The sequence below is a fragment of the Simkaniaceae bacterium genome, from assembly GCA_021734805.1.
Classification (GTDB): Bacteria; Chlamydiota; Chlamydiia; order Chlamydiales; family JACRBE01; genus Amphritriteisimkania.
In genome coordinates this window covers 57672-104782 of sequence record JAIPIG010000001.1, presented here as the reverse complement: position 1 = coordinate 104782, position 47111 = coordinate 57672, and the positions used below count along the sequence as shown (strand labels likewise).

General features: G+C 39.9%; 46 protein-coding genes, 1 tRNA gene and 1 pseudogene (1 of these 48 only partly in view). 23 read left to right on the top strand and 25 right to left on the bottom strand.

What is annotated here, in order from left to right; genetic code table 11:
• Positions 1–211: 211 nt before the first annotated feature.
• The 5 genes from K9M07_00545 to K9M07_00525 all read left to right on the top strand — a co-directional run bounded on the left by K9M07_00545 (position 212) and on the right by K9M07_00525 (position 5478).
• Positions 212–1384: a hypothetical protein gene (locus K9M07_00545; protein MCF7851710.1), complete on the top strand. Its 1173-nt coding sequence runs from the start codon at positions 212–214 to the stop codon at positions 1382–1384.
• A 1-nt stretch (position 1385) separates the two neighbouring features.
• Complete coding sequence (locus K9M07_00540; GenBank protein MCF7851709.1) at positions 1386–1865, top strand: CesT family type III secretion system chaperone; 480 nt, start codon at positions 1386–1388, stop codon at positions 1863–1865.
• Positions 1866–3395 carry a 4-alpha-glucanotransferase gene (locus K9M07_00535; GenBank protein MCF7851708.1) on the top strand — a complete coding sequence of 510 codons (1530 nt, stop codon included), beginning with the start codon at positions 1866–1868 and terminating at the stop codon, positions 3393–3395.
• A 112-nt stretch (positions 3396–3507) separates the two neighbouring features.
• Positions 3508–4980: a hypothetical protein gene (locus tag K9M07_00530; protein ID MCF7851707.1), complete on the top strand. Its 1473-nt coding sequence runs from the start codon at positions 3508–3510 to the stop codon at positions 4978–4980.
• 30 nt (positions 4981–5010) lie between these two features.
• Positions 5011–5478: a hypothetical protein gene (locus K9M07_00525; GenBank protein MCF7851706.1), complete on the top strand. Its 468-nt coding sequence runs from the start codon at positions 5011–5013 to the stop codon at positions 5476–5478.
• A 26-nt stretch (positions 5479–5504) separates the two neighbouring features.
• Here K9M07_00525 and K9M07_00520 read toward each other — a convergent pair whose 3' ends face one another.
• Together K9M07_00520 and sthA are read right to left on the bottom strand one after the other, a co-directional pair.
• Positions 5505–5984 carry a hypothetical protein gene (locus K9M07_00520; GenBank protein ID MCF7851705.1) on the bottom strand — a complete coding sequence of 160 codons (480 nt, stop codon included), beginning with the start codon at positions 5982–5984 and terminating at the stop codon, positions 5505–5507.
• Between the two features lie 10 nt (positions 5985–5994).
• Positions 5995–7395, bottom strand: coding sequence for a Si-specific NAD(P)(+) transhydrogenase (gene sthA / locus K9M07_00515; GenBank protein MCF7851704.1), 1401 nt, complete (start codon positions 7393–7395; stop codon positions 5995–5997).
• A gap of 197 nt (positions 7396–7592) precedes the next feature.
• Here sthA and rpmB point away from each other — a divergent pair, with 197 nt between their 5' ends.
• The 5 genes from rpmB to K9M07_00490 are packed head-to-tail and all read left to right on the top strand — an operon-like array spanning position 7593 to position 10627.
• Entirely contained in the window at positions 7593–7868 is a 276-nt protein-coding gene (gene rpmB, locus K9M07_00510) for a 50S ribosomal protein L28 (GenBank protein MCF7851703.1), read from the top strand.
• Entirely contained in the window at positions 7828–8808 is a 981-nt protein-coding gene (locus K9M07_00505) for a hypothetical protein (protein MCF7851702.1), read from the top strand. Before rpmB ends, K9M07_00505 begins: the two co-directional genes overlap by 41 nt.
• A gap of 17 nt (positions 8809–8825) precedes the next feature.
• Entirely contained in the window at positions 8826–9035 is a 210-nt protein-coding gene (locus K9M07_00500) for a hypothetical protein (GenBank protein ID MCF7851701.1), read from the top strand.
• 38 nt (positions 9036–9073) lie between these two features.
• The gene (locus K9M07_00495; GenBank protein MCF7851700.1) at positions 9074–9688 is read left to right on the top strand and encodes a YhgN family NAAT transporter; all 615 of its coding nucleotides are present in this window, start codon (positions 9074–9076) and stop codon (positions 9686–9688) included.
• 60 nt (positions 9689–9748) lie between these two features.
• Positions 9749–10627 carry a methionyl aminopeptidase gene (locus tag K9M07_00490; GenBank protein MCF7851699.1) on the top strand — a complete coding sequence of 293 codons (879 nt, stop codon included), beginning with the start codon at positions 9749–9751 and terminating at the stop codon, positions 10625–10627.
• Between the two features lie 79 nt (positions 10628–10706).
• On the opposite strand, the gene K9M07_00485 is transcribed toward K9M07_00490, so the two are convergent.
• Both K9M07_00485 and K9M07_00480 read right to left on the bottom strand, forming a co-directional pair.
• Positions 10707–11582 carry a hypothetical protein gene (locus tag K9M07_00485; GenBank protein ID MCF7851698.1) on the bottom strand — a complete coding sequence of 292 codons (876 nt, stop codon included), beginning with the start codon at positions 11580–11582 and terminating at the stop codon, positions 10707–10709.
• A 70-nt stretch (positions 11583–11652) separates the two neighbouring features.
• The gene (locus tag K9M07_00480; GenBank protein MCF7851697.1) at positions 11653–13023 is read right to left on the bottom strand and encodes a dipeptidase; all 1371 of its coding nucleotides are present in this window, start codon (positions 13021–13023) and stop codon (positions 11653–11655) included.
• 252 nt (positions 13024–13275) lie between these two features.
• Between K9M07_00480 and htpX the strand changes: the two genes are divergently transcribed.
• Entirely contained in the window at positions 13276–14184 is a 909-nt protein-coding gene (gene htpX, locus K9M07_00475) for a protease HtpX (protein ID MCF7851696.1), read from the top strand.
• 3 nt (positions 14185–14187) lie between these two features.
• Here htpX and K9M07_00470 read toward each other — a convergent pair whose 3' ends face one another.
• The 10 genes from K9M07_00470 to K9M07_00425 form a co-directional block, all read right to left on the bottom strand.
• Complete coding sequence (locus tag K9M07_00470; protein ID MCF7851695.1) at positions 14188–14709, bottom strand: tyrosine-protein phosphatase; 522 nt, start codon at positions 14707–14709, stop codon at positions 14188–14190.
• A gap of 467 nt (positions 14710–15176) precedes the next feature.
• Positions 15177–16508, bottom strand: a complete 1332-nt coding sequence (locus K9M07_00465) for an HldE protein (protein ID MCF7851694.1) — start codon at positions 16506–16508, stop codon at positions 15177–15179.
• Complete coding sequence (rfaD, locus tag K9M07_00460) at positions 16508–17521, bottom strand: ADP-glyceromanno-heptose 6-epimerase (protein ID MCF7851693.1); 1014 nt, start codon at positions 17519–17521, stop codon at positions 16508–16510. The genes K9M07_00465 and rfaD overlap by 1 nt, the downstream gene beginning before the upstream one ends.
• 2 nt (positions 17522–17523) lie before the next feature.
• Positions 17524–18360, bottom strand: a complete 837-nt coding sequence (gene ispE / locus K9M07_00455; GenBank protein MCF7851692.1) for a 4-(cytidine 5'-diphospho)-2-C-methyl-D-erythritol kinase — start codon at positions 18358–18360, stop codon at positions 17524–17526.
• 175 nt (positions 18361–18535) lie between these two features.
• Positions 18536–19081: a 50S ribosomal protein L9 gene (gene rplI, locus K9M07_00450; protein ID MCF7851691.1), complete on the bottom strand. Its 546-nt coding sequence runs from the start codon at positions 19079–19081 to the stop codon at positions 18536–18538.
• Positions 19082–19102: 21 nt separating this feature from the next.
• The gene (rpsR, locus tag K9M07_00445; protein MCF7851690.1) at positions 19103–19351 is read right to left on the bottom strand and encodes a 30S ribosomal protein S18; all 249 of its coding nucleotides are present in this window, start codon (positions 19349–19351) and stop codon (positions 19103–19105) included.
• A 12-nt stretch (positions 19352–19363) separates the two neighbouring features.
• Positions 19364–19708, bottom strand: a complete 345-nt coding sequence (gene rpsF / locus K9M07_00440; protein MCF7851689.1) for a 30S ribosomal protein S6 — start codon at positions 19706–19708, stop codon at positions 19364–19366.
• Between the two features lie 57 nt (positions 19709–19765).
• Positions 19766–20374, bottom strand: a complete 609-nt coding sequence (gene pth / locus K9M07_00435) for an aminoacyl-tRNA hydrolase (GenBank protein MCF7851688.1) — start codon at positions 20372–20374, stop codon at positions 19766–19768.
• Positions 20374–20928, bottom strand: coding sequence for a 50S ribosomal protein L25/general stress protein Ctc (locus K9M07_00430; protein MCF7851687.1), 555 nt, complete (start codon positions 20926–20928; stop codon positions 20374–20376). Before K9M07_00430 ends, pth begins: the two co-directional genes overlap by 1 nt.
• Before the next feature lie 377 nt (positions 20929–21305).
• Positions 21306–21377, bottom strand: a tRNA-Gln gene (locus K9M07_00425).
• 234 nt (positions 21378–21611) lie between these two features.
• On the opposite strand from K9M07_00425, the gene K9M07_00420 reads away from it, so the two are divergent.
• The gene (locus K9M07_00420) at positions 21612–21881 is read left to right on the top strand and encodes a hypothetical protein (protein ID MCF7851686.1); all 270 of its coding nucleotides are present in this window, start codon (positions 21612–21614) and stop codon (positions 21879–21881) included.
• A gap of 165 nt (positions 21882–22046) precedes the next feature.
• The gene (locus tag K9M07_00415) at positions 22047–23474 is read left to right on the top strand and encodes a glycogen synthase (GenBank protein MCF7851685.1); all 1428 of its coding nucleotides are present in this window, start codon (positions 22047–22049) and stop codon (positions 23472–23474) included.
• A gap of 8 nt (positions 23475–23482) precedes the next feature.
• On the opposite strand, the gene K9M07_00410 is transcribed toward K9M07_00415, so the two are convergent.
• Complete coding sequence (locus tag K9M07_00410) at positions 23483–24073, bottom strand: CDP-alcohol phosphatidyltransferase family protein (protein ID MCF7851684.1); 591 nt, start codon at positions 24071–24073, stop codon at positions 23483–23485.
• A 328-nt stretch (positions 24074–24401) separates the two neighbouring features.
• Between K9M07_00410 and glyS the strand changes: the two genes are divergently transcribed.
• From glyS to K9M07_00395, 3 genes and pseudogenes are all read left to right on the top strand, one after another.
• On the top strand, positions 24402–27422 hold the full coding sequence (gene glyS / locus K9M07_00405; GenBank protein ID MCF7851683.1) for a glycine--tRNA ligase subunit beta: 3021 nt from the start codon (positions 24402–24404) through the stop codon (positions 27420–27422).
• 70 nt (positions 27423–27492) lie between these two features.
• Positions 27493–27711 (top strand): annotated as a pseudogene (locus tag K9M07_00400) (transposase).
• A gap of 187 nt (positions 27712–27898) precedes the next feature.
• On the top strand, positions 27899–28291 hold the full coding sequence (locus tag K9M07_00395; GenBank protein ID MCF7851682.1) for a hypothetical protein: 393 nt from the start codon (positions 27899–27901) through the stop codon (positions 28289–28291).
• 234 nt (positions 28292–28525) lie between these two features.
• Here the strand turns inward: K9M07_00395 and K9M07_00390 are convergent, their stop codons facing one another.
• The 4 genes from K9M07_00390 to dnaG all read right to left on the bottom strand — a co-directional run bounded on the left by K9M07_00390 (position 28526) and on the right by dnaG (position 34863).
• The gene (locus K9M07_00390; GenBank protein MCF7851681.1) at positions 28526–30919 is read right to left on the bottom strand and encodes a DUF4116 domain-containing protein; all 2394 of its coding nucleotides are present in this window, start codon (positions 30917–30919) and stop codon (positions 28526–28528) included.
• A gap of 64 nt (positions 30920–30983) precedes the next feature.
• Positions 30984–32447: a hypothetical protein gene (locus tag K9M07_00385; protein MCF7851680.1), complete on the bottom strand. Its 1464-nt coding sequence runs from the start codon at positions 32445–32447 to the stop codon at positions 30984–30986.
• Positions 32448–32548: 101 nt separating this feature from the next.
• Positions 32549–33073 carry a hypothetical protein gene (locus K9M07_00380; protein MCF7851679.1) on the bottom strand — a complete coding sequence of 175 codons (525 nt, stop codon included), beginning with the start codon at positions 33071–33073 and terminating at the stop codon, positions 32549–32551.
• Between the two features lie 17 nt (positions 33074–33090).
• On the bottom strand, positions 33091–34863 hold the full coding sequence (gene dnaG / locus K9M07_00375) for a DNA primase (GenBank protein ID MCF7851678.1): 1773 nt from the start codon (positions 34861–34863) through the stop codon (positions 33091–33093).
• 278 nt (positions 34864–35141) lie between these two features.
• Here dnaG and K9M07_00370 point away from each other — a divergent pair, with 278 nt between their 5' ends.
• From K9M07_00370 to uvrC, 3 genes are read left to right on the top strand one after another with little or no spacing between them, the layout of a single operon-like run.
• Entirely contained in the window at positions 35142–35666 is a 525-nt protein-coding gene (locus tag K9M07_00370; GenBank protein ID MCF7851677.1) for a hypothetical protein, read from the top strand.
• Complete coding sequence (mutS, locus tag K9M07_00365; protein MCF7851676.1) at positions 35653–38265, top strand: DNA mismatch repair protein MutS; 2613 nt, start codon at positions 35653–35655, stop codon at positions 38263–38265. The genes K9M07_00370 and mutS overlap by 14 nt, the downstream gene beginning before the upstream one ends.
• 14 nt (positions 38266–38279) lie before the next feature.
• The gene (gene uvrC, locus K9M07_00360; GenBank protein MCF7851675.1) at positions 38280–40109 is read left to right on the top strand and encodes an excinuclease ABC subunit UvrC; all 1830 of its coding nucleotides are present in this window, start codon (positions 38280–38282) and stop codon (positions 40107–40109) included.
• Here the strand turns inward: uvrC and K9M07_00355 are convergent.
• Entirely contained in the window at positions 40106–40606 is a 501-nt protein-coding gene (locus tag K9M07_00355) for a hypothetical protein (protein MCF7851674.1), read from the bottom strand. The two genes, uvrC and K9M07_00355, sit on opposite strands and share 4 nt — an antisense overlap.
• A 23-nt stretch (positions 40607–40629) precedes the next feature.
• Positions 40630–41151 carry an Asp23/Gls24 family envelope stress response protein gene (locus tag K9M07_00350; protein MCF7851673.1) on the bottom strand — a complete coding sequence of 174 codons (522 nt, stop codon included), beginning with the start codon at positions 41149–41151 and terminating at the stop codon, positions 40630–40632.
• Between the two features lie 131 nt (positions 41152–41282).
• On the opposite strand from K9M07_00350, the gene K9M07_00345 reads away from it, so the two are divergent.
• Positions 41283–41705 (top strand): GYF domain-containing protein, encoded by a 423-nt coding sequence (locus tag K9M07_00345; protein ID MCF7851672.1) that lies wholly within the window; start codon positions 41283–41285, stop codon positions 41703–41705.
• A gap of 89 nt (positions 41706–41794) precedes the next feature.
• Here K9M07_00345 and rpsN read toward each other — a convergent pair whose 3' ends face one another.
• The 3 genes from rpsN to K9M07_00330 form a co-directional block, all read right to left on the bottom strand.
• Positions 41795–42100 (bottom strand): 30S ribosomal protein S14, encoded by a 306-nt coding sequence (rpsN, locus tag K9M07_00340; GenBank protein MCF7851671.1) that lies wholly within the window; start codon positions 42098–42100, stop codon positions 41795–41797.
• A 14-nt stretch (positions 42101–42114) separates the two neighbouring features.
• On the bottom strand, positions 42115–42252 hold the full coding sequence (gene rpmJ, locus K9M07_00335) for a 50S ribosomal protein L36 (GenBank protein MCF7851670.1): 138 nt from the start codon (positions 42250–42252) through the stop codon (positions 42115–42117).
• Positions 42253–42425: 173 nt separating this feature from the next.
• Complete coding sequence (locus K9M07_00330; GenBank protein MCF7851669.1) at positions 42426–43250, bottom strand: glycosyltransferase; 825 nt, start codon at positions 43248–43250, stop codon at positions 42426–42428.
• Between the two features lie 224 nt (positions 43251–43474).
• Here K9M07_00330 and rpmH point away from each other — a divergent pair, with 224 nt between their 5' ends.
• The 3 genes from rpmH (at position 43475) to K9M07_00315 (ending at position 46143) form a co-directional block, all read left to right on the top strand.
• Entirely contained in the window at positions 43475–43609 is a 135-nt protein-coding gene (gene rpmH, locus K9M07_00325; GenBank protein MCF7851668.1) for a 50S ribosomal protein L34, read from the top strand.
• Between the two features lie 162 nt (positions 43610–43771).
• Positions 43772–44131, top strand: coding sequence for a ribonuclease P protein component (gene rnpA / locus K9M07_00320; GenBank protein ID MCF7851667.1), 360 nt, complete (start codon positions 43772–43774; stop codon positions 44129–44131).
• Positions 44132–44154: 23 nt separating this feature from the next.
• Positions 44155–46143 carry a UvrD-helicase domain-containing protein gene (locus tag K9M07_00315; GenBank protein MCF7851666.1) on the top strand — a complete coding sequence of 663 codons (1989 nt, stop codon included), beginning with the start codon at positions 44155–44157 and terminating at the stop codon, positions 46141–46143.
• Between the two features lie 9 nt (positions 46144–46152).
• On the opposite strand, the gene K9M07_00310 is transcribed toward K9M07_00315, so the two are convergent.
• On the bottom strand, positions 46153–47111 hold the 3' portion of the coding sequence (locus tag K9M07_00310; protein ID MCF7851665.1) for a thioredoxin family protein. The gene runs 76 nt beyond the window's last position; the window shows 959 of its 1035 coding nt (coding positions 77–1035); its start codon lies off the right edge, out of view; its stop codon occupies positions 46153–46155.

The following is a 47111-nucleotide window of genomic DNA, read 5'->3' as shown; positions in this document are numbered from 1 at the left end:
CTCTCGGACGCTCGACCTATGGTCGAACTGGGAGATTATTAAAACCGGGAAGGGGTAAAAAACCCCTTCCCGGTTTTAATAACTCCCTAGAGAACAAATATCTCGAGGCCTTCGAGTCCAAAAAGTTACAAAGTCGAGTTAAATTTTTTTATTTGAAAATAAAATCATATAGGTGAGATGAGTTGGAAATCGACTCTATAAAGATTTTAACATGAATGATAAGGTCAATCCCATTGCGTCTTCTTCATTGACTGCAAATAAATTGCAAGCACAGATGAAAGAAGCGCTTAAAACGGATAAAGCGCTGATCGCAGCGCAGGTCGCTTCCGAGCAAGAGTTTACCGAATGGGTGGACAACTTTGCTTTCACGCCAACCCTCATGATGCGGCGCTTTAGAGAACTCGATGAAAAACTCCATAAAAAAGAAGTTAAAAAGGAAAAGTCTGAAGAAAAAGAAGAAGCCACTCTTGAAGCCGTAGAGAAAATCGACGAAGTTTCTCGCAACTACTCCAGTAAAAACCCTGAGCTCGATGAAAGAGTTTTACTCGCCCTTAAAGAAAGTCTTCGTGGAGATGAAGATGTCGACACCATGATGGAAAAGTTATTAAAATCTTATCCCGATCATTACTTGGCCGATGATGCCCTTGATTTTTTATTGACGACAACAGCCCCCAATACTGCGATGGGACGAAAACTCAATGAAACAAAAGAGCGGCTCAATGAACTCTACTCAAGGGAAATCAAAGCCGGGCGCAATATCAGCACTGAATCAAGAGAATTTTCCCAACACGGACTGGGCTCCCCTACAGCTTTGCGCGATCTATACCGCAATATTACAGGCAATCCCCGCTCTCCTGCAGATTTATTCGAAGAGTTAAATCAGAAGTTTAAATTTGATGATTTGACAAAAGCCGTGAAGTTTATTATGCACTCACTCGGATCCGATTTTAGATCAAAAGGCCCTTCCATTCCACAACCCGAATTACAACGCCTTTTCTCAGAATCCCGATCAATGCAAGCAATTTTAGGCGTATACAAATTTTTTCATTCACGTATTCCTCTGATGGCAGGGCAATTCCAAAAATTCGAACTCGATCTTCCCCCTCGACTCACCTATGAATTACTCGCTAAGCAATTTGTTAAAATGATCAGTGACCGCTACCCTTCAGCCGATAAAATTTTAAAAATTGGCGTGATGCTTGGAATTGCAGATGAAGAACTCGCTCAAATCATTATTTTTACACAGTATAGAGATGCTATTCGGGGGGTTTCTCCCCGGTTATTTAAATCAGAGAAACACCGCCAAGAAATGCTCCTCGCCCTTTTAGATACGCTGAGCGAACTTGAGGATCTTCTTGATGAGGAAGAGGAGGAAGACGAATAAAATGACTATGACTAGATTCACAGAGATTCTCTATGAGCTAAGTGAAGAGCTCGATACTCCCCTTCATCCGGATGAAAATAACTTGTGTCGGATTGAAATCAATGAATCTCTTTTTGTACAGCTCGAACTCTCCTCTGATGAACATCACTTAATGATTATTTGTGTTGTCTCGGAATTGCTCCCCGGGAAATACCGCGAAAAAACCCTGCTATCTCTTCTACAAGCAAATGATGCGGTCAATAAACAAGTTGGCATTTTTAGTTTTTTGCCCAAAATGAACTTAATTATGCTTCACGAGAAAATTCCCCTCATGACAATCCAAACAATTGAACTCGTTGAACTATTAGTGCAATTTTCAGGAAGAGCTATGCTATGGAGAAAAGCTTTTCAAGATGGCCTTTCCCATCCTTCCGGAGCTCTAATTGAAGACAGGGGCTCTTCTTCTCTTGGCAATCAACCACAACCGGGTTTAAAACCATAAATGACGTCAAATTCTCATCAACATGGCATTAATTTACCACTATCTGCCTTACGCTCTAAAAACAGTTGTGGGATCGGAGATTTTTATGATCTGATCCCAATCATCGACTGGTGCGCTGAGATTGGCTTAAATGTCATTCAGCTGCTTCCGCTGAATGATACGGGATATGATCCAAGCCCTTATAACGCCCTCTCTTCACTCGCGCTCCATCCCATTTACCTCTCTCTAAGAAAGCTCAAGTATTTTAAGGCGCGCAAAGACTTCGAAAAGAAACTCGATATTTTTAAATCCTATAATCGCACCCGTCGCGTCAAATATGATGACGTATTGCGTATCAAAATGGATTTTTTACACTTTTATTTTCATCATAATCGAAAGCACTACCTCAAAGACGAATCATTTCAAACATTCCGCGCTGAATTTCCCTGGATCATTGAATATGCCCTTTTTAAAATTCTCAAAGAAAAGCAAAATCTAGCTTTTTGGGAAAAATGGCCGGATGAAATAAAGACACCTTCATCTGAAACAATGCAACAGCTCACACAAGAATATGCCGACGAAATCGATTTTTTCTTCTTTCTCCAATATTCTTGCTTCAATCAGCTCATAGCCGTAAAGCGCCATGCTCATGAGCGCAATATCCAATTGATGGGCGATATTCCCATTCTGATCAGCCCTCAAAGTGCCGATGTTTGGACGCATCACTCCCACTTCAATCTCAACCTAGCTGCCGGTGCCCCACCTGACACCTTTAATAAAGAAGGTCAATACTGGGGATTCCCATTATTTAATTGGGAGGCAATGGAACAGGATCATTTTCGTTGGTGGCAAAGACGTCTTCAGTTTGCAGAGCATTTTTACGACATTTTTCGAATTGATCATGTGATTGGATTTTATCGAATCTGGGCTATTCCCCTTGGAGAATTGGCTTCAAAAGGCCAATATATTCCCGCTAAAGAGAGGGATTTCCTCAAACAGGGAGAAAAAATTCTCAAAAAACTTCTTAGCTTTACTCATATGATTCCCATTGGAGAAGACCTAGGTATTTATCCGGCAAGCATGGGAAGAAGCCTTAAATCATTAAATATTAATCGAACCATTGTGATGCGATGGGAAAAATACCGGACTACAAAAAAATTTATTCCCTTCGAAAAATATACAAAACATAGCCTGTGCACGATTTCAACACATGACTCTGAAACCTTTACACAGTGGTATCTTGCAGGGGGAAAAGAAGTGAGTGCATTTCTTAAAGTTTGTCAACTGCCTTGCCGTCAACACCTCACTCAAAAACAGCGCTTAGAACTTCTAAAGATTGCCCATCACACCAATTCACACTACCATGTCAACCTCTTACAAGAATATTTAGCGCTTTATCCCGACCTCGTATGGGAATGCCCCGATGATGCACGGATTAATCGCCCCGGTTTCATTTTGCCAACAAATTGGACCTTTCGTTTCCGAGCCTCCGTTGAAAAGATAACGACTCATGCTCTACTAAAAGCGAGTATGAAAAAAATCATTTCTTGAACTATGCTATGAAATATACCGAAATGAGCGCTTTTTTATGGTTTTCTTTCGATCTCTGTTCTTTTTTTTCATTTGTATTCTAATCAGTCCACTGAGTGGTACTGATGCAAAAATGCAAACTCTTTTCTCAAGCCTTGATCAAAATTCAATCAGTGATTCTTTTGCTTTTTATAAACTCTATCCCAATAGCCGGCCGGGTGAAATCGCTCTTAAGCGCGCTTTTGATTTAATCAACAAACACCGCATCATTCCTATTCCCATCAATGAAAAACTCGCCGTCCCTGATTTTTACATCCAAGGCCTTATTTCACTTGTGAATAAAATGCCTTTTGATCAAACCCCTATTTTGACAACCGAACAAATACAACTAATTAAAACACTTAGCGATCACTTATCTAATCGGAAACTCAAAGGGAGCAAAGTGAGCTCCATTGAAGAGATCCAAAAGCTGCCCAATGAGCAAATTGATCTGGCGCGCGCTCTTTTACTTTATCAATTTACAGATAGCCCTACAAAAATCCATGACATCGAACAATATGAAGCTAATCTAGACTTAATGGCCCTGCAAATCTTAGCTCGATTGCCAAGAGGAGCATCGCATCTTGAAAAAATCAAGGCGATTAATCAGTTTATTTTTCATGAGATGCGCTTTCGATTCCCCCCTCAATCCCTATCGACAAAACAAATCGATACCTATACAATCCTCCCCTCTGTCCTCGATAATCGACTGGGGGTCTGTTTGGGTGTTTCTATCCTGTATTTAACTCTCGCTCAGAGGATGAACCTTCCTTTAGAAATTATCACTCCCCCCGGCCACATCTATTTAAGTTACTTAGATGTCGATGGAAATCGGATAAATATCGAAACGACTTCACGCGGCATCCATATCCCGGAAGAGCACTATTACGGAATGAACACCCTTCGCCTTCAAAAACGGACGATTAAAGAAACCATTGGCCTTAGTTTTTTTAACCAAGCCTCAGTGGCTTGGGATCAAAAAAAATATGAGGAAGCAGTCAAACTTTATACGGCTGCAGCGCCTTATATGGGAGAAGATTCCCAACTTCATCTCTTTTTAGGGATCAATTTACTCAATACCGACTGCATTTCAGAGGCAAAAGAACATTTAAAAAAAGCACATCAAATCCCTATGGATGAGGTCTTATTTCAAGACACGCTTTCTGAAGATTTTTTAGCAGGGCGTGTTGATAAAGAGGGATTTAACGCGATATTTAAGCAAATTGACGAGAGTCGGCAATCGATTTTTGAAAAACAAAAACTTATCCAAACACAAATGAAACGCTTTCCTAAATTTAGAGAGGGATGGCTTGCTCTTGCCGTCACATGGCTTCAATTATCACGCATGAAAGAAGCTTTGGATGCACTCAATCAATATCACGCTTTAGACCCCAATAATCCAACCGTCGAATACTACTTAGCGATTATTCATCTCCAGCGATTTAATTATGCCAAAGCTTTTGAACACTTAAAGCAAACATATAAAATTATAGGACAGCTCAAACCACAGAATAAAATTCTGCATCCCCTCAATTTTGAACTACACCTAATGAATTTCAAAATTTAGCTTTTATAAACTAAAGAAAAGGACCCTTCGATGAAAAAAAAAATTCCTCTAGCCCTTATTTTTCTAACTTGCTTAAATATTTCAGTTTTTTGTGCCGGTAATAGCCCAACTCAGTCAAATATGGCAACCACAGGGACTGATTTAAACCAATTCATTCCGCCTGTCGTCCAAAAAAAATATGGCTTAGATCTGCTATCCCCTTCGCAGCGCTCTCAGCTGGCTAAATGGCTACAAGAACAGAATGTCAAACCTCCCCAAACAACACTTAGCACATTGAGTTTAAATATTTCTAATGGCCAATATATTCAGCTTGACGACGGCTCTGTTTGGGAAGTTGATCCCAAAGATATGAATCTTTCGCAAGGATGGCTCTCTCCGGTTCAAATTCGAGTGACAACGACACAAGACCCCAACTATCCTTACCAACTATTCAATACGGCAACAAATAGTTCCGTGAGTGCAAAACGAGTGACAATGACACAAGCGCTTAATCAATAGGGACAGCATTGCTCACAAAGTCGAGGCTATGACGGGAAGAAATCTTTAAATTGATCCCTCAAAGAAGAAGGAACGATTTCTTCCACCCCTTTCTTGTCATACATAAGAAAATAAAGACATGCGAACATGATTCCCAGCGCCGGACTAAAAATAGCCAGAGCTAAAGCAATCAGACAAATAATGGCTCTTTTAATCGAAAGCCAAGAGTATTTCATACTCGCAACTAAGGGGCGTATCATAAAAAGCGTCATTAGGTTGATCGCGAATTTGATAATAAAACTAAGCATTGCATAAATTCCCCATACAATATCTGCAATGAGGAGAAGAAAAAAGAAAAACCTGGCAGTAATCGATGAAAACAAGCGCCCTTTGGGTTTGTCTTTTGCAAATCCCTTGATTTGATCTTTGAGGTACTGAGTCGAATTTTCTTCGGAAATCTCTGTCTGATTTTTGACTGAAGCTTTCGTGCCTTCTTCTCGAAAATCATCGATATTATAAATTGCCATAATCTCTTTTTCAGCTCGTCTTTTTACGAATCTTATTCATGCCATTGAGTGCCGCAATGCGGTATCCTTCGGCATAGGTTGGATAATTAAATACCTGATCGATGAAATAATCAATCTTTGCTTTAAAACTCATGGCAACTTGACCGATATGAATGACCTCAGTTGCACCACAACCAATGATTTGAATACCAAGAATCTCTAGAGTATCAGCATGAAATAATATTTTAAAGAGTCCTTCATCCGTTCCCACAATTTGACTCTTTGCAATCTCATAATAATATGCGCGCCCCACCTCATATCGATAGCCTAATTTTTGCAATTCTTCTTCGGTATAGCCACAAGAAGAAATTTCAGGAATGGTATAAATTCCAATAGGAAAATTATCGGGAAAGGGGTGTGATTTCACTCCAAGTACATTTCTTGCAGCAAGACGCCCTTGTTCCATACTCGTCGATGCAAGGCAAGGACCACCGATCACATCACCTGCTGCATAAATATGAGGGACAACCGTTTGAAAGAGCGAATTAACGGGAATATGACCCGATTCCGACAGACTAATTCCGGCTCGATCAATACGGAGCTCTTCTACATTCGCTTGCCTACCAAGGGCATATAATAACACATCTGCTTGAATCTCACTCTTATCTTTAAAGACGACCTTAACCCCATCTTCGACTTTTTCAATTTTTTCTAATTCTTTTCCCCCGATAAATTCGAGACCAAGTGTCATCAAAGATTTTTGTAGATGAGCGCTAATTTCACTATCTAAATGTGGAAGGATTGAATGTTTTTTATCGACTAATTTGACCTTTGTATGTAGAGCCGAAAAAAAACTGGCATATTCTGCCCCAATAATTCCCCCTCCTAATACGATCATTGTTTTAGGAACCGTTTCGATATCAAGAAGCCGTGTTGAATCTAAAATTCTTTCATTATCAAAAGGGACATGCGTGGGATTACGGGGGACGGAACCGCTGGCGATCAAAATATTTTCCGCTACAATGGAATAATTGACCTTGCCCTCTTCATCTTTAACCAGAACCTCATAACTATTTTCAAAAGATGCCCGTCCATGAATGATCGAAATTTCATTCTTTTCAAATTGACGTTGAAGAATCATTCTTTGTTGTGTCAAGACGTTGAGTAGACAATAATTGAGGTCATTAATTGAAACGGATCGAACATCCATTCCCTGAGCATAATAACTTTTTTTATAAAAATCGGTAAGGTTGAGAATGGCTTCTCGAAGCGATTTTGAAGGAATTGTTCCGGAATTAAGGCTCTCTCCACCTAAATATTTTCCTTTTTCTATAAGAATCACTGATTTTCCGAGTTTGGCAGCTTGAATGGCCGCCTTTTGTCCGGCAGGTCCTGAGCCAATAATTAAGAAATCGGTATATAACTCTTCCACGATATAACACAAACCTTTCACTAACAATAAGTTGAAAAATAAAAAAAGACTTTAAATTTCAACAATAGCAAATGACCTAACTTTGTAAAAGTTTAATTTTAATTTGTCGCCTTAACTTTGTCTTTTCTCTTCCTCTTGTCCAATAATAAATAAGATGATATTCTTATTCCCCAAAGGGCTTAAGAGGAGAATTTTATATGTCAAAGAAATGCCAGCTTACCGGAAAGGTGCCCCGCAAAGGAAGAAGCTACACGACTCGTGGTATTGCTAAAAAACAAAAAGGAATCGGCCTTAATATTACCGGTTCTTGCAAGCGCCGTTTTCAACCTAACTTAGTTAAAAAAAGATTTTGGTTTTCTGAAGAGAACCGTTTTGTAACGTTGCGCTTATCTGCCTGTGCAATGAGAACCGTTGATAAAATTGGTCTTGCCAATGCCGTCAAAAAAATGCGCGCAGCAGGACAAAAAATCTAAGTTTTTTTTTATTTCTTTGTTAATAAGCTCGATTGCCGCGATCGCCTTTTTAATAGTACAGGGCATCCGCATCGAGCTTCCTTTTTTGTCCAATCCGATCATTTTTTATTCAAATCACCATTGCGATAATCATAAATTGCTCTTTATCCAATTGATTGATCGCGCCCAAGACTCCATTGACTTGTCGATCTTTGCTTTAACCGATCGCGATGTGATCCACCATCTCAACCGTAAAGCAAAAGAGGGACTAACGATAACAGTCTACTATGATGATCACAACTCCCCTAACCTAGAGAGCAAGCTCAATCAGCGCATTCAATCCATCAAAAAATCCCATTGTCACCTGATGCATCAAAAAATTCTTATCATTGATGAAACCATAGCCCTGTTTGGATCGACAAACATTACCCTCTCCTCCCTGCTATATCATCAGAATATCCTAGTATCGATTTACCATCCCCAACTTGCCAAGTGGCTCAAAGCCAACATGAACATCAATGGACAAGATGGACATTTCCACAGTGGATCGACGCACATTCATCTATACACAATGCCCGATACCACACATAAAGCGATCAACCATCTATTGCAGTGCATTGAAAAGGCTCAGATAAAAATCCATGGAGCTCTCTTTGCCCTCTCTCATCAAAAAATCATCCATGCGCTGCAAAATGCCTACCAAAAAGATATTGATGTCTCCTTTATCCTCGATCGAGGCCAAGGGAATCGCCACTGCAGCGGCTTTCCCATTCATTTATCGAAAAGCTACGAATTGATGCATCAAAAAGCTTGTTACATTGATCATGATATTGCAATATTGGGCTCAGTTAACTGGACCCATTCGGGCTTTAAAAAAAATCGCGATCTCCTCGTTATTTTTGAAAACCTCTCTCCACAGCAAATGAAGCAATTCAAAATAAAAACACATCCTCAATTATGAACTCACCTTACGCAAAAATGAAGGATTATAGAGCGGCTGCGGCTTTGCCATATCAATCCTCCCTCGTCGGACATAGCACTTTGGCTATGCCCTCCTCATTCGGATCGCTTCGTTTTGATCTGGCTTTGCCTCGATCGCTCTCTGAATCCTCATTTTTGCGTAAGGTGAGTTATGAAGAAATGTGGGACGCTTCCGGTATATTTTCTTGTTTAACTGAGCCCATTTAGCTATATACCGAAATAAATTGAAGAGTAGGTTAGATTTGATGAGTTGGTCACATTTTTTTTCTCTTGCCCTTTCCCTTTTTCTTTTAATGGATCCCATTGGAAATATCCCTTTTTATATTTCTATTTTAAAGCATGTCGAGGCGAAACAACAAAAACGCATTATTGCTAGGGAACTCATCATTGCTCTCTTCACCATCCTCTTTTTTGCTTTTTTGGGTGATGTTATTTTAACAGTTCTCCATATCTCAACACCTACCTTAAGCATTGCAGGAGGGACAATCCTCTTTTTAATTGCACTTAAAATGATTTTTCCTTCGAATGATTCGCCTTTTCACACATCAGAAATCACTAAAGAACCTTTTATCGTACCTCTTGCGATCCCCTTAGTTGCAGGCCCTTCCATCCTAGCTACGGTCATGATCTATGCCAAGCAGGAAATCCATTCCTTATATTTAGCGGGAGCCATTATCGTTGCTTGGCTTATTTCCTTCTCCATTCTCATCTTTTCCAATCAAATCCAAAAAACACTTAAACAGAAAGGCTTAGAAGCATGTGAGCGCCTTATGGGACTTGTTCTGATTCTTTTGTCAACTGAAATGTTTATGGAGGGGATTAAAGCCTTTATCCGCTCAATTTATACCGTCCATCAATGAAGTCGATCTGGTTTTTAAACAGGGTGATTGTTATAATTAACTTCATTTGAAGGAGAAACAATGATCAATCGGAATGATCCATGCTGGTGTGGAAGCAATAAGAAATGGAAAAAATGTCATTATCCCCAAGTTGCCCCACGAACTAAGGAATCTCTGAAACAAGAATATAAAAAAAAATACGGTATTCTTATCAAATCTCCCCAAGAAATTGAAGGCATTCGCGCATCGTGCACACTTTCTGCATATATTTTAGATGCATTGTGCAAAGCGGCAAAAGAAGGCGTGACAACGCTTGAACTTGATCATTTGGCAAATGAACTCCTCAAAAAGCACCATGCGATCTCTCCCTGCTTGAATTATGGATATCCCCCTTACCCTAAGTCGATTTGTACTTCGATCAACGAAGTCGTCTGTCATGGTATCCCTGAAAATCGCAAACTAAAAAATGGCGATATTATGAATATTGATATCTCAACTGTTCTCAATGGCTTTTATGGGGATACGAGCCGTATGGTCTGTATTGGGGATATCGATGAGGAAAAAAAACGGGTCGTCGATACCGCTTATGACTGTTTAATGGAATCCATTGCCATTTTAAAACCGGGCCTTATGATCTGTGAAATTGGCAATGTCATTGAATCCGTTGCCCGCAGAAATCACTGCAGTGTAGTCTATCAGTTTGTAGGACATGGATGTGGCCTTCAATTTCATGAAGAACCTCAGGTTTATCACAACTACAATAATCTACAAATTCCCCTTCAAGCGGGAATGACCTTCACAATTGAACCGATGATCAATGCCGGTATTGCTGATGCGATTATTGATCCCACTGATGGTTGGACAGCTCGCACTGCCGATGGAAAACCTAGCGCGCAATGGGAACACTTAGTCTTGATCACTGATGATGGGCATGAGATTCTAACGATGCCGCCTCAATAGGCCCTAAACTCGACTTTGCAACTTTTTAGGCCCGCCCGTCTCGTCTGTTTGCGCATCATGCGCTTGACCGTAGGTCGCGCTAAAAGTTCAAATAGATGTTGTCTGAAGCGTTTTTTTCCATATTCTCTTCCACAAGATGAACCATTTCACTTGATTCAAGGTCTACCTTTTTTTCTTCATAGACCTTAAGAGTCTGACTCTTAGCCATCTCTTCCTTGTATTGCTCATAGAGAAGCTTGTCCTGATAATGTTGAACTCTCGATTCATTCAATGCTTGCCGTAGCTCTTTAATTTCTTCTAAAAGCGGCCGAGTTTCATTCTTTGATTCGAGATAGGCTATTTGTTGCAATTGAGAACTGACATCCTCAATCAATCGTTGATTTTGATGAAAGAGTTTTTGATTTTCAGAATGGGAAACCGATAAGAGCTGTTTCATTGATTGTGAAGATTCATAGTACTGCTCTTCTTTTTCTTGGAACGAACATTGCCTATCTTCAATATCTTCTCTCTCTCTTTCGATTTGGTGCTGCAAAGTATTGAATCTCATTTTCCAAAGATCTTCTTCTTGCCTAGCATGCTTTAAATTCTCTACCTGCTCCAACAGATGGTTTTCAACTTCATCACTAACCCACGCCATAATCAAGAAATTGATCGCAGTCCCCATAAGGGCAAATAAAGAGATCACCACTTTATCTTTAAATAATGTTTCCTGAAAAACAGCGGCTAATAAAATCAATCCCACACAACTTATAAAAGCAGCAACTTGGCGAAAACGAAATGATAGAAAAAGGGAAACTAAGGCATAAATAGTTAATACCGGAGCGAATGACACTTGATTTGCAAAGAGCAAACTAGAAATGCCAGTAAAGAAAATAAAAGGAATCCAAAATAAAAACGGGATTTTAGAATATGAAGTGGGAAAGATATTTTTTTGAAACCAAATTATAAAAACCATAGTCCAATAGGGGCTAAAATGCTCTTTTACCGAGAGTGTGGGGTCTTACAAAAAATTGCAAGACAAAAAATTAGCTTTCGAGGATATCTAAAATCCTCACAATTGTCAAAAAGCCTTTTTCGAAAGAATCTAAATAGAAAAATTCATTGGGTGCATGATACTGATTGTCATGCGTGGCCGTTCCAATTGCAACGGCATCGGCTCCACTTGCTTTACATAAACCGGCCGTAATAGGAACACTCCCACCAATAAGCGCAAACTGACACGGCTTTTCAAAGACATCACTATAGGCCTCTCGTGCAATTTGAACAATCGGTGAATGAATATCCGATTTGTAGTATGGCCCATGACCGTGTGCAATTAATTTCCATTGCACCCCTTTAGGCATATGTTGAGATAAAAAATGGCGGAAAGAAGCTTCTAATTTTTGTGTATCTTGATTGGGCACTGTGCGTATGGAGATCTTTGCCTGTGCCTTTGCAGGAATCACGGTTTTGAAACCATCTCCCTGATACCCTCCCCATATCCCATTAATTTCAAAGGTGGGTCTCATTGTCGAAGACTCTTTAAATGTATACCCCTCTTCAACGCTAAAGGCTTCAATTCCGAACATCTCTTTTAATTCTTCTTTATCATAATCTTCAGAAAAAAATAGCCTTTTCTCTTCATCTGTCGATTGATGTACATCGTCATAAAATCCTTCAATCTGAACTTGCCCCTGATCATTGTAGGCCTTTGACAAGACACTGATTAACACCTTAATACTATTGGGAGCAACCCCTCCCCATCCCGAATGAATATCACCTATGGCCGTAATACACTCTAAATCAAAGGTCATCACCCCCCGCATCCCTAATGTAATCAATGGGGTTTGTATATTGTCGATTGAACTGTCAATCACAAGCAAGTAATCGGCTTTTAATAGATCATGCAGCTTTGGCAATTCTTCCATGAGACCGGTAGAACCGATCTCCTCTTCGCCTTCAATGAGAATTTTTAGGTTAAAATTTTTAATTTGCTTTTTTTCAAGAAAGGCCTTGAGCGCGGTGATCGTATAAAATCCCTGTCCTTTATTATCTGAAGCTCCGCGAGCAAATATTTTTCCGCCTCGAATTTCAGGCTCAAATGGCTTAGAATCCCATAATTCAATGGGATCAACGGGCTGGACATCATAGTGCAGATAAATTAAAAGCGTTGCGGCTTCTTTTGGAGCATGACAATGACTGGCAAACACAAAGGGATGATGGCTCGTCTCATGAAGCTCCACCTCGAGCCCTATCTCTTTTAAACTCTCTACGAGAAAGTGGGCACAATTGAGCATGTCCTTTTTATGAGCTGCTTCAGAGCTCACGCTTGGGAAGCGCAAATAGTCAAAAAAATCTTTAAAAATCGTTTTTTGATGCGTTGCATACCACTGCTTAAAGGGGTCTAATGAACTCATAACCTTCCTTTTTAACTCGAGTTTGAATAGATTGCTCTACTTTAGTATACTAGTGTTTAATTGCAAAAGTCCCCGAGCTTATTTTGATCAGGTTTTTCTGTCTGATGGTCTGTAAAAGTTCAGGGTAGACTTGAGTGAGTCACTCTGAATTTTTACAGACCATCAGGCGGGAAAAGATGATCAAAATAAGCCGGCGGATTTTTGCAATTAGACACTAGTGTTTAATTGCAAATCATCTACCGTGAGGTTACAATGAATTGGCTCAAAAGAATTTCTTTATTTCTCATTCTCAATTTTTTAATTCTGCTTACGATATCGACAATCATCCGATTCTTCAATATTCAACCATTTTTAACAAGACATGGAATCAATTATGAAGCACTGCTCATTTTTTGCCTCCTTTGGGGCATGGGTGGGGCTTTTATCTCACTTATGCTATCGAAAAAAATAGCGCAGTGGTTCATGGGCATCCGCCTCATTGATCCCCATGCCGATCCGATGTCGAACCGCCTTTATTCCATCGTAGTGAAGCAAGCCCGCTCTTTAAACATTAAAGTTCCTGATGTAGGCATTTTTGAAAGCCCTTTACCCAACGCTTTTGCAACGGGACCTTCAAGTTCCAATGCTCTTGTAGCAATTTCAACCGGACTTCTCAACCGGATGAATGAAAGTGAAATTGAAGCTGTGATCGGGCATGAAATGTCGCATATTGCTAATGGCGATATGGTAACAATGACTCTTTTACAAGGTATCATCAATGCTTTTGTTATGTTCTTAGCTAGAATTCTTGCTTTCTTTTTTGCTTCGGGACGTGATCGCAACCAGACCTCTTTTGGCGCCTATTACTTCCTAACATTTGTCTTTGAGATTATCTTTATGCTACTCGGTTCCATTGTGATCTGCGCTTTTTCTCGCTTTAGAGAATACCGTGCCGATCGCGGAGGTGCTCTCTTAGCCGGTAAAGAAAATATGATCAACGCGCTGCGCTCTTTACAAAGAATCAGTGATGAAAATCATCAATATAGCCGAAGAAGTCAAGATCAACCCGCAGCCATTCAAGCCCTTTTTATTAATCGCTCTAACGGATCCATTCTTTTCCAACTCTTTTCAACACATCCGACGATTGAAAAGAGAATTCAACGATTGAAAGAAGGAGTATAGGACCTATTTAAGATGAGATTCATCATGAAAATGCGAGAATTCAATTCCCGCTTCTTTTGTTATTTTCTCAATATCCAGATTGCGAATATAGTCGATTAAATTGTTGTGCCACCAATGAAAACCATATTTTTTCATTTCGGCAATTGCCTTTTCTTTATCCCATTTTTGAACCACTATGCGATAAATTGCGCAGAGTGTGCCCGTTCGATCTGCTCCATGAAAACAATGGATAAAAACGGGGTGGTGCTCTTTATTGCAAATGACTCTTAAAAAATCGATGACTACTTTATCCCGCGGCTTGAACGGATTGAATGGGATATTAACCTTCATTAATCGTCCCCATCGCCTTGCCCCCCCATCCTTACGCAAATTGATGATTGTCTTAATTCCCCTTTCGGCAAGGGCATTCAGCCCTTCTTCATGAGGCTGTCCACCACGATGGAGCCGCTCCCCATCAACGATGTCATAGTTAGGAAGATAGTTTTTAAAAAACTTTTGTTTAACAACAAACCATAGGACTTCCATACCACCCCAAATCATGGCACAGGTATGCTGAAAGGAAAATTTAACACTTAACCAAATATACCTAGAAATAAGACGAAGTATTCGCAATTTCTGTTTATTGGTAGTTCTTTCTGATTCCATTGTATCTAAATTTTTTTTATTAATTATACTAACTATTGGGAAATAAATCCACTACTTCTCATAAAACAATTAATAAACAATAATACTTAAAAAGTTAAAGATAAAAACCAATTTTTAAAAAATTTCCTCTATCCAAGGAGGGGTTTTTTGATGGCCCAACGGCACTGTCTGCATCATATTTTTAACCTAACATGCTCATTATTAGTTCTTACCACAGAGAGCACAGAGGCACCGGAATGCGCATTTCTTGATTTTTCTCTGTGTACTCCGTGCTCTCTGTGGTTGTTAACGTCCTTATAATCAACAACCTGATAGTTTATCGAATGATGCAAAAAAGCAAAGTCAAGTTATACTGTCAGTCGGTCAAATACCTGATCGATATGACTCATTTCCTCGACTTCCTCCCCACTATAAAAAAAGACGGCAAGAGGATTGAGAAGAGAACATAGATCAGATAAGCCTTCTCTTTTTAAAATAATAAAATCGATCTCCTTGAAAGAAGAAAAAAGAGAGGCAACACGCGCATTTCCTTTATTTTCAGGTAGATACAAAATAAATTGAGCAGAACCAAATCGATCTCTCAATTGTTGAATATGAGCGAAAAGCTCAATTGTCATTTGCTCGACTCTTTCAAGGGCTAAAATGAAATAGTCCTGAGCCTGAAGGACTTCAAGCAATGGGAACAAATGATCTTCTTCAAAAATTTTATTATCCGTAGATACTTCCAAAAGCCTTGCTGCAATCTCTTTTAGAGTGACATGGATACACCCTAAACGCCCAATAGCGACGCCCGAAGCCAAATTACAGAGTTGAATTGCATCGGATAGATTGAGCTGATTTGCAAGCGAAAATGCCATAACGGCCAATACCGTATCACCGGCTCCCGTGACATCCTTCACTTCTTGAGGTTTGACAGCAAAATCGAGTCTTTTTTGTTCTGAGCTAAACAGAGAAATCCCTTTTTCCGAACGTGTAATCACTAAATGATTAAGATTGGCTTGCTCCATGAGCTTTTGTGCAACCATTTCAAGCGGAGCAGATGGGGGTAGCCCTGAAGCGAGATAAGCCTCTTTCAAATTGGGTTTAAGGAGAGTCGCTCCTCGGTATTTTGTAAAATCAGTCCCTTTGGGGTCAACAATAACGGGAATATTCATTTGATTGGCGTGATAAAAAAGAGCTTTCAAAATCATTGGGGTTAAAAAACCCTTTTGATAATCCGAAATAGCAATCACATGTTGATTTCTAATGAGATCGGGAATGAGTTGAAGAATGCGATCTTGGTGGTGTTCACAAAGAGGTTCAATGCGTTCCTTATCGAGTCTAAGAATATGTTGTGAATCGGCAATTAAGCGATTTTTAATCACTGTCGCAATAGATGCTTCGAGAAGAAGGCCTTCAACTCCAATCTCCTTTTCATTCAGCTCTTTTAAGAGCACATGTCCTGCCATATCATCACCTACCATCCCCAATACAGAGACATTAGCTCCTAAAGCATTTAAGTTAAGAGCCACGTTCCCTGCACCCCCGGGGCGGGAACTTTCTTGGATAATATGCATGACGGGAACAGGGGCTTCCGGAGAGATCCTCTCGATCTTCCCCATAGTGTAGTGATCCATCATGAAATCACCCACAACTAAAGCATTAATAGGACTGAGTTGTTTAAAACTTCTCGCGAGCATTACCACCTTTGATCTGCAATAAGATAATTTCTAATATAATCCGTTACAGCATCTTTCAATGTATGATAGTGCATTTTAGGCAATCCTTTTGACTGCAGTGTACTTTCATATTTAGAAAGATCGGCACATGTATGATTTTGATACTGTTTGCTAAGATCTCCCGGCATAGAAACATATTGAATACTCGGTTGTTTGTCGAGAGCTTCAAAGACATAAGTAGCTAGCTGATTCCACGATGAAGGATGCCCGGAACCGACATTATAAATACCCATCATGTCATTCTCTAGAAAGTCACAAGTCACTTTAACCGCGTCTTTGACATAGATAAAATCACGTTCTTGTTCGCCGTCTTTATAATTTTCCCGATCATTCGATTCAAAAAGCTTCACAATTCCATCACTTTGAATTGTATTTGTCATATGGTATACCATAGACGCCATCCGCCCTTTATGCACTTCATTCGGCCCAAAAACATTGAAATATTTTAAACCGACAACTTGATCTAATAGCCCCTCATTATAAAGCCACATGTCAAAAAGTTGTTTAGAAAATCCATACATATTAAGAGGGCGCAAATGAGGAATTAACTCGTGGGCATCATTAAATCCCAACTTTCCGTCGCCATATGTAGCTGCGGAAGAAGCATAAATAAATCGATGGTTATTTTGTAGCGCATAATTCGCAAGAAGAATGGAAAAACGGTAATTGTTCTCCATAAAATAATCGGCATCTTGCTCAACCGTATCGGAACAAGCCCCGAGATGGATAAACGCCTCAATATCCCTCTCTTTACCTTCTAACCAATCAAAAATGTCGTATCGAGAAACCATTTCGTAAAAGTTCTTTCCAACAAGATTCTTCCACTTGCTACTCATTTTGAAATCATCAACTAAAACTAAATTATGGTATCCCTTTTCATTGAGATAACGCACAACTCCCGATCCTATAAATCCTGCTGCCCCCGTAATGACAATCAGCTTATCATCAAATATTCTCTTCTTATGAGACGTCATATCTACCACCATGTATCTTCTTTGCGTGTTATCAATCTTGCCTCAATCAATCCCATTTTTTCAACTTCTGATTGATTCCTCATATCAACTCCAACAAAACAGCTCCCACTTCCCGTCATAAAAACATGTTCAAATCCTCGATGAATCAGATCTAATTGACTAAGCTTAAGTTCCGGATACAATCTGAGTGCAGATGGCTCGAGGTCATTAATAAATATATACTCATGATTCAGAAATGCATTATAAATCTGCTTGGGATCCATTACGCTCATTTCATTAGTGAGGCATTCCTTATAAACATGTGGGGTGCTACAGAACGTATTCGAAGTTTTTAACCATATTCGATCAAAAGCAAAAGGATAGGGATAGTCTGTTATTTGATCTCCTTTTCCCTCACAATACGAACATCCTTTTGAGAAAAAAAAGGGAACATCAGAGCCAATCCTTTGAGCAAGAGCAATCAGTTCATGAAAAGGTAATATTTGTCCCGATAACTGATGAAGCGCCCATAGAGTCGTTGCAGCATTGCTACTCCCCCCTCCTAATCCGGCGCCAATGGGGATCCGTTTAATGAGTTGAATACGGACGGGTATTTTCTTTCCAATAGCTCTTTCAAATGCATCGTGAGCTTTTAAAATTAAATTGTCATTACCTGTTGTTAAAGAAGGAGTATTGCAAAAAAGTTGCGTTGATTCACTTGGCTCAAATAATAGCGTATCTGCCAAGTCAATTGCTTGATATAAAGAGGCAATATTGTGGAATTTATCAGGTCTTTTTTTTAGAACTCTAAAAAAAAGATTGATTTTAGCGGGTGATTTTAGAGTTAGCGAAATTGTCATAAATTACTCGAAGAAAAAAAAGCCCGGTTATCTAGTAAAGTCGCATTGGACTGTGTCAAAGCGTTTCAAATCGACGATCGCAAGTTCCTTCGTATTGTCCAAAATACGGAGAAACTTGCGAAGCCTGTCGGTCGTTGATTTCAAACGATGGCGGACCGGACTTTAAGAATTTAAACTACTTAATCGGAGCTTCTTCTTTCTGTGTTTCTTCCGGTTGATTGCCTTCTTCAGCAACAACCTCTTTGAGAGCTTTAGGCTTTTTAGCAATTGGCGTCTCACTGATCACGCTAAGCGCAAATTGAGCTTCCACGCCCTCTTTGAGAGAAAGCGTAATTGGATGTGTTCCCAAAGTCTTAATACCATGAATCATTTTGACATTTCTTTTTGTAATTGTATAACCTTCTTTTTCAAGAATTTTAACAATCTCATTTGCGGAAACAGAACCATACATATGGCCATCCGGATCGACTTTAACCTTAATTTCAAAGGTTTTATCGAGTAATTGTTTAGCGAGCAAGTCAGAAGATCTTTTATCTTCAACAGCCTGTTTTGCTCTCTCTTCGCGCAATCTTTCTTGCATACGAAGTGTTCTTTTATCGACAACAACGGCCTTCTTTTGCGGAAGTAAATAGTTTCTAGCAAAGCCGGGCTTGACTTTAACTATATCTCCCTTCCTAGCGAGGTTATCGATGTCTTCGAGTAGAAGTAAATGATTTTGCATCTGTTATTTCCCTTAACTTAATTAATCTTTAGAAACGAAAGGTAATAGAGCAATATAACGAGCTCTTTTGATCGCTTTTGTTAATAATTTTTGATGAAAATGAGAAACACCAGTAATTCTTCTTGGAAGAATTTTTCCACGTTCAGTAATGAACTGGCATAAAGTATCGATATCTTTGTAATCGATATGCTTCATCCCCTTTTCCGTGAAAGGGCATCTCTTCTTTTTTTTGAAAGATGAGTCTGAACCCCTGCCTCTATTTTTATCCATATGACCTACTCCTTAAACTTGTTCTAACGGTTTGAATTCAAGCGTTTCCATGACAGCATTCGCTCTCACATGCACAAAGCGGATTAAATCCTCATTGAGATGGTATTGATGCCATAATTCATCAATCACTTGTGTGGGGGCTTCAAAATAAATTAAGTAATAGTATCCTTCACGCCTTCCGTTGATCGAGTATGCAAATTTCTTACGACCCATGTCGTGAATTTTGACAACTTCTCCGTTTTTCTCAGCAATATCACTTACGATGCGATCTAAAGCCTTTTGACGGGCATCTTCGCTAAGTGTAGCACTGATAATATACATCCCTTCATACAGATGTTTTTTTTCTTTTATAGCCATTCGCTAACTCCGAATTTTATCTTTTACGCTCATAAGTGGCCTAATCGAAATGCCTAACTATGAGCGGTTATTTTTTAAAGCCAGTTTTGTCGTTAAGAGATTCAAAGATGAAGAAAATCCTTCATCAATCCATTGTTTTAAAACTTCAATTGCCACCTGAATGGATTCTCTAACCTGCTCGATTTCATCAGTCTTAAAAGGTTTGAGAACATAATCAGCTAAATCGCAATGGCTTTCTCTTCCTACTCCAATTCTGAGACGAGGATAGTGAGCCGACCCTAATCTCTCTCTTATACTTTTAAGTCCATTATGCCCACCGGATCCACCCGACGCCCTTAAGCGTAAGTGGCCCAAGGGCAACTCAACATCATCTGTAACAACAACCAAGTCTGCAATATCAATCTTGTAAAAACTGATCACTGCACTCACCGCTTGGCCGGACAAATTCATATAGGTTAGAGGCTTTAATAAGATGACTTTCTTATCATCTCTTGTTCCCCGGGCGACTTGAGCTTTAAACTGTGTTTCCTTTTTAAAAGTAAAACCAAGCTCATTTGCTAAATCATCAATGATTTGAAACCCGATATTATGCCTCGTATTATCATACGAAGACCCCGGATTCCCCAGCCCAACAATTAAAAGCCACTTATCCCGCGTGCCATTCACTATTTCGCAATCACTGCTAAAACGTTATTTTTATCAGCAAGAATCGTCACACCCTCTTTTAGAGCAAGATCTCTAATTCTCTTGGTTTGCTTAATGCCAAGCTTACTAATATCTAACATGAATGATTCGGGAATATCTTTTGGAAAGCAGCGCACCTTCACACTTCTCATGACGGGACGCAAAAAACCACCCAGTTTAATTCCAATACACTCTGCTGATCCAATAAACTCAAGAGGGACATTTACATTGATTTTCATATCGTCATAAAGCTCTTGAAAATCTAAATGTAAAACATCATATGTCGTTCGGTGATATTGAATATCTTTGACAATTGCTTTGACTTTTTTTCCATCAATTTCGAGATCAAAGACGGTCGTTGAAAGAAAACCTTTTTTAATTGATCTCAAAATAGCCATAAACTCGTTTCCGTCGACGCTAATGACTTTGTTCTCACCATTTTTGATATAAAGAACAGCGGGAATATGATCTTCGTGACGAACTGCGCTTAGTTGTCCTCTTTTACCATGTTCGCGATTAAAGACTTTGAGTTTCATTGTTTCTCCGTAAAATGATACATATATAATTTATCAATCCAGAGACATGAGATAATTAAGAAAAGAACGAAAGAAAATAAGACACTTCTATGGAAACTTCTTATAAATATTTTGGTTGATAGGAATAAAAACCCCTCTAACACCAATAACAAAAATAAAGGTGAAGCTCCATGAGATAGTGGCTTGAATTACCCCTAATTCCAACCTTGGACTTTTTTCCATCTTATCAATGGATGCCTATCTCATCTTTTGGAAAGACTTCTTTAAAGGTGAATTTAAGCTTATTTATCATGAAAAAAGCACGCTAGACAAGGATGTGTAGTCCTCGAAAATAGCTTAATTCTTGACCGATTAAAGCTTCAATCCGGCCTTTTTGTTTGGGGCAGAAGGATTCGAACCTCCGAATGGCGGTACCAAAAACCGCTGCCTTACCACTTGGCGATGCCCCAGCACCTGTTTTTCATACAATATGTACGAAAAAGATAAGCAATATCGTATTCGTCGGCGCAATTATTTTCAAGCTTATTTTACACAAAAAAAATAACGCTTGAATCACGACCCGATGTTATTAAAAATTTAAGTTTAAACTAAAAAACCGGAATGACAAGAAATTTCTTGCGCTATTTATTGAGTTACTCTTAAAATTATCGGCTAGTACAATCACCCAAAACCGAGTGAACATTATGTGTGATAACTGTTGGAATGCAGAGAAATTTGCAGATAAAATAAAAAATCGCGATCTATGCGATGGACAAGAAATGATGACAATGTCCTTTGAGACGTTAACCTATAATTTAACGCAAGAGTGGGTTCAATCCAATAAATCCGAATTCTTTATTTTTCGAAAAGCGATTAATGATTTACCTGAGTCGAGCGAAATCGCTCTCCCCGTCTCATCAAAAGATATGAGTGGCAATTTCAAAAGCGGTCAAATAAATATTCACTTCATTTGACTTTGAATCCCTCCTTTCATATGTTGAGCCTTAAGCCCCCATTTTTCGACAGTTAGGGAATATTGGCTATCAGTGGTTGGCCGCGTGGGATCCCCCGCTTAAAGCAAGGGGGATTGGCCCGCTTGGCCTCCGTTGACCGGGGGCTGCTAATCAATAGGAGGCTTTTTGAAAATCGTTCATATTTCAACTGAATTCACTCCGATTGCAAAAGTAGGCGGACTAGCTGACGTTGTTTACGGCCTCTCAAAAAAACAACATGACTTAGGCCATTCAGTTGAAGTGGTCCTACCGAAATATTCTTTTATACAACATCCGTTTGATTATGAAAAATCAAAGACCTTTTCATTTCACATTTGGAATCAAAAATATACGCTGATTGCGCACGTTCTCTATGTCAATGATATTAAGCTCACCTTATTGGAATGCTCTCATCCCAAAAAATATTTCCAACAAGATTCCCCTTACTCAAATGATGATTCACATGAGATCTCTAACTTTCTTTTTTTTAGTCGAGCAGCCATCGAATACCTCAATCATTTCAATCAAGATTGTTTTATCCATGTACATGATTGGCCAACGGCCATTATTCCTCTCATAATAAAAAAACAATACCATCAACTAAATACGCGTATAACCGGTTCTCTTTTAACGATTCACAACCTCCAATTTCAGGGCCATTGCTCATGGCACCATTTAAACGCCATCGGCTTTGATCCAACGCCCGATATGAACATGAACGATCCTCGTGACAACCATCGCTATAATCTACTCAAAAGCGGCATATTATACGCGGATCACTTTACAACTGTCTCTCCCACATATGCCAAAGAAATTCAAACCCATGATCATGGCTGGTGGCTTCAAGATATCATTAAAGAGCATTCCTATAAATTAAGCGGGATATTAAATGGCATTGATGTTGACCTATGGAATCCTTCCACTGATACCGCCCTTGAGCGCAATTATAGCGCGCAAGCCCCCATCATTGAGGTCATGCAAGCCAAGCATCACAATAAGCGCCACTTGCAACAACAAGTAGGACTCCCTCACTCCAACCGCCCATTGATCATTTCAATTACACGCCTTGCATCTCAAAAGGCCCCCCATCTCATTCTACAGGCAATGAAAAAAGCAATCTCATTTGATATGCAATACCTATTAATTGGCGGGATCACAAGTGAACCCTTCACACATCTTTTTGATGAAGTGAAACACCATCCTAATATTCATATTGAATACGGCTTTAACGATGAACTGGCAAGACTGAGTTATGCCGGAGCAGATGCAATCATGATCCCCTCATATTTTGAGCCCTGTGGGCTGACACAATTAATTGGAATGCGGTATGGCACCATTCCCATTGTCAGAAGAACAGGAGGGCTCAATGATACCGTTATCGATAATGAAACGGGATTTATTTTTAATGACCCCAATGAATTTGCCATTGATTATATTATGACACGAGTTGATGCCTGCTTCGGGAAAACCCCTGAACATTGGCAAAAAATGATGTATCGCGGAATGCATATCGATGTCAGCTGGGAAAAGCCTGCTCGAGAATACTTGGAACTCTATCAAAAAATAGCTCATTGAACAAGTTCTTAAGCTTTTTTCCAAGCTTTGCCAATGAATTGACGATTAGCAATGACATATTCAATCCCGGAAATCATTGTATAAAATGCCGTGATTAACACGATATAAAAGCTTACCTGACGGAAATCGGCGAGCTTCATTAGCCCATGGGAATACGGAATCATCATACCAACGATTGCAAAAATGGCAACGGCTTGCACAACCGCCTTAAATTTTCCGGTAACACGCGCTGCCAAAGCATGTCCCCGAAGGGCACAGACAATGCGCAGGGCAGAGATAAGCCCATCTCGATACACAAAGACTAAAACAAGTAGAAGGGGAAGCTGTACAACCCCTTGAGTGAAAGCCAGTAAAAACGAGACTCGCACCAAGCTATCTGCGATAGGGTCTAAAATTTTACCGAGATCCGTCACTTCATTTGCATGACGAGCCGCAACCCCATCAAAAATATCTGACAATTCACAAACAGACAGTAAACCCAATAAAATATAAGGCAACGTCGCAAAATCAATTCCCAAATTTTTATAGTAGAGGTAAACCACTAAAAAAATAGGGCTAATGATCAATCGAAATAATGTGAGAAAAAGAGCTAACCGCACTCATCAACTCCTATGTGCTTCCAAAGAAGCAGTATACCTCATTCAAATATTTATAAAAACCCCAATTTCAAATCAAGCCCTCTAATTGGAGGGATTTTCTTGAGAAATATCTCAATCAGCGATAAATTATTATACTGAGGGTGATTCAAGAGTTGGAGTTTTTAGAAGCCGGTGCACCGATGGTCGATCAGGCCGAAGGCCCCTTTACCGAACCGATGCGCTATTGACAATAGGCAGAGGTGAGGTAAATCGATCAAGCGGGGATGCCGGCGACAAAAAAAACAACTCTTGAATCACGAGCAGTATACATTAAAAGGGATTCAGATACATGCTAACATTTCAAGAAATGATTTTAAAGCTCATTGATTTTTGGTCAAAAGAGGGATGCATCGTTCATCAACCCCATGACATTGAGACAGGGGCCGGAACCTTTAATCCCGCAACCTTTTTAAAAGTATTAGGACCTGAGCCCTATTCATGCGTTTATGTCGAGCCCTCTAAACGACCTCAGGATGGTCGATATGGCGACAATCCCAACCGGACACAGCTCTTCCACCAGCTACAAGTCGTGATAAAACCCTCCCCATCCGATATTCAACAAAAGTATTTACGCTCCTTAGAAGCAGTAGGATTTGATCTATCAAAGCATGATGTGCGTTTTGTCCACGATGATTGGGAGTCACCGACCTTAGGGGCTTGGGGACTTGGATGGGAAGTATGGATTGATGGAATGGAGATCACACAATTCACCTACTTTCAATCTGTTGCAGGAATTGCTCTCAATCCCGTTTCCGTTGAAATCACTTATGGACTTGAGCGCCTTAGCATGCTTTTGCAGAAAAAAACCAATTTCTTTGATATGCAATACAACCACATGCTGACTTATGGAGACGTATTTCATCGCAATGAAGTTGAATTTAGCACCTATAATTTTGAGCAAGCAACTGTTGATATGTGGCAGAAGCATTTTGAAGATTTTGAAAAAGAGGCGCAGCATCTACTTCAACACGATCTTCCTCTTCCTGCCTATGATTTTGTGATCAAGGCATCTCATGCTTTTAACATGCTCGAAGCCAGAGGAGCTATTTCAACAACAGAAAGAATGCGCCTTATTTTGCGCATACGTCATTTGGCAAAACAAGTCGCCGAAAAATATATCGCAACAAGAGCTAATCAAGGCTTTCCCCTTCTCAAATATCTGGAAAAACACCCTCTTCCCCAAGAAGCGCCATTCCAATCCCCAACAGATTTTGACCCGCAGCAAAAAGACGACTTTCTTTTAGAAATCGGATCGGAACAATTACCGGCCGGCTATGTCCTGCCCGGCGCCGAAATGCTCGAAAACAAAGTTAAAAAACTGTTAAAAGATTATAAACTCAACTTTGAATCAACGGCCACTTACGCTACACCTCAAAGACTTGCCGTTATGGTCAAAGGATTACGCCGAGGATTACCCGAAGAGACGACCACGCGAAAAGGCCCTCCCCTTCAAACGGCTTTTGACTCAACCGGAGCATTAACTTCCCAGGGAGAAGGTTTTTTTAAAGCCCTTGCTATTGATGATCTCACATTGGCCGGCATTCGAGAGGGAAAACATCCCAATGTCTCAATTGAAATCTTAAAAGGGATCGAATATCTCTTCGTTACGACAACATCGGCAAAACGCTCTACAATTGACATCCTCCACACTGAACTTCCTCAGCTTATTCAATCGATGGTTTTTGATAAAAATATGCATTGGGGCCAATTTGATATCTCTTATGCACGCCCGATCAAATGGATTTTAGCGCTCTTTGGGACTGACGTCATTCCATTCAGGGTCAATGACATCAAATCAGGTTCGCGCTCCTATGGGCATGCACAGAGAGCTTCTAACTCAATTGACATCCATCATCCAAGCGATTACCTTGTCAAACTGCAAAAAAACTTTGTTCTTGCCGATATTGAAGAGAGAAAAAATTATATTCTAGCCCAATTACATGAGATTGAAAAAGAAACAAAGACAAAAGCCGTCGATCTTAACCGCGTGATGAAGGAAGTTTTATATTTAACGGAATGGCCTGAATTGACCTACGCTTCTTTTGATGAGAAGTTCTTAATCGCTCCAAAAGAACTTTTAGTCTCGGAAATGATCGAGCACCAACGCTATTTCCCTCTACAAGATAAAGACGGACATCTCAAAAATATCTTTGTGATTACGGCAGATAATAAAGTGAACGATGAAGTGCGCAGTAATAATCAAAAAGTCATATCGGCGCGCTTATCCGATGGCGTTTTCCTCTATCAAGTCGATCTCAAGTCCAAGCTTGAAGATTTCAATGAAAAACTTAAAAAAGTGACTTTCCAGCAAGAGCTTGGATCCATTTACGATAAAATGTTGCGCGTTAAAAAAACGGCCCTTTTACTCAGCGAACACCTGGGCATTGGCGACCCGGCACTCATTGTCAGAGCGGCAACCCTTTGCAAAGCGGATCTTGCAACAGAACTTGTCGCTGAATTTCCTGAGCTTCAAGGAATTGTCGGACACCATTATGCACTTCAACAGGGTGAAAATCCCGAAGTAGCTAAGGCAATTGAAGAACATTGGCACCCCAACTCAGAACAAGGCCCTTTGCCGGAAACGACAACAGGATCGCTTCTTGCACTCAGCGATAAAATAGATAATTTGCTCGGTTATTTCAGCGTTGGCCTCAAACCCTCTTCTTCTTCGGATCCTTATGCCCTAAGAAGACAAACACTTGGAATTATTAAAATCCTGATTAAACACAAATGGTCTTTAAACCTACAGTCCGTTTTCAATGAGGCTTATCAGTTTTTACATCCCAACACCTCAGGTGAAGCCATTATTAAAGAAATCCTTGCTTTCTTTAAAAATCGAGCTAAAACTATCTTTGAGGATTATCAACTCGAAAGCGATTTGATCGAAGCGTCCTTATCTAAAACATTTAATAACCCTTATGATGAGTTTTGTAAATTAGAGGCTCTTCATGCCTTTAAACACACTCAAAGCTTCACACCGCTTTTAGAGGTTTATAAAAGAGCCAAAGGCCAGATTGATAAACAATCTCAAATGACTTTGGATCCCCTCTCCTTAAAAGAGCACTCGGAAATTGAGCTGCACCACATATTGCAAAACTTGAAAGAGGCTTTTTTGACTTCGCACGAGGAGCGCAATTATGAAGCGTATTTTGAGCTCTTATCGCAACTGCAACAACCGCTAGCGAATCTCTTTGATCAAGTGAAAATCCTATCGGATAATGAGCAGGAAAAAACGAATCGGATCGCCCTTCTACAAGAAGTCTTTGGCTATTTCGCTGCTATAATGGATTTCAGCAAAGTCAAGAGCTAGCGCTTTGTCACGAGACAAAAAAATAAGTTGATCTGCTATCTTGTTCACCTAAATCTAAGGCGAGGTATGCATATGGAAGCTCATAGACGATACGAATATATCTGACCGAGTTTGGGACTTGCTCGAACCACATTTACCCGGGCGAAAGGGTGTTTGGGGTGGTATTGCTTGAGATAACCAACAATTTATCAATGCTGTCTTTTGGATACTACGCACTGGAGCTCCATGACAGAACCTACCTCCTGATTATGGAGGATGGAGCAATACACATCGTCGTTTTAGCAGATATTAAATTGAAGCGTTGCTCGTGTTTTTTCTAATGTAATAGATTTATTTTGAGTAGAATTAAAAAAAATACTATATAAAGCCTCTAATAAATAGAAAACTATTTATTATATTTTATAATAAATTAAATATTGAAATAATGCTAGTAATAGTTTAAAATATATGAAAAGCATTAAAAAATGAGGTTTATTATGGGGTTTGGTATAACTATTGATTCATCACAAATAGCTAATGCAGCAAAATCTGCCGCTTGTGTTGTTGGCTCTGCTGTAGTAGGGCACGTAGCAAGTCAAGTCGCTATACTTGGATGGGAAACGTTATCTATTATTGGCCAAGCAGCTCTTACGGGCGGACACATTGGAGGGAACGCCTTCTTATTAAGCAATATTATTTCTTTAGGGGGCATTGCTCTACTCACTCCGATTGCTGCTATCACATTGACTAACTTGGCTCTTCGGTATATTCATCCTGAAGCCTCATCAACAGTTAAAAATGCATGTCACATGGCAACTCTTTTGGGAAGTGGGAAAGTTCTTGTACTAGCTTTTAATATCCCTGCATATATCAATATGATTGGCGCATAGTAGACGGGGGTTTATCCCGCAAAATCCGGTCTTTTATAGTTGGGATATAAGGTATAAAATGAGATTTTGTTTTTTTAAGATGCAGAATCTCATTTTCTCTATTGATTTCTAGATAGTGTAGTCACGAGACAAAAAATAAGATGTCTTTTGGATACTACGCACTGGAGCCCCATGACAGAACCTGCCTCCTGATTATGGAGGATGGAGCAATACACATCGTCGTTTCAAATAGTATTATTTAACTGCAACTTCCTCTGCATAAATAGAGTAAGTGCCGTTCGAGATGCCGACTCCGCCATCTTCATACTCATAGGGGGCCCTATTTCCATGAGATGTGAGAACCTCTCCTCCTCTCCCCTCATATAATTTGGACCCCATGGCCTTAGCTTTCTCTTTAAGGACCTCTTGAAACGCTTTTCTAATCGCCGGATCGTCTGCCGGATAGACCCGCTCCAAATAGAGTGCCGGCCTTTTGCGATGGTCAATGAGGAGTTTTACAATTGCCCTTGCTTTAAGTTTTCCGTTTAAATCCTTCAAAGCAAGCATACGAATCTTCCCATCGAGGCAATACCCCATTAAGCACTTGTTTAACCCGGGATCTCCATCAATGCGTTGACAACTCCCTTGCACAAGCGTCCCCGATAAGAATAAGTCCTGTGGATCATCCGTATCCTTTATCCTCCCTTGAATGGCGCTCTTATCTGTCAATACGCGCTTTAAAGCGATCACGTCGTTTTTAAACTCACAGCTACCCGGCAACTCTTTTTCTAGCTCATCCAAAAGCTTGAGCCTTTCTTCATCGCTTAAGCCCAACTCTTTATAGAGCTTGCTGACAGCTTGCTCGGCCAAAGTCAGATCTTCTAGTGCCTCTGTTAAAACCTCGCTGCGAAGTATTTCGCCCCCATGCTTATCTATCACCAACTTGGTCATTAAATAGGCTTGAAGATTAATAGCGCCCTCTTTTGTTATCCGAACCTCACGAGTAGAAGCGCTTTCCCATATGCTTTTTTGATCAACGCTTAAAACTCCTGCATGGGAATTGTGTGCATTTCGAAATCCAATAAATGTCCCTTCCAAGACTTGTCCTATAAATATTCGGATCGCCTCTTTCATGCTCGGATCGTGGTAATGCAGTGCAGAATAGGTCAAAATCGCTTCAGGAACCGGTGAGGCTAAAAATGTTTCTGCAAACTTGCCCGATAGATCCTCAATTCCTTCATCGATCAATCCTTCTTTTTTTAGATCCACAATAACGATATCGAGTAAAGCTCGTGATTCATAAGCCTCAATCGATTCTAAAGCATCCGGCTTGATTGCTGCTATAGCAGTTATGAGCTTAACGCGTTTTAACCCTTCCTTTTTTAAATCACCAATTAAGCAATGATCTATGATTGCCTCAATCTGAGACGTCGGGAGTCTTTCTTGCGCTTGATCAAGTGACATGATCAGCTGCAACAGAGCTTGTAGCTTTAGGTCATGTTTCCATACTCCATGTTTTGCTCGGATTCTCGTTGCAAAATCGCTTAATTTTTCTGCGCTGATAGGCAAAGAGTGCAAGGCTAATATAGGCAAAAAAGTCGCAGGGTGTAACGAGGCCCCTGAGAAGCTCCCTATATTTGTGATGCATTCTCTTAATTTATCTTTCTGCTTTAAATCAAAAATAACTCTAAATAGAAACCTGACAATCTCTAAATTTTTATATTTTAACATTACATCTGTCAATTTGGCTTCAAATCGGGAGGCATCATCGGATGTCATCTCTGAAATAGCAGATCGAACGGTATCATCCAAAAACCTATTGAAGAGTTTGTATCGGTCCTCTTCAGATAGATTGAGAGAACCCATTGCTCTCAACACCCCAAGCGGAAACTCGTTAACATAATGAATAAGAGTCTCCGGAGTAAATAAACTCAATTGCCCTCTAGTAATAGCATTTATCGCAGCTTTATTAGCCTGCAGAGCCTCAAGCAAAAATCTGAGATCTCTTTTCAACGCTTCAGATGCATATTCTAATGCTCTCCCATTCTGCGTAACTACAGCTAATACAACAGCCCTATCCTCATTAAAACAGTCGAGCTCATTCCCTAATACCGTCTGCCAAAACACATCCTCCGATGATATCCACCTATGTCCCCCAATTCCAACTGCTGCAATCCTTATAACATCCTTATTCCCTCTCAACTCTTCAGATGCATAGGCTAATGCCCAGCCATCTTGCTTTACAGCAGCTAATACAATTTCCTTATCTGATTGAAACCCCTTTGGAAGGCTATAAAGAGAAAATCGATGAGAAAGCAGTGCAGCTTTTTTTTCCTGATAATCTCCTAATATCGGAGCGATGCGATCTACGGTAATGGTAACGGGCACAGTTGGAGTCGCTTCTGCGCTAAATAAAGAAGTAAAAAGTTCTGTTATTTTAGAGGTAGAGGCTATTGAGACTGAAAATTTTTCTCTGAACAGCTCTTTATCGAGATAAGCCGGTTCGCCACTAACATCAATGCGGATGTATTTGTGTAAGTCACCGGATGCAACATCTGATGAACTCATTTTGACTTCAGCAATCATCCGGCTATCTTTATAAAACTGAAGCGACTGATGGTCAGGCGAAAACCGGGGCTCTACAGACATCATTTCTTCTTTACTTGTCTATGTTTTATGTGTCTGTTAAATCGATTCATCCAAAACAATCCGCTTATGCGTAGGACCAATAACTTCGGGATATCAAAGATGTCGAGCTATAGAGCTCAGTAGAAGGCTCATCACAGCCATTTCGGGTCATAGGGTGGTGGTGAGATAGTCCACGATGAGCGATTGTGACATGGGGAATATCATTGACTTCAGTCAGCGACAGCTTATCCATCAAAATACGTTGTATGCAGTTCGTAATGCGAGAGGCATTTTCTATTGAACCAAACACTCGGATGCAATGGCGACAGCTTGAATATTTAGAGATCATATTGATATGTACGATATGGCGCTTTCCTAATGATGTCCCCCCGATCGTTTTTGGCACAAAACGATGAATATTCTCTTCCAACCACATCAAACAGGCTCTTTCAGAATGGTAATCTATAACCGGTATTGGAGCATCTGATCGGGCTACCGAATACATTATTTCAGGATCCACTCCGATGAGGCGATCATCCTCCGCATGAATGCGATGATCAGCACTGACAAATGTTTTATCAATCATTTCTTCACTTAAAACATGTAGCTTGACCTCTTCACTCAATTCAAACAAGACAACTTGACAAATCGTAAAACATTTTTTTTGATATTTTGGATCGAACTCGGAAATACGCGATTCTAATACTTTAGCGTCTAATAAAGTTGTCAAAGGGGGATTGATTTTTAGTTGTGCAAAAATGATGGGGATAAATGCTTTTGACCCCGGCGATGAGCGCGCGATAAATCCCTGCAAACGCAATTCTTGCCTTTGAACTGTATTGGGAATCTCCCTCGCTGCAATACTACTACTCGGAGAAGGCCCTGCAGTCGGGGACAAAAGCGATTCGGGAGTCGTAGGAAGTGCTGATGAAGGCGAACGAGCTTTAGCATCAGGCGAATGGAAAGAGCGCGTCTTCCTATGACGCCTTGAATGCGACTCCGGTGTCTTAGGAACATCTCTTGATGAGGCACTATCCTCAGCAGCGCGATACGTGCGATGGCGCGGCGGAGAAGACAAAAATAGAGGAGACATCGGAGAAAAAGGATCTTCTTCATCGGCATGCGTTGCTTGGATCGCGCGAATCGGAGGGGAGTCAAAAGAAAATCCGTTAGATATTTTATCTCTTGTTGAAGACATCTCATCCGATGCCGAAGCACACGACGCCGTACGACCTCTTAAGCCCCGGGGCAATGAGTCGGGGCTTGGAAAACCTCTTACGACACCCGTTTCTAAAATACCGGATGAGGAGGCCGGACATGCAAAACCATCGCTATCATTTGTCCCTTCAGCCGTATTGATCTCAGGCAAAGGGGGAAAAACTAATCGAAAGCGACGAGAGGGACAATCCTTATCCTCAAAAGGATCGCACGAAGGAGCGACACGCGATCGTTTTTGCCGATCCGGGCTGCCTGTAGCGATTTCCGGAGCACTCCCTCTTGACGAAGGAAACGGAGAACTAAAAGGAGATTGAGATGATATCGAAGCCATTTTCTTTTAAAACCGAAGCTCAAGATCGTAATAAAAAAATCAAAAATTTCTAGAAAATAATAGCAAATTGATTGTTTAAACTGAATTTTTAAAATTATTAATTACAAAAACAAGTCATAAAGATAGACCGTACTTGAAAAGAGATCATCGACTTGCTTGGAGTTAGCCGCTCTTAAATGATCAATAGCAAAGACATGACTCACGCACAATAGAGGACCTCTCCCCTCCTTAAGCCATTTGGAATATATTTGCTGCATTCCATTTCTGTATTGATAAGTCACAAGGCACTCAATCTCAGAAAAATGCAGACTCCAAAAATTTTTATATAGGATACTCAGATTAGGAGGTCTTACATAAAAAGCCCGGATTTTGGATACAAGATAAGGAATCCAAGAGTTTTCAATTCCAACAATGTGTTTTTCAGGAAAAGCGCGGGCGAGATCAATGGATAAATGCCCCCACCCACTACCCAATTCATGGATAATCTTCACCTGAGAAAATGAGCTTGACTCATTTAGCATTTCAATCATCGCCTGTCTCGCTCTTTTAGAAGAGGGCATTGGTGAAATGCCGTTATAGAGTGTAAAGATAACAATTGAAAGGGCTGCCCCCAAAAGGGGGATCAAAATTATTGCCGCACTTATCATACCGCAATGGCCGGAGGGGACTTTTTAAGCGCATCAAATTCTTTAATGAGATCAGTCACTTCCTCAGGGGAGTGCCCCCCATTTTGGATTTTTATTTTGATCTCTTCACACCTTTGCATCCAATTGCGCTCGTGAATTTTAAGAAGCGTCTCTTTGACAGCAGTTTCTGCCCGATCTAGATTGACTTTTTTTTGTAAGATTTCAGCTAGAAACAATTGGTGTTCGGCATTGGTCAGCGAAGCGGCAATCGCAATTAAGTTGAGGTTTTGCTCTTTTTGATAATGTTTAGAAAAAATCTCTAATAGATCTCGACAGATGGGCACAAGAAAATCTTCATGTTGGATGTTTTTTTGAATCCACTCCATAATAGGGTGATTGATTTGATCGACTAAGAGCATCCAACGCAGAAGATCCATTTCTAAGACTTTATTAGGATCGATATCAATTTGAGAAAGGGAGACATTTCTAGGAACAAATTCTTTGATCTGTTTGAATTGTGGGACAACAACTGATTCGGGGACTTGAACAAGTGCAGCGAGCCGCTTTAATCCCTCATGCACCATGAGGGGGTGTTCCCATTCATGGATCGCTTTGACAACGGTGCGCACAATTTCATTCTTCCCGGCAGGGGTTAACATATTGCCCTTTTTAGAGGTAAATGCGACTAAAAAGGGTAAATATTCTTCAGCAGACTCAATTTTTTGCATCATGCCGGGAACCCCCTGTTCGGATAAGATCGTATCCGGATCCTCCCCTTCAGCAAACCGAATCACATCGACTTCAATTGCTTGTTTTTGAAAGAGTTGCCCTACTTTAACAGCGGCTTCCTGCCCCGCATTATCCCCATCAAATGCGATATAGACCTTTTTCACGCCCAGTTTAATCAGCTCTTTAACATGCGTTTCGCCAAAGGCAGTCCCTTGACTTGCCACTGTGAAATCAAAGCCCTCTTCTATTAAGCGCAGTGCATCAATTTGCCCTTCGACGATCAATGCTCGATATTCTTTAGCAATTCTTTTGCGCGAATAATACATCCCAAATAGATAATGAGATTTTTTAAAGAGGAGCGTCTCGGGAGAGTTGATATATTTTGGACCAAAAACCCCCTCATCCATTTTGCGACATGAAAATCCCACAACATTTTTAAACATATCGTGCATGGGAATGGCGACACGCGAAGTGAAAAAGGCTCGATAACGCTGATTGTGCTTTTTAACAAGGCCCACTTCTTCTAAATCTTCAAGGGAATACCCCTTTTTCTTCATCATATTGATAAATACATGATCGTCTTTAGGCGCATATCCAAACTGAAACACTTTAATGAACTTGAGATCAAGCCCCCTTTCATATAAATAATTTAAAGCATGATGCCCTTCATCGGAATAGAGAAGATAAAAGTGATAAAACCGCGCTGCATCATTCATGATGTCTTTGAGCTTTGAAACCGTGGCTTGCTTCTTTTGCTCTTGGATATCCGATTCTTGCAGAGCAACGCCGAACTTTTCTGCGAGAGTTTTCACCGCCTCAGCAAAACTCATTTTCATGTAGTTCATTAAAAAGGCAATCGCATCTCCATGAGCGCCACAACCAAAGCAGTGGTAATGATGATCCCCTTTCTGCAATAAAAAAGAGGGCGATTTTTCATTGTGAAAAGGGCAAAGCCCTTTATAATAAGCACCGGATCGTTGCAATTTGACATACGAGGAGACAACTTCGATTAAGTCGACCTTTGAACGTAACTCCTCTAAACTTTCTCTAGTATATCCCATAGCACTCAAATGATATATTTTAAATAGTCGTCATCTCGACTTTGTACATTTTTCGGCGCGATTTTCACAATCTTTTGATATCCAATCGGTTACTAATTCCTGTAATGGCGTATTCAAGGCGATTGCAGGAATTAGTAACCGATTGTATGTCAAAATCTTGCAAAACTTGCGTCCGAAAATTGTACAAAGTCGAGATCATATCAAAATGGGGAATTGCTCTAAAGTTACAAATGCGATAACATTGCATTTTATAAACCTAATTTTTTTCATATTTGATTATGAAACAAGATCATTCAGTTCCAAAAGGATTTCAAAAAAAAGTCTACACGAAGCTCAGTGCATCCAAAATTACCGACCAAGTTTCAAGTTCTATTTCGCAAATCGGAGCCTCAAAGGGGACTAAAATTGTAGCTACATCCGTAAATAATAATTTGCGAGAGGGCTTTAAAAAAATGTTCCTTCCCCTTCTGATTGATATTTTTGAATTAAGACAGGCGACGCAAAATTTTAAAAACCGGATGTTTTCTGAAGAATTGATTGAAACGTCAATTGCCGATCAGCCTCCGGAGCAAATTTTAGAAAAGCTAGAAGAAATCCAGATGCAAATCCAAGAAGCTCAAAACTGGTGCGAGGGAGTGGTTGTTCAGATTTCTAAAGGTATTCACGAAGCAAAAGTCCTTTTAGAAGAGATTGAACATCTCAATAGAGACGAAAGAAAAAAAGCAAAAAAGACCAAGACATTTTTAAAATCCATCATTAATTTATTCAATAAAACAGCGGATGATTCCAATGACGGCCATTAAAACGACACCGATGATGGCACAATGGCAAGAGTGCAAACAGAAAGCCAAAGGAGCTCTTCTTTTATTTCGCTTAGGGGATTTTTATGAAGCCTTTTATGATGATGCCACCCGTTTATCCGATCTTCTCGATATCACTTTAACTAAACGACAAGATATTCCGATGGCAGGAATCCCGGCCCACACCATCGAGCAATATCTCGAACGCCTCATTGCTAAAAAAATGGTCGTTGCCATTGCAGAACAAGTGGAAGATCCCAAGGTTGCTAAGGGGATCGTTCGTCGAGAGATCACACAAATTGTTTCTCCGGCTACTTATATTCCCACCCATATAGCGCCCCACATTCAAAACAATTTTTTTGCCTCCATTGCAGAGGTCAATGCGACACTCGGATTATCCCTGATCGACCTCTCAACGGCGGAACTCGCCACAATGCAACTCGATAATTTTGATCAACTCTATGATGAGCTCATCAAAAAAAAACCTAAAGAGCTTTTAATCTCTGAAAAATTTGCTAAGAATCACGGTGATTTGATTGCTCAAATTGAAAAAGCGCTCGATATCCGGATCGCTCTTTGTGAAAATCACGCCTTTAATCTCGAGCAATCCCTTCACCGTTTGACAAAGCACTTTAAGACTCAGAACTTAGATGGTTTCGGCTTAAGAGGACTCACAGCAGCTATTTGTAGCTTGGGAGCTCTTTTTTCCTATATCAGGGATGAACTCAATTTGTCTCTTGATTCGATGACAACGGTTGCGCTCCTCTCGCTCAATCACACCATGAATGTCGACCATACGACGCTCAGACATCTCGAAATTATCGAATCCGAACATAAAGACTCCCACAACACGCTTCTTGACTTGCTCGATCAAACACAGACGGCGATGGGGGCTCGCCTTTTTCGCTCATGGATAACGCATCCGCTCATTCGCATTGAATCGATCACTAAACGCCAACAAGCCATTCAAGAGCTTCTCGACCACCCTTCTCTTCTCTATGATCTAAAACGAGCACTTCATTCTATTAAAGATTTACAACGCCTTACAATCAAAATCGAATCAAAGACAATCCACCCCAAAGAGCTCACCGCATACCAAAGTTCACTGCAAATCATTCCCCTGATTAAAGAGCTCATTCAAACTTTACAATCCCCTTTGATTGGGCAAATTGATCAATCCCTTTGCAATACCGATACCATGACGCAATTGGTGAAAGCTGCAATTAGTGATGACCCACCTGTTAAATTAAATCAGGGTGGGGCAATCCGAGATGGCTACCACCCCCCCTTAGATGAATTGAGATCATTAAAAAAAAGTGCTCAAACGTATCTCTCAAATTATCAAATCCGCCTACGCGAAGAGTTGGATATTAAAACATTGCGGGTTAGTTTTAATCGGGCCTTCGGGTATTACATTGAGGTGAGTAAAGCGCAGTCTCTGCGCATGCCAAACACCTTTGAAAAACGCCAAACCCTTGTGAATGCCGAACGCTTTATTTCTCAAGAACTCAAAGAATTCGAATCTAAAATCCTCAATGCCGAATCACAAATTGAGCTCTTAGAAGAAACGCTCTATTCCTCCCTACTCGACACGCTTAAAAAGCATACTCAAGACATTACGGCCATTTCTAAGGGAATTGCACGGCTAGATTGCCTCCTTTCGCTGGCACTTGTTGCCCGAGAACACCGCTATACATGCCCTATCGTTGATCACTCATCCATTCTTAAAATTGTAGACGGTCGCCATCCTGTCATTGAAAAAACACTGAAGGACGATTCCTTTATTCCCAATGACACCGATCTCAATGAATCCGAAAAGATGATGATGATTACAGGCCCCAATATGGCGGGTAAATCAACCTATATTCGCCAAGTGGCTTTGATCGTGTTGATGGCGCAAATGGGCTCTTTTGTTCCGGCTACACACGCACATATTGGAGTGATTAAACGCCTTTTCACCCGCATTGGCGCAAGTGATGATCTTTCTCGGGGACTTTCAACATTTATGGTTGAAATGGCGGAAACAGCCGGCATTTTAAATCGAAAATGCGAACAATCATTGATTATTCTCGATGAAATTGGCCGAGGGACATCGACATATGATGGCATTGCTATTGCATCTTCTGTAGCGCAATTTCTTATTTCCCCATTGGCTACAGCTCCAAAAACCCTCTTTGCAACCCATTATTTTGAATTGACTGAGCTTGAAAAGGAGTTCAATGGGATAACCAATTATCGCGTTGCCGTGAAAGAAACCGAGAACCAAGTCATCTTTCTAAGAAAAATCATTAAAGGCGCTGCTGATAAAAGCTATGGAATTCACGTGGCTCAACTCGCGGGAGTCCCTCTCATTGTTTTACAAAAAGCAAAGCAACTTCTCCACCATCTCGAAAAAAACCCTAAAAAAGAAGGCCCCGACAAACAAATAGCCCACGATGAAAGCGATGATCAACTCCTTCTTTTCGCCCCTTTGGAATCTTCGCGCAAACGCGCTTTATCCTTACTTGAAGAAATCAAACAACTCGATCTAGATGAAATCTCTCCACGTGAAGCCCATCAATTTTTAATAGACTATCAAACCCAATTAAAAGGCTTCCTCTAATATAAGGTTCATACATGGCCGATTTTAATTGGAAAACAGCCCATTTCCCTAAAGAACCCGGTGTCTATCTCATGCGCAATAAAAAAGGCGCCGTATTATATGTCGGGAAAGCTAAAAATTTAAAGACACGCATCTCGCAATATTTCCAAGAGGGCCGCGATACGCGCCAGATGATCCCCTATCTCATTGCGCAAATTGCCCACATCGAAACAATTATTACTCTATCTGAAAAGGAAGCGCTTCTTTTAGAAAATAGTCTCATCAAACAACATAAGCCTAAATATAATGTCCTTCTAAAAGATGATAAAACTTACATCAGCCTCATGATCAACCCAAATGATCAATGGCCGATGCTCCAAATGCTCCGATTTAAAGGCAAACCTAAAGAAAAGGGGCTTTATTTTGGCCCTTATACCAGCGGATTTGCTGCCAGACAAACGTATGAGACGCTCCTTCGCGCTTTCCCTTTGCGTCAATGCTCCGATCGAGAATTAAAATCGAGAGCGCGCCCTTGCCTTCTCTATGACATGAAGCGCTGTATGGCACCTTGTGTTAATCTATGCACCCACGAAGAATACGCTGAACTCGTGACTCATATCGTCCGTTTTTTAAAAGGCAGTGATCTCTCTCTTGTGAGTGATTTAGAAAAAAAGCGCAAACAATATGCCAATGCCCTTGAATTTGAAAAAGCAGCTCTCATTCACGAACAAATTAAAGCTCTAAAACAGGTCATTGAGCACCATCGCTATACAACGCGGTTTGACATTGATGATACGGATGTCCTTGCTATCGTACGTAAAGAAATGGGAGAAGCTTGCATTGCCAAAATCCTTATTCGATCGGGACGATTTACCGACTCAAGATGCTTTTATATCCCTTCTACACTCCAAACGGATGATGAAGTATTAACCACATTTATTTTGCAACACTATGCAACGCTCACACTCCCCCCACAAATCTTTACCCCCATGCCTCTTCACCATGCCATTGCTGAAATTCTTGAAGAAATGGGACATGAAAAACCCAAGTTAGTGACCCCTCGAAAAGGGGAAAAGAAAAATCTCATTGCAATGGCAGAAAAAAATGCATCTGCCTTTTTAGAAAGTCACACTAAAAAAGAACAAGAAGCACAAGAACTTTTAATGCAACTCCAAGAAGTTTGTCAGCTGAGTCATTTCCCTTCACGCATTGAATGCTTTGACACTTCCCATATGTCAATGGAAAACCCCGTTGCGAGTATGGCCGTCTTTATCAATGGGAAAAAAAGCAAAAACGAGTCCCGCCTCTATAAAATCAAACATGCCGAAAAATCTGAAGATTACTATTCTATGAAGGAAACACTTGAAAGGCGCCTTTCTCGTGGAAAAAAAGAGGATCATCTGCCCAATCTCATTATCTTAGACGGAGGCAAGGGACAACTCAATTTAGCTAAAAAAATACTGAGCGATTTAAATATTGTTGTCTGTGATTTAATTGCTTTTGCTAAAGAAGAAGCGCGCCATGATAAGGGATTATCTGCTGAGCGCATTTTCACAACGCTTCACGACAACCCAATTTCTCTCCCCCTTAAATCCCCTCTTCAATTTTTCCTACAGAACATACGCGATGACGCACATGACATGGCGATCAACTACTACCGAAAACAAAAAAGCAAATCATTAATCTCGAGCTCGCTTGATACTATTGAAGGAATAGGCCCAAAAAAACGAGCCCTTCTCTTAACCCATTTCGGATCTGTGAAAGCAATCCAAAGGGCCTCGCTAGAAGAAATCACACAAGTTAAAGGCATCTCCCAAACAGATGCCAAAAACATCAAAAAAGCCCTCAATATCGTTAGTGATTAATGACCAAGCGTTAGAAGGAACTTTTTCTGATACCCTAAACGCTGCGCTAGGAGCTGTCCCAGCTCTCTTTCAAGTTGGAGAATCATCTGATCATCTTGAAAATCAACATCCTCTAGAGGAGCCACTACTTCAATATGACTATCTGCATGAATAACAATTTGAATCTGTGCTTTGGGATTTTGAAGAGCCTTTCTCCAGTATTCTTGAACATACGATTTGATCAGACTCTCGTCAATTTTGATCTCACAGGCCTTCATCTTTAAGGTGATATAGCTTTTGCGATACAAAAAACTAAAAACGAGTAACAGAAGCAGGCCGTAAACTCCAATAGCTGTCCCAATATAAGTCAAATCATCTGCTCTTTCACTGAGAAACTCATAACAAAAGAATCTCAATTGGGGCGCAAATGAGAGCGCTATGAATAATGCCGACAGACAAAAAGTACTCAATACAACAAACAAGTGCAGCATTGATGATAGGTAATAAGACAACCTCATAAAGAGCTTTCTTCCTAAATAGATTAAAATTCCTCTGAGTATTCGTTAAGGGTCTCTTCACTCACTTCTTTTTCATCTGTTGCATTATCTTTCATCTTTTCTGCAAGAAGATTTTCTAAATCCTCTTCAGGCAGTAGATTCTTAAAGATAATGTGCACACTTGCCACATGCAACCCCGTTAATTTAACGATATCATCAACGAGTTTAGATTGAATTTCCTCTGATTTTTGAGGAATTGAAATTCCATAAGCAATATTAAGCTCGATTTTGAGATTAACCGAATGACTTTTTGAGTCTTGTTCGACATAAATCCCTTTAACGCGCTCGACTCCCTCACGGCCAAGCAAATTATCAAAAAGATTCCCTTCAAGAAGAGAGATCCCTTCAATATTGGAAAGACATTTGATTGTAATTGCCTGAAATACACGCGTCTCAATATCCCGAACAAAAACAGTATCGGCATAATTGAGCTCTTTAGGATCGATCTCCGTAAAACTCATTTGATCTTTCTTAGAAAGTTGTGATAGTTGATCTTCATTTTTCATATATATCCGCCTCATATTTAGAGAGGCTATTATCCTCTCTATTTGACTTTATCAATTATGAAATAAAGTTTCATTTTAGTATAGTGGTATCCTTAACTCACATTTCTCACAAAATTGGGAAGGAGGCTTTTATGATCGCATCACCTTATATTCTAATGCCCTTATTGCTCTTTATCGCCTATCTCACTTCGAGATTTGCAATTAAAAAAAATAGAGACCCCTATTTTTGGTTTGGATTAGGCTTTTTATTCGGTATATTAGCCCCACTCATTTTGACCTTCTTGCCGCGGGTTGTCAAAAAAGAGGATATAATGGATCAAATCCCTTTAGATCTGACGCCAAAATCCCCTGAGCCCCCTTTTCCTCATATGGATTGGTACTATCTCGATCAAAGCCATCAACAAATTGGACCGCTTAGCTTTCAATTATTTAAAGATGCATATGAGGCCGGGCATATTCAAAATGATTCGTATATCTGGAATGACTCAATGACGGAATGGGTTGTCTTATCGACAAAAGAAAATATTTTAGAGACATTAAAACCCGAGCTATAGCTTTATACCGAAAAGCCGACTTCGCTCTAATCTTTGATAAAAAAAAAGCCGATAAAAATATCGGCTTTTTTTGACTCTTAAGCTAATGCCTACCAGCTAGCTTTATACATACCCGGAATCAGTCCGGAATTAGCAAACTCTCTAAAGCAAAGACGTGAGATTTTAAATTTTCTCAAATACCCTCTAGGACGTCCTGTCATCGAACAACGGTTTCTCGCTCTGATTGGAGATGAGTTGCGTGGGAGCTTATTGAGCTTAATCATAGCCTCTTTTTTCTCTTCTTCAGTTGAATAAGGACTGCTAATGATTTTTTTTAGAGCTTGGCGCTTTTCATAATAGCTATTTATGAGTTTCTGACGCTTTTTCTCTTTTTCAAATTGTGATGATCTTGCCATACTTTCCTAAAGTGTTATTTTTTTCTTGCTGGTCCTTTTTGCCTTTGTTTGCGATTAGGGTCTTTTTTGTTAATGACGTAGACTCGTCCACGTCTTCTTACAATTTTATCTCCCTTAAGAGGATCAGCTTTAACAGAAGCTTTAACTCGCATAATTACCTCGTTTTGAGTACTATACACCATTATTTAATATTTATTTCTTTAATCTCTTTCTCTGCTATGGAAAGAATGCTTCAATCAAAGCAAATCATAGATAATGATGTGGATATGTATCATAGTAGAGAAGGGAATAAAAAACAATCCAAGTTTAAAAAAACTCCCTTGAATTACGGGCGGTGTATACCGTTAATGGGCGAATACGGTTTTTTAGATCTAATCTCTAAATCAAGTTTTCTTTGTAATTCCTTCGATTTTTGATGATCGCTGATCGGATTGGCATCATTGTAGATATATAAAACTTGATCAACAAATTGATAATGGTGTTCGGCAGCCATTTCAAGCATCGGAAACATAATCGCTAAATCCCACGACATAGCATAAAAATTTCCTTGATAAAGCAAATCTTCTTTTTTAATTTGCTTAAACAGCCATGATTTAAATGTTTTAAGATGACTTGCTCCATGAGGAAATGATCTAAGCTTTTGCTGTTTCAACCTAGAATAGGGGATTTTCCTGACAAATCCCATACTCCCTGAATTGCGTTCTCGAAATTGCCCAAAAGTGAGCCAAATAGGTCTTCTTGAATAGACCTCTTCGAGCTTTTTCAGAACATAGGGAGAAGAGAGCGCATCATCCCCATCAAGCAATAAAATAACATCGTTATCATCCGTATGGTCGTAGACGGCATGATAAATATTTTCTAAAGCGCCACAATTTTTTGTATTATTAACTAAAGTAATGAGATGTCCTTTAGGATGAGTCTTTTTCAACTCTTCCACAATCTCTTGAGTTCTATCACTTGACGCATCATTAATATAAATAATTTTATAGTTGGCGTGGTTTTGGTTTAAAGCACTCGTCAAATTCCATCGGCAGTATTTCTCATTATTAAATGACGGAATAATAATACTAAACTTTTCATCTGCATTTAAAAACATGAAGATCGGATTAAAGAAGAGCGCAATTAAAAAAAACTTTATAAAATAATTCATAATTTTACTTTTTTTTCATTAAAATTTTTGAGTTTTTGATCTTATGTTTCTTTAAAAATTTTGACAATCTATATTTTATTTATCTCGAGAGTGATTAATCTCTCCCTAGAGAACAAATACTTCGAGGCCTTCAGGCCCAAAATAAGTTACAAAGTCGAGATAAAGCGCTTGATGATTATCAAATCAGTTGTTATCATTTGCGTCATCTACAATGAGGTTTGACAATGAAAAGAACATACCAACCAAGCAAAAAAAAGCGCAAGTCGACTAACGGCTTTCGAGTTAAAATGAAGACGGCAAATGGCCGCAATGTGATCAATAGAAGACGCCGTCACGGCAGAAAAAAATTGACCGCTTAAGCTTTTTACCCAACTGAGGCGAGATAAATCGCAGCAGTGCTTTTCAAAGGGCACTAACCCGAACCTAATGGGGAGAAGCTCCGCGAGCTATTCATATTATTTCAGGCCCATTTATTTCGATATATGGGTCTTTTATTTCACTTAAAACCCGTAAATTGCTCCTTGGACTTTTCATATCTAAAATCACATCGCCTTTTAAAACGCTCGGAATTTAAAAGAGTTTCATTCCAAGGAAAACGTTTTTTTTCTAAATATTGCTGTATCCACTATCAACATGGAAACCCATCATCTGCTCGTTTGGGGATCACAGTCACAAAAAAATTTGGATCTGCCCCTGAAAGAAATGCTTTTAAACGCAAAATTAGAGAAATTTTTCGACATAAAAGAGCTTCACTCCCAAGCACACTTGAACTCAATATACGCCCCATCCTTTCCAAAAAACAGATGGATTGGACCTATTTTACCCAAGATATAACAACAGCCCTTTCACAATTAGAAGCTAATACCATTCGCAAGAAATAACAGCCAATTTGAGTGCGTCCCATATGAGTAAACATCTTATTCAACTCAATCAAGAACAGTATCGCGCGGTCACTTCAACAGAAGGGCGTATTCTCATTCTTGCCGGAGCGGGATCGGGGAAAACCTCCGTATTGATCTGTAGAATGGTTCACCTAATCCAAAATTGTGGCATTGATCCCACTTGTATTCTTGGATTGACATTTACAAATAAAGCTGCAGGGGAAATGAAAAGCCGCATGAAGCGATTTATCCCCGCTAAGCAAGCGGAAAAAATCCATCTGTGCACCTTTCATAGCTTTTGCTTTCATCTATTAAAAAAAGAAATCCACCACCTTGGCTATACCGATAAATTTAGTATTTACGATGAGCGCGATATCCGAAGGCTCATGACCCAAATTTGTAAACAATATGAAAAGGAAGATGAACCCCTCCCTGTTTCAGAAGATTTAATGGGCAATGTCAAAAAAGTGATGCAGGGCAAGGAAGTCGACGATAAAAATAAGACGTTTGAAGCGATTGCCAAAGATTTTAAAATGACTTTGAGAGCCTATAATGCGGTCGATTTTGATGGGCTCATTGAGCTCACTGCAGAACTCTTCAAACAACATCCTGAGATTTTAGCAAAATATCAAGATCGTTATCGTTATATTATGATTGATGAATATCAAGACACAAATCCTGCTCAGTACGAGATTGCGTCCCTCCTCTCTAAACACCACCGGAATTTATGTGTTGTGGGGGATGATGATCAGTCGATTTATGGGTGGCGAGGGGCAGAAGTCAAGCACATTCTCGAATTTGAATATGATATTTTAATCAAACTCGAACAAAATTACCGCTCTACACGCATGATCCTCGATGCCGCCAACCAAGTAATCCGCAATAACCAACTACGCCATGATAAGACAATGTGGTGTCATCGATCTGAAACGGAAATGATTCATATCTTTCATGCCCCGGATGAACAGAAAGAAGCCGAAGGAATTATTTCAAGGCTCCTTATTTTGAGAAAAGATTTCAATATGAAATGGAAAGATATGGCCATTTTATACCGCTCAAATATTTTAACACGCCCCCTTGAGCTCGCATTGATGAACACTCCATGGAAAACCGATACAGGAGAATTTAAGCGGGGCATCCCCTATAAAATCGCAGAAGGAAGCGAATTTTACACCCGTGCAGAAATCAAAGATCTCTTTGCCTATTTGAGAGTCATTGAAAACCCTCAAGATCAAGAGGCGCTTCTTCGCATTATTAATTATCCGCGCAGAGGGATTTCGACTCAAACGATTGACCAACTCACACAATACAATCGAAAAGAAAAGATCCCCCTTTGGTCTCTGCTTTCTGATTTAGCACAAGAAAAAATCACCCTTTCTTTTTTAAATCCAAGAGCCTTAAAAGCCATTCAAACTTTTATCTCGTTAATGAATGATATGAAGACTCGCTTTGAAACTCAACCACTCCATCAGTCGCTCAAAGATCTTGTTGATCTCATTCAATACAAACAAACGGTAAAAGACGAAGTTAAATCGGAAAAAGCAGCTGAATTTAGAGAAAATAATGTCGATCAACTGATCCGACTCCTTAAAGATTATGAAGAGAGTCAAGAAAACGCCTCTCTTCATGATTTCGTTCATGACATTATCCTAGATGTCAAAGACTATAAGCGCAATCACAGGGATAATGATGATCGGCTCAATCTACTCACCTTTCACAGCGCCAAAGGCTTGGAATTTGATGCCTGCTTTATCCTTGGGGTAGAAGATCATCTTATCCCGCATGAAAAAAGTCTTCTCCAAACCGGAGTGGAAGAAGAGCGGCGTCTTCTCTATGTTGCCATGACGCGCGCTAAACAATTTCTCACCATTAGCATGTCTCGAGCAAGAACGCGCTATGGAAAACCGCAACCCTCAAATCCCTCTCGATTTCTCTTTGAAATCCCTAAAACGCTCATGAAAACATCCGCATGGGATTTCCCCGAGCCTTATCAGCCCATTTCGGACATCTAGTGTGAGTATCTAGTGTTTCTGTGGTTTTTTTTGCTCTTCAATGTAGCGAATTAACTCATTTCCATCATGACGCGTCATGGCAGAATCCGAATGCTGTAATTTTTCAGCGAATCGGCGCGCCGTTAAGAACTCTTTTTCTCCGATGAAGTGTTCAGCAAGAAGCTGATTGAGTTGACACAGCCTCTCTTGAGAAATCTTTTGATCTTTTAAAACCCTATTGATCATTGCAATGGCATGATTAGGTTTGCTCTCATGTAGCACTTGAAAATCGAGAATTGCAATGCGCATTTTTGCATTAGCGAGCTCATCCCCTTTGAGACGTAAAATTTTTCGTCTTAGTTTAATTGCTTCTTCCGAATCCCTTTTTCCTTCTTGGATATATGCCGTATACTTTTCAACTAAGAAAAAACCATTTTTCTTCTGCTTCAATCCCGCATCTAAAAAATGTTGAATGAGTATTGGGGTATTCAGAGATAACGCTCTTTGATAAGCTTTGATTAAATCTTCCATCACCGGCTTTGTTAACAAGCGATCTTTGAGATCAACTAAGGATAAATATTCTTCATATACCCACTTTAGTTTCTCAGCAAATTCATCTCTTCCTTTAGAGGGAAAGCTCAATCGTTTAATCTCTTCCCCTTCTGAATTGAGCATGACAAGCGTAGGAAAAGAATCGATTTGAAATTGCTCTTTCAATGCATAATTTGTTTCGATTTCCCTTTTGGACTGTTGTTTTATCGAGGCAAAATCAGCTATAACAAAAATAAATTCATTCCCCACAAGCTCATAGAAAGCAGGCTGATTGAAAACCTCATCAAAAAGGCGTTTACTCCATGGGCATTCATCTGTTGAGAGAAAGCATAATAGGGCAGGTTTTTGATACGCTTTCATCAACTCAAATCCCTTATCATATTCATAAGTCAGGGGCAAAGAATTCGGCATTGCCACACCGATTCTTTGGGCACAAA

Bases quoted from the DNA above. Each gene is read 5' to 3' on its own strand.
- K9M07_00490 (MCF7851699.1), top strand. From the start codon at position 9,749: ATGATCAATCGGAATGATCCATGCTGGTGTGGAAGCAATAAGAAATGG.
- K9M07_00535 (MCF7851708.1), top strand. From the start codon at position 1,866: ATGACGTCAAATTCTCATCAACATGGCATTAATTTACCACTATCTGCC.
- rplI (MCF7851691.1), bottom strand. From the start codon at position 19,081: ATGCAAAATCATTTACTTCTACTCGAAGACATCGATAACCTCGCTAGG.
- uvrC (MCF7851675.1), top strand. From the start codon at position 38,280: ATGGCCGATTTTAATTGGAAAACAGCCCATTTCCCTAAAGAACCCGGT.
- K9M07_00315 (MCF7851666.1), top strand. From the start codon at position 44,155: ATGAGTAAACATCTTATTCAACTCAATCAAGAACAGTATCGCGCGGTC.
- K9M07_00520 (MCF7851705.1), bottom strand. From the start codon at position 5,984: ATGGCAATTTATAATATCGATGATTTTCGAGAAGAAGGCACGAAAGCT.
- K9M07_00500 (MCF7851701.1), top strand. From the start codon at position 8,826: ATGAAGGATTATAGAGCGGCTGCGGCTTTGCCATATCAATCCTCCCTC.
- rpsF (MCF7851689.1), bottom strand. From the start codon at position 19,708: ATGGCTATAAAAGAAAAAAAACATCTGTATGAAGGGATGTATATTATC.
- K9M07_00495 (MCF7851700.1), top strand. From the start codon at position 9,074: ATGAGTTGGTCACATTTTTTTTCTCTTGCCCTTTCCCTTTTTCTTTTA.
- K9M07_00420 (MCF7851686.1), top strand. From the start codon at position 21,612: ATGTGTGATAACTGTTGGAATGCAGAGAAATTTGCAGATAAAATAAAA.
- K9M07_00540 (MCF7851709.1), top strand. From the start codon at position 1,386: ATGACTATGACTAGATTCACAGAGATTCTCTATGAGCTAAGTGAAGAG.
- K9M07_00330 (MCF7851669.1), bottom strand. From the start codon at position 43,250: ATGAATTATTTTATAAAGTTTTTTTTAATTGCGCTCTTCTTTAATCCG.
- rpsN (MCF7851671.1), bottom strand. From the start codon at position 42,100: ATGGCAAGATCATCACAATTTGAAAAAGAGAAAAAGCGTCAGAAACTC.
- rpsR (MCF7851690.1), bottom strand. From the start codon at position 19,351: ATGGATAAAAATAGAGGCAGGGGTTCAGACTCATCTTTCAAAAAAAAG.
- K9M07_00350 (MCF7851673.1), bottom strand. From the start codon at position 41,151: ATGAAAAATGAAGATCAACTATCACAACTTTCTAAGAAAGATCAAATG.
- mutS (MCF7851676.1), top strand. From the start codon at position 35,653: ATGACGGCCATTAAAACGACACCGATGATGGCACAATGGCAAGAGTGC.
- K9M07_00390 (MCF7851681.1), bottom strand. From the start codon at position 30,919: ATGTCTGTAGAGCCCCGGTTTTCGCCTGACCATCAGTCGCTTCAGTTT.
- K9M07_00505 (MCF7851702.1), top strand. From the start codon at position 7,828: ATGCCGTCAAAAAAATGCGCGCAGCAGGACAAAAAATCTAAGTTTTTT.
- K9M07_00545 (MCF7851710.1), top strand. From the start codon at position 212: ATGAATGATAAGGTCAATCCCATTGCGTCTTCTTCATTGACTGCAAAT.
- rpmB (MCF7851703.1), top strand. From the start codon at position 7,593: ATGTCAAAGAAATGCCAGCTTACCGGAAAGGTGCCCCGCAAAGGAAGA.
- K9M07_00430 (MCF7851687.1), bottom strand. From the start codon at position 20,928: ATGAAACTCAAAGTCTTTAATCGCGAACATGGTAAAAGAGGACAACTA.
- K9M07_00395 (MCF7851682.1), top strand. From the start codon at position 27,899: ATGGGGTTTGGTATAACTATTGATTCATCACAAATAGCTAATGCAGCA.
- K9M07_00355 (MCF7851674.1), bottom strand. From the start codon at position 40,606: ATGAGGTTGTCTTATTACCTATCATCAATGCTGCACTTGTTTGTTGTA.
- rpmH (MCF7851668.1), top strand. From the start codon at position 43,475: ATGAAAAGAACATACCAACCAAGCAAAAAAAAGCGCAAGTCGACTAAC.
- glyS (MCF7851683.1), top strand. From the start codon at position 24,402: ATGCTAACATTTCAAGAAATGATTTTAAAGCTCATTGATTTTTGGTCA.
- K9M07_00470 (MCF7851695.1), bottom strand. From the start codon at position 14,709: ATGGAAGTCCTATGGTTTGTTGTTAAACAAAAGTTTTTTAAAAACTAT.
- dnaG (MCF7851678.1), bottom strand. From the start codon at position 34,863: ATGGGATATACTAGAGAAAGTTTAGAGGAGTTACGTTCAAAGGTCGAC.
- rpmJ (MCF7851670.1), bottom strand. From the start codon at position 42,252: ATGCGAGTTAAAGCTTCTGTTAAAGCTGATCCTCTTAAGGGAGATAAA.
- K9M07_00370 (MCF7851677.1), top strand. From the start codon at position 35,142: ATGAAACAAGATCATTCAGTTCCAAAAGGATTTCAAAAAAAAGTCTAC.
- K9M07_00480 (MCF7851697.1), bottom strand. From the start codon at position 13,023: ATGAGTTCATTAGACCCCTTTAAGCAGTGGTATGCAACGCATCAAAAA.
- K9M07_00525 (MCF7851706.1), top strand. From the start codon at position 5,011: ATGAAAAAAAAAATTCCTCTAGCCCTTATTTTTCTAACTTGCTTAAAT.
- K9M07_00485 (MCF7851698.1), bottom strand. From the start codon at position 11,582: ATGGTTTTTATAATTTGGTTTCAAAAAAATATCTTTCCCACTTCATAT.
- ispE (MCF7851692.1), bottom strand. From the start codon at position 18,360: ATGACAATTTCGCTAACTCTAAAATCACCCGCTAAAATCAATCTTTTT.
- K9M07_00345 (MCF7851672.1), top strand. From the start codon at position 41,283: ATGATCGCATCACCTTATATTCTAATGCCCTTATTGCTCTTTATCGCC.
- K9M07_00385 (MCF7851680.1), bottom strand. From the start codon at position 32,447: ATGGCTTCGATATCATCTCAATCTCCTTTTAGTTCTCCGTTTCCTTCG.
- rfaD (MCF7851693.1), bottom strand. From the start codon at position 17,521: ATGACGTCTCATAAGAAGAGAATATTTGATGATAAGCTGATTGTCATT.
- K9M07_00530 (MCF7851707.1), top strand. From the start codon at position 3,508: ATGCAAACTCTTTTCTCAAGCCTTGATCAAAATTCAATCAGTGATTCT.
- K9M07_00465 (MCF7851694.1), bottom strand. From the start codon at position 16,508: ATGCTCGCGAGAAGTTTTAAACAACTCAGTCCTATTAATGCTTTAGTT.
- htpX (MCF7851696.1), top strand. From the start codon at position 13,276: ATGAATTGGCTCAAAAGAATTTCTTTATTTCTCATTCTCAATTTTTTA.